The 56,296-nt window shown below is 63.2% G+C and carries 54 protein-coding genes and 1 pseudogene (1 of these 55 cut by a window edge); 39 read left to right on the top strand and 16 right to left on the bottom strand.

Features of this window, described 5'->3' with window-relative positions:
• The 13 genes and pseudogenes from NKJ88_RS29590 to NKJ88_RS29535 all read left to right on the top strand — a co-directional run.
• Positions 1-159: the 3' end of an ABC transporter substrate-binding protein gene (locus NKJ88_RS29590; RefSeq protein ID WP_023686913.1), read on the top strand. Its footprint begins 1,371 nt before the window's first position; only the last 159 of its 1,530 coding nucleotides appear in the window; its start codon lies beyond the left edge, outside the window; its stop codon occupies positions 157-159.
• 33 nt (positions 160-192) lie between these two features.
• A pseudogene (locus NKJ88_RS33045) lies at positions 193-305 on the top strand (endonuclease domain-containing protein); the annotation flags it as partial.
• Between the two features lie 42 nt (positions 306-347).
• Entirely contained in the window at positions 348-1,355 is a 1,008-nt protein-coding gene (locus tag NKJ88_RS29585; protein WP_023740549.1) for an ABC transporter permease, read from the top strand.
• Positions 1,348-2,196: an ABC transporter permease gene (locus tag NKJ88_RS29580; protein WP_023714925.1), complete on the top strand. Its 849-nt coding sequence runs from the start codon at positions 1,348-1,350 to the stop codon at positions 2,194-2,196. The genes NKJ88_RS29585 and NKJ88_RS29580 overlap by 8 nt, the downstream gene beginning before the upstream one ends.
• Complete coding sequence (locus NKJ88_RS29575; protein WP_023740551.1) at positions 2,193-3,071, top strand: ABC transporter ATP-binding protein; 879 nt, start codon at positions 2,193-2,195, stop codon at positions 3,069-3,071. The genes NKJ88_RS29580 and NKJ88_RS29575 overlap by 4 nt, the downstream gene beginning before the upstream one ends.
• A complete protein-coding gene (locus NKJ88_RS29570) occupies positions 3,064-3,894 on the top strand; it encodes an ATP-binding cassette domain-containing protein (protein ID WP_352446551.1) in 831 nt (276 codons plus the stop codon). The genes NKJ88_RS29575 and NKJ88_RS29570 overlap by 8 nt, the downstream gene beginning before the upstream one ends.
• A 77-nt stretch (positions 3,895-3,971) precedes the next feature.
• Positions 3,972-4,571, top strand: coding sequence for a VOC family protein (locus NKJ88_RS29565; protein WP_023823586.1), 600 nt, complete (start codon positions 3,972-3,974; stop codon positions 4,569-4,571).
• A gap of 141 nt (positions 4,572-4,712) precedes the next feature.
• Entirely contained in the window at positions 4,713-7,007 is a 2,295-nt protein-coding gene (locus tag NKJ88_RS29560) for a bifunctional salicylyl-CoA 5-hydroxylase/oxidoreductase (protein WP_023823585.1), read from the top strand.
• Positions 7,004-7,777 (top strand): SDR family NAD(P)-dependent oxidoreductase, encoded by a 774-nt coding sequence (locus tag NKJ88_RS29555; RefSeq protein ID WP_023820897.1) that lies wholly within the window; start codon positions 7,004-7,006, stop codon positions 7,775-7,777. The genes NKJ88_RS29560 and NKJ88_RS29555 overlap by 4 nt, the downstream gene beginning before the upstream one ends.
• Entirely contained in the window at positions 7,771-8,241 is a 471-nt protein-coding gene (locus NKJ88_RS29550; RefSeq protein WP_112395816.1) for a MarR family winged helix-turn-helix transcriptional regulator, read from the top strand. The genes NKJ88_RS29555 and NKJ88_RS29550 overlap by 7 nt, the downstream gene beginning before the upstream one ends.
• Positions 8,238-9,050, top strand: coding sequence for an enoyl-CoA hydratase family protein (locus NKJ88_RS29545; RefSeq protein ID WP_023726255.1), 813 nt, complete (start codon positions 8,238-8,240; stop codon positions 9,048-9,050). The genes NKJ88_RS29550 and NKJ88_RS29545 overlap by 4 nt, the downstream gene beginning before the upstream one ends.
• Positions 9,050-10,198: an acyl-CoA dehydrogenase family protein gene (locus NKJ88_RS29540; protein ID WP_023699858.1), complete on the top strand. Its 1,149-nt coding sequence runs from the start codon at positions 9,050-9,052 to the stop codon at positions 10,196-10,198. The genes NKJ88_RS29545 and NKJ88_RS29540 overlap by 1 nt, the downstream gene beginning before the upstream one ends.
• Before the next feature lie 54 nt (positions 10,199-10,252).
• Entirely contained in the window at positions 10,253-10,648 is a 396-nt protein-coding gene (locus NKJ88_RS29535) for a RidA family protein (protein WP_023682729.1), read from the top strand.
• A gap of 22 nt (positions 10,649-10,670) precedes the next feature.
• Here NKJ88_RS29535 and NKJ88_RS29530 read toward each other — a convergent pair whose 3' ends face one another.
• A complete protein-coding gene (locus NKJ88_RS29530) occupies positions 10,671-11,762 on the bottom strand; it encodes an LLM class flavin-dependent oxidoreductase (protein ID WP_352446560.1) in 1,092 nt (363 codons plus the stop codon).
• Positions 11,763-11,884: 122 nt separating this feature from the next.
• Between NKJ88_RS29530 and NKJ88_RS29525 the strand changes: the two genes are divergently transcribed.
• From NKJ88_RS29525 to NKJ88_RS29505, 5 genes are all read left to right on the top strand, one after another.
• A complete protein-coding gene (locus tag NKJ88_RS29525) occupies positions 11,885-12,646 on the top strand; it encodes an HpcH/HpaI aldolase family protein (protein ID WP_023686922.1) in 762 nt (253 codons plus the stop codon).
• 155 nt (positions 12,647-12,801) lie between these two features.
• Positions 12,802-14,001, top strand: a complete 1,200-nt coding sequence (locus NKJ88_RS29520; protein WP_023745664.1) for a pyridoxal phosphate-dependent aminotransferase — start codon at positions 12,802-12,804, stop codon at positions 13,999-14,001.
• Between the two features lie 76 nt (positions 14,002-14,077).
• The gene (locus NKJ88_RS29515; RefSeq protein WP_023682726.1) at positions 14,078-14,875 is read left to right on the top strand and encodes an ABC transporter substrate-binding protein; all 798 of its coding nucleotides are present in this window, start codon (positions 14,078-14,080) and stop codon (positions 14,873-14,875) included.
• 150 nt (positions 14,876-15,025) lie between these two features.
• Entirely contained in the window at positions 15,026-15,700 is a 675-nt protein-coding gene (locus NKJ88_RS29510) for an amino acid ABC transporter permease (RefSeq protein ID WP_023667812.1), read from the top strand.
• A 45-nt stretch (positions 15,701-15,745) separates the two neighbouring features.
• Complete coding sequence (locus tag NKJ88_RS29505; RefSeq protein ID WP_023740559.1) at positions 15,746-17,017, top strand: cysteine desulfurase-like protein; 1,272 nt, start codon at positions 15,746-15,748, stop codon at positions 17,015-17,017.
• 7 nt (positions 17,018-17,024) lie between these two features.
• On the opposite strand, the gene NKJ88_RS29500 is transcribed toward NKJ88_RS29505, so the two are convergent.
• The 3 genes from NKJ88_RS29500 to NKJ88_RS29490 all read right to left on the bottom strand — a co-directional run bounded on the left by NKJ88_RS29500 (position 17,025) and on the right by NKJ88_RS29490 (position 20,550).
• Positions 17,025-18,986, bottom strand: coding sequence for a 3-hydroxyacyl-CoA dehydrogenase NAD-binding domain-containing protein (locus tag NKJ88_RS29500; protein ID WP_023699851.1), 1,962 nt, complete (start codon positions 18,984-18,986; stop codon positions 17,025-17,027).
• A gap of 224 nt (positions 18,987-19,210) precedes the next feature.
• Positions 19,211-20,188, bottom strand: a complete 978-nt coding sequence (locus NKJ88_RS29495; protein ID WP_023667815.1) for a UDP-glucuronic acid decarboxylase family protein — start codon at positions 20,186-20,188, stop codon at positions 19,211-19,213.
• 179 nt (positions 20,189-20,367) lie between these two features.
• Entirely contained in the window at positions 20,368-20,550 is a 183-nt protein-coding gene (locus NKJ88_RS29490; RefSeq protein ID WP_023667816.1) for a hypothetical protein, read from the bottom strand.
• Between the two features lie 102 nt (positions 20,551-20,652).
• On the opposite strand from NKJ88_RS29490, the gene NKJ88_RS29485 reads away from it, so the two are divergent.
• Both NKJ88_RS29485 and NKJ88_RS29480 read left to right on the top strand, forming a co-directional pair.
• Positions 20,653-21,933, top strand: coding sequence for a nucleotide sugar dehydrogenase (locus tag NKJ88_RS29485; RefSeq protein ID WP_023686926.1), 1,281 nt, complete (start codon positions 20,653-20,655; stop codon positions 21,931-21,933).
• A gap of 31 nt (positions 21,934-21,964) precedes the next feature.
• A complete protein-coding gene (locus NKJ88_RS29480; protein WP_023834918.1) occupies positions 21,965-22,984 on the top strand; it encodes an NAD-dependent epimerase in 1,020 nt (339 codons plus the stop codon).
• A 70-nt stretch (positions 22,985-23,054) separates the two neighbouring features.
• Here NKJ88_RS29480 and NKJ88_RS29475 read toward each other — a convergent pair whose 3' ends face one another.
• Entirely contained in the window at positions 23,055-23,951 is an 897-nt protein-coding gene (locus NKJ88_RS29475) for an AraC family transcriptional regulator (RefSeq protein WP_023667819.1), read from the bottom strand.
• 147 nt (positions 23,952-24,098) lie between these two features.
• On the opposite strand from NKJ88_RS29475, the gene NKJ88_RS29470 reads away from it, so the two are divergent.
• Entirely contained in the window at positions 24,099-24,824 is a 726-nt protein-coding gene (locus tag NKJ88_RS29470) for an SDR family oxidoreductase (RefSeq protein WP_023682721.1), read from the top strand.
• Positions 24,825-24,910: 86 nt separating this feature from the next.
• Here NKJ88_RS29470 and NKJ88_RS29465 read toward each other — a convergent pair whose 3' ends face one another.
• From NKJ88_RS29465 to NKJ88_RS29455, 3 genes are all read right to left on the bottom strand, one after another.
• A complete protein-coding gene (locus NKJ88_RS29465; RefSeq protein ID WP_023708113.1) occupies positions 24,911-25,141 on the bottom strand; it encodes a helix-turn-helix domain-containing protein in 231 nt (76 codons plus the stop codon).
• A gap of 22 nt (positions 25,142-25,163) precedes the next feature.
• Positions 25,164-25,910 carry an IclR family transcriptional regulator gene (locus tag NKJ88_RS29460; protein ID WP_023823575.1) on the bottom strand — a complete coding sequence of 249 codons (747 nt, stop codon included), beginning with the start codon at positions 25,908-25,910 and terminating at the stop codon, positions 25,164-25,166.
• Positions 25,911-26,179: 269 nt separating this feature from the next.
• Positions 26,180-27,049 carry a helix-turn-helix domain-containing protein gene (locus NKJ88_RS29455; RefSeq protein WP_023823574.1) on the bottom strand — a complete coding sequence of 290 codons (870 nt, stop codon included), beginning with the start codon at positions 27,047-27,049 and terminating at the stop codon, positions 26,180-26,182.
• 92 nt (positions 27,050-27,141) lie between these two features.
• Here NKJ88_RS29455 and NKJ88_RS29450 point away from each other — a divergent pair, with 92 nt between their 5' ends.
• The gene (locus NKJ88_RS29450; protein WP_023823573.1) at positions 27,142-28,686 is read left to right on the top strand and encodes a 4-hydroxyphenylacetate 3-hydroxylase N-terminal domain-containing protein; all 1,545 of its coding nucleotides are present in this window, start codon (positions 27,142-27,144) and stop codon (positions 28,684-28,686) included.
• A 6-nt stretch (positions 28,687-28,692) separates the two neighbouring features.
• Entirely contained in the window at positions 28,693-29,202 is a 510-nt protein-coding gene (locus NKJ88_RS29445; protein WP_023667825.1) for a flavin reductase, read from the top strand.
• A 10-nt stretch (positions 29,203-29,212) separates the two neighbouring features.
• Here the strand turns inward: NKJ88_RS29445 and hpaR are convergent, their stop codons facing one another.
• Complete coding sequence (gene hpaR, locus NKJ88_RS29440) at positions 29,213-29,608, bottom strand: homoprotocatechuate degradation operon regulator HpaR (protein WP_023704722.1); 396 nt, start codon at positions 29,606-29,608, stop codon at positions 29,213-29,215.
• Between the two features lie 201 nt (positions 29,609-29,809).
• Between hpaR and NKJ88_RS29435 the strand changes: the two genes are divergently transcribed.
• The 5 genes from NKJ88_RS29435 to hpaH are packed head-to-tail and all read left to right on the top strand — an operon-like array spanning position 29,810 to position 34,428.
• On the top strand, positions 29,810-30,196 hold the full coding sequence (locus tag NKJ88_RS29435) for a 5-carboxymethyl-2-hydroxymuconate Delta-isomerase (RefSeq protein ID WP_023695203.1): 387 nt from the start codon (positions 29,810-29,812) through the stop codon (positions 30,194-30,196).
• Between the two features lie 11 nt (positions 30,197-30,207).
• On the top strand, positions 30,208-31,725 hold the full coding sequence (gene hpaE, locus NKJ88_RS29430) for a 5-carboxymethyl-2-hydroxymuconate semialdehyde dehydrogenase (RefSeq protein ID WP_023823571.1): 1,518 nt from the start codon (positions 30,208-30,210) through the stop codon (positions 31,723-31,725).
• A 14-nt stretch (positions 31,726-31,739) separates the two neighbouring features.
• Entirely contained in the window at positions 31,740-32,720 is a 981-nt protein-coding gene (hpaD, locus tag NKJ88_RS29425; protein WP_023667829.1) for a 3,4-dihydroxyphenylacetate 2,3-dioxygenase, read from the top strand.
• Positions 32,721-32,749: 29 nt separating this feature from the next.
• The gene (locus NKJ88_RS29420) at positions 32,750-33,625 is read left to right on the top strand and encodes a fumarylacetoacetate hydrolase family protein (RefSeq protein ID WP_023823570.1); all 876 of its coding nucleotides are present in this window, start codon (positions 32,750-32,752) and stop codon (positions 33,623-33,625) included.
• A complete protein-coding gene (gene hpaH / locus NKJ88_RS29415) occupies positions 33,622-34,428 on the top strand; it encodes a 2-oxo-hept-4-ene-1,7-dioate hydratase (RefSeq protein WP_081726824.1) in 807 nt (268 codons plus the stop codon). Before NKJ88_RS29420 ends, hpaH begins: the two co-directional genes overlap by 4 nt.
• 17 nt (positions 34,429-34,445) lie before the next feature.
• Here the strand turns inward: hpaH and NKJ88_RS29410 are convergent, their stop codons facing one another.
• The 6 genes from NKJ88_RS29410 to NKJ88_RS29385 are packed head-to-tail and all read right to left on the bottom strand — an operon-like array spanning position 34,446 to position 40,897.
• Complete coding sequence (locus NKJ88_RS29410) at positions 34,446-35,477, bottom strand: phosphotransferase enzyme family protein (protein WP_023823568.1); 1,032 nt, start codon at positions 35,475-35,477, stop codon at positions 34,446-34,448.
• On the bottom strand, positions 35,474-36,781 hold the full coding sequence (locus tag NKJ88_RS29405; protein WP_023823567.1) for an aminotransferase class III-fold pyridoxal phosphate-dependent enzyme: 1,308 nt from the start codon (positions 36,779-36,781) through the stop codon (positions 35,474-35,476). The genes NKJ88_RS29410 and NKJ88_RS29405 overlap by 4 nt, the downstream gene beginning before the upstream one ends.
• A 33-nt stretch (positions 36,782-36,814) precedes the next feature.
• Positions 36,815-38,164, bottom strand: a complete 1,350-nt coding sequence (locus NKJ88_RS29400; protein ID WP_352446548.1) for an aminotransferase class III-fold pyridoxal phosphate-dependent enzyme — start codon at positions 38,162-38,164, stop codon at positions 36,815-36,817.
• 20 nt (positions 38,165-38,184) lie between these two features.
• Positions 38,185-38,847, bottom strand: coding sequence for an HAD family hydrolase (locus NKJ88_RS29395; RefSeq protein ID WP_023820914.1), 663 nt, complete (start codon positions 38,845-38,847; stop codon positions 38,185-38,187).
• Positions 38,844-40,127: a Tm-1-like ATP-binding domain-containing protein gene (locus tag NKJ88_RS29390; RefSeq protein WP_023823565.1), complete on the bottom strand. Its 1,284-nt coding sequence runs from the start codon at positions 40,125-40,127 to the stop codon at positions 38,844-38,846. Before NKJ88_RS29390 ends, NKJ88_RS29395 begins: the two co-directional genes overlap by 4 nt.
• The gene (locus NKJ88_RS29385; protein ID WP_352446547.1) at positions 40,127-40,897 is read right to left on the bottom strand and encodes an IclR family transcriptional regulator; all 771 of its coding nucleotides are present in this window, start codon (positions 40,895-40,897) and stop codon (positions 40,127-40,129) included. The genes NKJ88_RS29390 and NKJ88_RS29385 overlap by 1 nt, the downstream gene beginning before the upstream one ends.
• 166 nt (positions 40,898-41,063) lie before the next feature.
• Here NKJ88_RS29385 and NKJ88_RS29380 point away from each other — a divergent pair, with 166 nt between their 5' ends.
• The 3 genes from NKJ88_RS29380 to NKJ88_RS29370 all read left to right on the top strand — a co-directional run bounded on the left by NKJ88_RS29380 (position 41,064) and on the right by NKJ88_RS29370 (position 45,253).
• The gene (locus tag NKJ88_RS29380; protein WP_352446546.1) at positions 41,064-42,512 is read left to right on the top strand and encodes an APC family permease; all 1,449 of its coding nucleotides are present in this window, start codon (positions 41,064-41,066) and stop codon (positions 42,510-42,512) included.
• A gap of 63 nt (positions 42,513-42,575) precedes the next feature.
• A complete protein-coding gene (locus NKJ88_RS29375; protein ID WP_023823563.1) occupies positions 42,576-43,769 on the top strand; it encodes a cytochrome P450 in 1,194 nt (397 codons plus the stop codon).
• On the top strand, positions 43,766-45,253 hold the full coding sequence (locus NKJ88_RS29370) for an aldehyde dehydrogenase (protein WP_023818585.1): 1,488 nt from the start codon (positions 43,766-43,768) through the stop codon (positions 45,251-45,253). Before NKJ88_RS29375 ends, NKJ88_RS29370 begins: the two co-directional genes overlap by 4 nt.
• Before the next feature lie 172 nt (positions 45,254-45,425).
• On the opposite strand, the gene NKJ88_RS29365 is transcribed toward NKJ88_RS29370, so the two are convergent.
• On the bottom strand, positions 45,426-47,714 hold the full coding sequence (locus tag NKJ88_RS29365) for a mechanosensitive ion channel family protein (protein WP_245260038.1): 2,289 nt from the start codon (positions 47,712-47,714) through the stop codon (positions 45,426-45,428).
• A gap of 282 nt (positions 47,715-47,996) precedes the next feature.
• Here NKJ88_RS29365 and NKJ88_RS29360 point away from each other — a divergent pair, with 282 nt between their 5' ends.
• The 8 genes from NKJ88_RS29360 to NKJ88_RS29325 form a co-directional block, all read left to right on the top strand.
• The gene (locus NKJ88_RS29360; protein WP_023667842.1) at positions 47,997-48,599 is read left to right on the top strand and encodes an ANTAR domain-containing response regulator; all 603 of its coding nucleotides are present in this window, start codon (positions 47,997-47,999) and stop codon (positions 48,597-48,599) included.
• Between the two features lie 2 nt (positions 48,600-48,601).
• The gene (locus NKJ88_RS29355) at positions 48,602-49,840 is read left to right on the top strand and encodes a CmpA/NrtA family ABC transporter substrate-binding protein (protein ID WP_031199262.1); all 1,239 of its coding nucleotides are present in this window, start codon (positions 48,602-48,604) and stop codon (positions 49,838-49,840) included.
• 338 nt (positions 49,841-50,178) lie between these two features.
• A complete protein-coding gene (locus NKJ88_RS29350; RefSeq protein ID WP_023667844.1) occupies positions 50,179-51,507 on the top strand; it encodes a CmpA/NrtA family ABC transporter substrate-binding protein in 1,329 nt (442 codons plus the stop codon).
• A 94-nt stretch (positions 51,508-51,601) separates the two neighbouring features.
• Positions 51,602-52,492: a nitrate ABC transporter permease gene (gene ntrB / locus NKJ88_RS29345; protein WP_023682697.1), complete on the top strand. Its 891-nt coding sequence runs from the start codon at positions 51,602-51,604 to the stop codon at positions 52,490-52,492.
• A gap of 10 nt (positions 52,493-52,502) precedes the next feature.
• Positions 52,503-53,300 (top strand): ABC transporter ATP-binding protein, encoded by a 798-nt coding sequence (locus NKJ88_RS29340; RefSeq protein WP_023682696.1) that lies wholly within the window; start codon positions 52,503-52,505, stop codon positions 53,298-53,300.
• Between the two features lie 4 nt (positions 53,301-53,304).
• Positions 53,305-55,755 (top strand): nitrite reductase large subunit NirB, encoded by a 2,451-nt coding sequence (gene nirB, locus NKJ88_RS29335; protein WP_023708118.1) that lies wholly within the window; start codon positions 53,305-53,307, stop codon positions 55,753-55,755.
• Positions 55,756-55,760: 5 nt separating this feature from the next.
• Positions 55,761-56,090, top strand: coding sequence for a nitrite reductase small subunit NirD (nirD, locus tag NKJ88_RS29330; protein ID WP_023686954.1), 330 nt, complete (start codon positions 55,761-55,763; stop codon positions 56,088-56,090).
• Between the two features lie 3 nt (positions 56,091-56,093).
• Positions 56,094-56,296: hypothetical protein (locus NKJ88_RS29325; RefSeq protein WP_352446543.1), on the top strand; the 203-nt coding region annotated here is incomplete at its 3' end.

The raw sequence follows: 56,296 nt of genomic DNA, 5'->3' as shown, positions 1-56,296 counted from the left end.
CGCATCGCCGGCTGGAAGGCTGTCGACAAGTATATCGCCGAGCAGGCCTATGTGCTGCCGCTGATTCAGTATGCGCAACCTATCGTGCATGCCAAGGGCGTCAACGTGGTGCAGCATGTGTCCGGCGCGCTGCTGCCGGCGCTGATGACCCCTGCCTGATATCGGCTTGTGGGCGCCACCCTTCGCTGAGCGGCCCCCTCATCCGGCCCTTCGGGCCACCTTCTCCCCGCTGGGGAGAAGAGACCAGCTCAGCTGTCCGTGACCTCTTCTCCCCTCGGGGAGAAGGTGGCCGCGAAGCGGACGAATGAGGGGGCTCTTCGTTAGAAACGCACTGGGCCAACACCAGAATGCTCCTGCAACGATTCCTGATCCGTCTGCTGACGATGCTGATCACGCTGTTCGGCGTGGCTGTCGTCGTCTTCGTCGTGATCCGCGTCGCGCCTGGTGACCCGATCGCCATGATGCTGCCCCCCGGTGCGACAGATGCCGACATCGACCGGCTGCGTGCACTCTACGGGCTCGACAAGACCATCGTGCAGCAATTCTTCATCTGGCTGTCCGGCGTCGTCAGGGGCGATTTTGGCACCTCGATTTCGCTCAGGCAAGATGTGCTCAGCCTTGTCTTCAATCGTTTGCCGGCAACGCTGGAACTTGCCATCATCGCGCTCGTCATGGCGGTTGGGCTCGGCGGCACGACGGCGATCCTCGGAGCCCGCGAGCGCGGCACGGCGGTCGAAGCCGGCATCGATATCGCCAGCGGCGCCGCCCTTTCCATTCCCGATTTCCTGTGGGGCCTCGTGCTGATCCTTTTGTTTGGCGTGCTGGTGCCGATCTTCGATATCTCCGGCCGCGTGTCGCCGCAGCTCGATCTGCCCTTCGTCACCCAGTTCTATTTCTTCGAGAGCTTGCTTCGGCTGCGCTTCGACCTGACCTGGGATCTGCTGAAACACATGCTGATGCCGGCAGTAGCCTTGGCATTGCCGCTGGCGGCAATCATCGCGCAGTTGCTGAAACAGTCGCTGAAGGAAGTGCTTGACCTCGACTATGTCGTGCTGGCCCGGGTGAAGGGGTTTTCGGAAACGCAGGTTATCCTGCGCGAGGCGCTGAAGAACGCTGCCTTGCCGACACTGACTCTCGTCGGCGTCCAGTTCACCTTCCTTGTCGGCGGCACGGTCATCGTCGAGCGGCTGTTTTCCTACGAAGGGCTCGGCAACATGGCGATCGATGCCGTCATCAACCGCGACCTGCCGCTGATCCAAGGCATCGTGCTGGTGTTCGCGCTGCTGTTCGTGCTGATCAATCTTGGCGTCGACATGATGTACGCGCTGCTCAATCCGAGGCTGCGCCATGGATGAGGCACGCATCGCCCGGCGCGGACTAGGCCCGAGGCTGTGGCTGGCCGGCGGCTGGCTGCTGCTGGCGCTGCTGGCCGCGATCTTCGCGCCGCTGGTCGCACCGCAGGACCCGCTGGCGCAAGACCTGATGCTGGAACGGCTGCCGCCATTCTGGATGAGTGGTGCGGAATCCGGCTATTGGCTGGGCACCGACAGCCTCGGCCGCGATCTCCTCTCCCGGCTGATCTTCGGCGGCCGTATCGCCTTCATCGTCGCTTTCGCGGCGGCGATCGCCGCCTGCCTTGTCGGCTCGACGCTCGGACTGGTCGCCGGCTATTTCGGCGGCTGGGCCGACCGCATCATTTCACGCATCGTCGACGTCTGGATGGCATTCCCGCCGGTGCTGTTCGCCATCCTGCTGGTCGCGGTGCTCGGCACCGGCCTCAGTTCCGTCATCCTCGCCATCGTCATAATCGACTGGACGCGCTTTTGCCGGGTGATCCGCGCCGAAGCGATGGGCCAGTCGCGCATGGACTATGTCGAGAACGCCCGCATCGCCGGCTATGGCCGCATCGGCATCATGCTGCGCGAGGTGCTGCCCAATGTGGTGCCGTCGATCGTGGCACTGCTGTCGCTGGAGATGGGCATCGCCGTCATCGTGGAGGCCATCCTGTCCTTCGTCAATCTGTCGATCTCGACCGACGATCCGACCTGGGGCGGCATCATCGCCGAGGGCCGGCTGTCGATCCATCAGGCCTGGTGGGTGCTGGTGTTTCCGCTTGTAACGCTGATCCTCACCGTGCTGTCGTTCAGCCAGTTCGGTGAGGCGCTGAAGACACGCTTCGATCCGGTGCTGCGATGAGCGCTTGCCTGGATATTGCCAATCTGAGCGCCGTGCTGCCGAACGGCCAGCGAGTGCTGCGCTCGGTGTCGCTTTCCGTGCAGCGGGGTGAGGTGCGTGCTCTTGTCGGCGAGAGCGGCGCCGGCAAGACGATGATCGGCAAGGCGGTGCTCGGTGTGCTGCCGTCAAGCGTGCGCATCGTCGAAGGCGCCATGCAGCTCGAAGGCCAAGACCTCGGCAGGCTGCAGCCCAAGGCAAGGCGTACGCTGATCGGCGCCCGCACGGCGCTGATCCCGCAGGATCCGTTGACTGCGCTCAACCCGTCGCGCCGCATCGGTCCGCAGATGACTGACCGGCTGGTGCGCATTCTCGGCTGGAGCGGTGACAAGGCGGACAAGCGTATCCGGCAATTGTTGGATGAAGTGCAGATCCGCGATCCCGACCGGGTGCTGAAATGCTATCCGCACGAGCTGTCCGGCGGCATGCGCCAGCGCGTGCTGATCGCCGCCGCCTTCGCCGCCGAGCCACGGCTGATCGTGGCCGACGAGCCGACAACCGCGCTCGACGTTACCGTGCAAAAGCAGATCCTGCGCCTGATCGCCGAGCTGCAGCGCGAGCATGGCACCGCGATCCTGTTCGTCACCCACGATCTCGGCGTCGTTGCAAAGATCAGCCAGAAGGTGTCGGTGCTTTATGCCGGCAAAGTGGTGGAGGAAGCCGAGACGGCTGCTCTCTTCGACGCCCCGCAGCACCCATACACGCGGGCACTGATGGCCGCGACGCCGCGTTACACAGATCCTTTCGCCTCGCTGATGCCGGTGGACGAGACCGTGCTGGCCGGGCTTGCCGCTGAGATCGATGCGGCAGACCAGGCGTGGAGGCGGCCGCATGGTTGAGCCGCTGTTTTCCGTGCGCGGGCTGAAGGTGGCGCTGCCCGACATGACCCGCAAGCCGCTGATCGGCCGCGCGCCGCTGGCCGAGATTTTGAAAGGCCTGGATTTCGATTTGCCGAGAGGTTCGGTGACCGGCATCGTCGGTGAATCCGGGTCCGGAAAATCGACGCTCGGCCGCACGCTTGTCAGACTTCTGGAGCCGAGCGTCGGCAGCATCCATTTCGAGGGCCGCGATATCGCCCATCTGCCGGATGCAGAGCTGCGACCTCTGCGCCGCGACCTGCAGATGATCTTCCAGGACCCGATGTCGTCGCTCAACCCGCGTCGCACCATCGCCGGCATCATTGCCGCGCCGCTCAAGCAGAATGGGCTTGGCGACAGGCTTAAGGAACGCGTCGCCGAGGCATTGCATCGCGTCGGCCTGCCGCAAGGCTTCTCCAGCCGCTATCGTCATGAACTGTCGGGCGGCCAACGCCAGCGCGTCGGCATTGCACGCGCGCTGGCGCTGTCGCCCAAATTCGTGCTCGCCGACGAGATCGTCTCCGGCCTCGACGTATCGACGCAGGCGCAGATCCTCACCCTTTTGGAGAGACTGGCCGCGGAGATGGGGCTGACCGTCGCCTTCATCAGCCACGACCTGTCGGTCATCCGGCGGCTGTGCCAACAAGTGATCGTCGTGCGCGAGGGCAGGATCGTCGAGGCGAGCGCCACCGATGCGCTGTTCGACAATCCCAGGGAGACCTACACGCGCGACCTGCTTGCCGCCATCCCACTGCCTGAGGTCGACGCGGACTGGTTGCGGCCAGCAACGAAAGCGCCGGCATAGGACTGTTCACCCACCACGCCGAACAGCGGGCTTCGGACGTGCATGAGGGCAAAATCAGCCCGCGAACGGAGGGTAATATGAATTACGCAGCCCGCGGCACGATGCTTGCCGCGATCCTGTTCTGCTCGATGGGAACGGCTTCGGCCGATGCGATCCCCGGCATGCGCGGCCACGACCACACCGGCATCACGGTGCCCGACATGAAGCAGGCAGTCGACTTCTTCACCGAAGTCGTCGGCTGCAAGAAGGCGATGTCGTTCGGTCCGTTCGCCGATGACAAGGGCACCTTCATGCAGGATCTTCTGGGCGTCGATCCGAAGGCTGTCATCGAGCAGGTCACCATGGTGCGTTGCGGTTATGGATCGAACATCGAGCTGTTCAAGTACACCGCGCCTGACCAGAAGGATTTGACTCCGAAGAACAGCGATATCGGCGGCTTCCACATTGCCATGTATGTCGATGATGTCGCTGCGGCGAAAGCCTATCTCGACGGCAAGGGCGTGAAGACGCGGATGGGGCCGCTGCCGGTCAAGGAAGGTCCGGCGGCCGGCCAGACCATTCTGTATTTCCAGGCGCCATGGGGGCTGCAGCTGGAGGCGATCAGCTATCCCGACGGGATGGCCTATGAGAAAGGTGCCGAGACTGTGCTGTGGAGCCCGAAGAACCCGGAGAAGTGATTTCCAGAGCGCGCTTGCGGGGCCAACCCGCAGGCGCGCCACCCGTGTTCAGCAATCGTTCCAACATGAAACTTTAAGCTTGAAATATTTCATCTCCGGCGCGATACTTGAGATGCAGCAAGCGAAGAGGAGATCGCACGGATGAAGGTTGCGGTTCTCGGTGGCGGACCAGCCGGCCTCTACTTTGCCATTTCAATGAAGCTGCGGGACGCCGCCCACGAGGTCACGGTGTTCGAGCGCAACCGCGCCGACGATACCTTCGGCTGGGGCGTCGTGCTGTCGGCCGAAACACTCGACAACCTTGCCAAAAACGACCCGGTCAGCGCTGTCTGGATCAAGAAGCATTTCGCCTATTGGGACGACATCGCCGTCATCCATGACGGCGTGCGCACGGTCTCGTCGGGCCACGGTTTCTGTGGCATCGGCCGCAAGCGGCTTCTGATCCTGCTGCAGCGACGCGCGCGCGAACTTGGCGTGAGGCTGATGTTCGAGAGCGATATCGCCGACCCTCAGCCCTATATGGAGACGCATGATCTGGTCGTCGCCGCCGATGGGCTGAACTCAAGGGCGCGCAACACCTTCGTCGAAGTCTTCAAGCCCGACATCGACACCCGCAAATGCAAATTCGTCTGGCTCGGCACCAACCAGAAATTCGACGACGCCTTCACCTTCATCTTCGAGAAGACCGAGCATGGCTGGGTGTGGGCGCACGCCTATCAATTCGACAGCGAGACAGCGACCTTCATTGTCGAGTGCAGCGAACAGACCTGGGCTGCCTTCGGCTTCGGCGCCATGTCGCAGCAGGAATCCATCGCCGTCTGCGAGCGCATCTTTGAGAAAAATCTCGGCGGCCACGCGCTGATGACCAATGCCAATCACATCAGAGGTTCGGCTTGGATCAATTTCCCGCGCGTGCTGTGCGAACGCTGGTCTTACAAGAACCTGGCGCTGATGGGCGACGCGGCGGCCTCGGCACATTTCTCGATCGGCTCCGGCACCAAGCTCGCATTGGAAAGCGCGGTGGCGCTGGCCGAATATGTCAAAACCGAACCGGACCTCGACGCCGCCTTCCGCAAGTATGAGGATGCGCGCCGCACCGAGGTGCTGAAGCTGCAGTCGGCGGCGCGCAATTCGCTGGAGTGGTTCGAGGAGGTCGAGCGCTATCTCGGCCTCGATCCGGTACAGTTCAATTATTCGCTGCTGACCCGCTCGCAGCGCATCAGCCACGAGAATTTGCGGCTGCGCGATGCCAAATGGCTTGAAAGCGCCGAGCAATGGTTCCAGCGCCAGGCCGGAGCCGGCGGCAACAGGCAGCGCCGGGCGCCGATGTTCGCGCCATTCAAGCTGCGCGACATGCAGCTCAACAACCGCATCGTTGTTTCGCCGATGGCGCAATACAAGGCAGTCGATGGCTGCCCGACCGACTGGCATTTCGCCCACTATGCCGAGCGTGCCAAGGGCGGCGCCGGGCTTGTCTATATCGAGATGACCTGCGTCAGCCCGGAAGGACGCATCACGCCCGGTTGTCCCGGCTTCTATGCGTCCGAACATGAGGTGGCGTGGAAGCGGCTGGTCGATTTCGTCCACACCGAGACCGAGGCTAAAATCTGCGCCCAGATCGGGCATTCCGGGGCCAAGGGCTCGACCCGTGTCGGCTGGGAGGGCACCGACGTGCCGCTCTCCTCGGGCAATTGGCCGGTCATGGCGGCCTCGGCGATTGCATGGTCGCCGCAAAACCAGGTGCCGAAAGCCATGGACCGCGCCGATATGGATTTGGTGCGCGACCAGTTCGTGGCCTCCACCGAAATGGCCGATCGTTGCGGCTTCGACATGCTGGAGATCCACGCCGCGCACGGCTATCTCCTGTCGTCCTTCATCACGCCGGTCACCAACCAGCGCACGGATGAGTATGGCGGTTCGCTGGAAAATCGCATGCGCTATCCCCTGGAAATCTTCCATGCGGTGCGCGCCGCCTGGCCGGCGCGAAAGCCGATTTCGGTGCGCATTTCGGCCAATGATTGGGTCGGCATCGAGGGTGTGACGCCGGCCGATGCGGTGGAGATCGCGCGGATGCTGCGCGAAGCCGGCGTCGACATCTGCGACGTCTCGGCAGGCCAGACCTCGATTGCCGCTAAACCTGTCTATGGCCGAATGTTCCAGACACCATTCTCGGACCGCATCCGCAACGAGGTCGGTATGGCGACGATGGCGGTCGGCAACATCTACGAGCCGGATCATGTCAATTCGATCCTGATGGCCGGCCGCGCCGACCTAGTGGCCCTGGCACGGCCGCATCTCGCCGATCCCTACTGGACGCTGCATGCCGCCGTGACGCTCGGTGATCGTGGTGTCAAATGGCCGGATCCCTATCTGCCCGGACGCGACCAGATCTACCGGCTGGCCGAGCGCGATGCGGCGGCGGGGTTGAAAGTATGACGACGGCCTCGACGATCCCCGGCAAGCATGCTTTGGTCACCGGCGGCGGCTCCGGCGTCGGCCGGGTCATCGCACTCGTGCTGGCCGAAGCCGGTATCGAGGTGACCATATGCGGGCGGCGCGACGCCGAGCTTGCCAAGTTGGCCGGCGAGAACGACCGCATCCACGCCATGTCAGCCGATGTCACCGACGAGGCGGCGATGATTTCGCTCTACGCGCAAGCGGAAGCCGTGCGCGGCCCGTTCGACATCGTCGTCGCCAATGCTGGCATGGCCGGCAGCACGCCGGCGCACAGGACCTCGCTTGCCGACTGGCAGCGGACGCTCGACGTCAATCTGACCGGCGCCTTCCTGACGGTGAAGCCGGCGCTGGCCGGCATGGCCGCGCGCAAGGCGGGCCGGATCGTCTTCGTCGCCTCGACCGCAGGGCTGAAAGGCTACGCCTATGTCGCGCCCTACGTGGCGGCCAAGCATGGGGTGGTCGGGCTGATGCGGGCACTGGCGGCCGAGACGGCGAAATCCGGCGTGACCGTCAACGCCGTTTGCCCGGGCTTCGTAGAGACCGACATGCTGGCGGACTCCATTCAGCGCGTCGTCGAAAAGACCGGCCGCTCAGTCGAGCAGGCGCGGGCGAGCCTTGCCTCGACCAACCCGCAAGGCCGTTTCATCCAGCCGCAGGAAGTTGCCGCGACGGTGCTCTGGCTGTGCGGCGATGCGGCTGCGTCGATTACCGGACAAGCGATTTCGATCTCAGGAGGCGAAACATGGTAGCCGGCCCATTGCCCGCGCCGTCGGGACCCGGCAAGGACCGGCTGCGTCTCTGGATCAGGCTGCTGCGCGCCTCGCGCACGATCGAGGCCGAGCTGCGCGAGCGCCTGAAGAAGGAATTCGATACGACACTGCCGCGTTTCGACGTCATGGCCGCCCTCTACCGCGCGCCGGAAGGCATGCTGATGAGCGATCTGTCGCGCTTCCTGCTGGTATCCAACGGCAATGTCACCGGCATTGTCGACCGGCTGGTTTCGGAAGGGGTGGTCGCGCGCGCGCGCCGCAATGGCGATCGCCGCACATCCATGGTGCGACTGACCGACGAGGGTTCCAAATCTTTTGCCGCAATGGCCGCGGCGCATGAGGGTTGGATCGGCGAATTGCTGGGCAAGGTCAGCGAGGAGGATGCGCGCCGGCTGACCGGCATGCTGACCTCGTTCCGCAGCAACTGGGAGGGACGCGAATGAGTTCGATGGCCGGCCTCAAGCCGAAGCACTTCCTGTGGGAGGTCGAAGGCAGGATCGCCAGGGTGCGGTTAGACCGGCCGGAGCGCAAGAATCCACTGACCTTCGACAGCTATGCCGAACTGCGCGACACATTCCGCGACCTCGTCTATGCCGACGACGTCGACGCCGTGGTGTTTCTGTCCAATGGCGGCAATTTCTGCTCGGGCGGCGATGTCCACGACATTATCGGCCCATTGGTCAAGATGGACATGAAGGAGTTGCTTGCCTTCACCCGCATGACCGGCGATTTCGTCAAGGCGATGCTCAATTGCGGCAAGCCGATCATCGCGGCGGTCGACGGTGTCGCGGTCGGCGCCGGCGCCATCATCGCCATGAGCGCCGACATCCGCATCGCCACGCCGGAGGCCAAGACCGCTTTCCTGTTCACCCGCGTCGGGCTTGCCGGTTGCGATATGGGCGCGTGCGCGATCCTGCCGCGCATCATCGGCCAGGGCCGTGCCGCCGAATTGCTCTACACCGGCCGCACGATGACGGCAGCGGAAGGCGAGCGCTGGGGCTTCTACAACAGGCTTGTCGATGCCGCAGTGCTCGAGGCCGACGCGCTCGAGATGGCGGCGCGCATCGTCTCGGGCCCGACCTTCGCGCATGGCATCACCAAGACACAGCTCAACCAGGAGTGGTCGATGGGGCTCGACCAGGCGATCGAAGCAGAAGCGCAGGCGCAGGCGATCTGCATGCAGACGCGTGACTTCGAGCGCGCCTACAAGGCCTTCGTCGCCAAGAAAAAACCGGTGTTCGAGGGCAATTGATGGCTGACAGGAGTTTCCTCAACTGGCCGTTCTTTGAAGATCGCCACCGCGAATTGGCCGAAAGGCTGGAAGCATGGTGCGCCAGGAACCTGCCGGTCGATCACCATGACGTCGATGCCGCCTGCCGCGAGCTGGTGGCCAAGCTTGGCCGCGACGGCTGGTTGAAGCCGACGGCGCTTGATACGGACAATCCGGGACCGCTCGATGTCCGCACTTTGTGCATCATGCGCGAGACGCTAGCGCGCCATGACGGGTTGGCCGACTTTGCCTTCGCCATGCAGGGGCTCGGCACCGGCGCGCTCAGCCTGTTCGGCACGCCTGACCAGCAGCAATGGCTGGCAAAGACCACGGCCGGCAAGGCGATCTCGGCCTTCGCGCTTTCGGAGCCACGCTCCGGGTCGGATGTCGCCAACACCGAAATGACGGCGATCCGCGATGGCGACTTCTATATCCTCAGCGGCGAGAAGACCTGGATTTCCAATGGCGGCATCGCCGATCTCTACGTCGTCTTTGCCCGCACCGGCGAGGCGCCGGGCGCCAAGGGACTTTCCGCCTTTCTCGTACCCGCCGACGCCAAGGGGCTTGGCATCGCCGAGCGCCTTGAGGTGATCGCTCCGCATCCGCTGGCGCGGCTTTCCTTCGATCAGGTGCGGGTGCCGGCTTCGGCGCTGATCGGCAAACCGGGAGACGGCTTCCGCATCGCCATGTCGGTGCTTGACGTGTTCCGCTCGACGGTCGGCGCGGCGGCACTCGGCTTTGCCCGCCGGGCGCTGGACGAAAGCATCAGCAGGGTGGCCGAGCGCAAACTTTTCGGCGCTCCGATGGCAGAGCTGCAGATGGTGCAAGGCCATATCGCCGACATGGCGCTGGACATCGATGCCGCAGCGCTGCTGGTCTACCGCGCTGCCTGGACCAAGGACATGGGCGCGGCTCGTGTCACCCGCGAGGCGGCGATGGCCAAGCTGTTCGCCACCGACAAGGCGCAAGAGGTGATCGACAAGGCTGTGCAGCTGCATGGGGGGGACGGCGTCCGCAAGGGCCATATCGTCGAGAGCCTCTATCGCGAGATCCGCGCGCTACGCATCTACGAGGGCGCATCCGATGTGCAGAAGGTGGTGATCGCACGGCAGGTGATGGGTGCGGCCTGACGGCGATGTATTTGATTTGAGATTGATCTTTAAGAATACCGGGGAGGCTTGAAAATGCACGAGATCCTGCAGCCGGAGGGCTGGGCGAAACCGGTCGGCTACGCCAACGGCATTGCCGCGCGCGGCAGGCTCGTCTTCGTGGGCGGACAGGTCGGCTGGAACGGGCAGTGCCAGTTCGAGACCGACGATTTCGCCGGCCAGGTGCGGCAGACGCTGCAAAACATCGTCGCCGTGCTGGCGGAAGCCGGCGCGGAGCCACGGCACATCACCACGATGACCTGGTATTTCACCGACAAGGCCGAATATCTCGGCAATCTCAAGGGTATAGGCGAGGCCTATCGCGAGGTGATCGGCCGGCATTTCCCAGCGATGGCCGCCATGCAGGTGGTGGCGCTGGTGGAAGATCGCGCCAAGATCGAAATTCAGGCAACCGCCGTCATTCCGGATTAACGAATTCGTTATTCCCGGATTGTCAGCAGCGCAGCCCCGCCCGCTTCAGCAGCGGCAATACGTGGTCGCAGAAATAGGGCAGTTCCTGGGTGTAGTTGACGAACGACAGCGCGATGCCCTGGTAGCCATGCCCGGCTATTGCCGCCATCTCGGCGGCAATCGTTTCCGGCGTTCCAACCAGCGGGTAGGTGCCGGCGCCGCCGGCGAAACGCTGCCGGTAGCGGTCATAGGCATGCGGGTCATGCGACTGCGAGAACTCCTTCTTGCCTGCCATATGAGCATCGACCGCATCGTGGTCGACCAGATCGACGGCATAGCGCGTGTAGTAGGCCTGCGCCTCTTCCATGGTTGGACGGCAGACGACATGCGCCACCGTGTAGACGCCGACGTTGCGGCCAACCTTGTCGGCCCGCTCGCTGATGTCGGCGACATGCTTGCCGGCATCGCTCATTTCCGAAAAGGTCGTGAACAGATAATCGCATCGGGCGGCGGCGAAATCCCGGCCCGGGCCACCGAAAGCAGCGTTCATGGTCACCGGGCGTGGAACCTGCAGGCTCGCCGGCCGGCTCACCGCCTCCTTGAGGCGATAGTATGTGCCTTCATAGTCCAGAGGCTGGTCCGAGGCGTAGAGCTTTTCCAGGATTTCGATCCATTCGGCGGCCTGGTCGTAGCCCTTCTCGACCAAAGGCGTGCCGAACATGCCGAATTCCTTCGGGTTCCAGCCGCAGACGATGTTCAAGCCGGCGCGGCCCTGGCTGATATGGTCGACAGTTGCCAGCGCCTTGGCGGCATAGAGCGGATGCACCAGCGGCACATGCACGGTCATGAACAGGCCGATCTGCTCGGTGGCCACCGCCAGAGCTGCTGCCCAGGTGAAGGTCTCGAACGACCATTCGCGCACCTTGTTGCGGCCGCCAAAGCCACGCCAGCGCGCGATCGGAAGCATAAATTCCAGCCCGGCGCGGTCGGCGATCTGCGCCGCCGTCAGATTGTCCTGCCAGCTTGCCGTCCAGCGTTCCGGCACATCGGTGATGGCCAGACCGCCATCGGCATTGGTCGAAAAGACGCCGAGCTTCAGTTTGTTCGAGCCGTGCAGGGGATGCGTTTTGATCATCATGGGAACTCGTGGCGAGAGACCGACACGCTAGGCCCGCGCAAAAATATTTCAAGCCTGAAATAGCTTCGCCTCGCCGCCGATTGAGGATATCAATTCGGAGGGGAAAAAGGGGGATGGATATGAGCGCGTTCCGTCAGAAGTGCATCGGCAAGACCAATCTCGTCGGCTCCTTCGCCGCTATTCCCCATCCCGTCGCCGTCGAAGTGATGGCGCTCACCGGCCTCGACTTCGTCTGCATCGACTGGGAACATGCCCAGATCGCGCGCGACACGATCGAAACCATGGTGCGCGCGGCCGACGTGCATCGCGTGCCGGCCATGGTGCGTGTTCCCGGTCATGCGCCGGAAGCTATCCAGGCGGCGCTCGACAGCGGCGCACAAGGCGTGCTCGTGCCGCGCGTCTCGACCGCTGCTCAGGCCGAGGCGGCGGTGAAAGCCTCGCGCTATCCGCCGCTGGGCGAGCGCGGCGTCGGGCCTGGCCGCGCGGCCGGCTATGGCTATCGCATTCCCGAATATCTGGCCGCGGCCAATGACAGGGTGGTCGTCGCGGTCCAGGTCGAGACATCGGAGGGGCTGGCCAACATCGAGGCGATCGCGGCCATAGACGGCATCGATGTGGTCTTCGTCGGCCCCGGCGATCTCTCCGTGTCGATCGATGCGATCGGGCCCAAAGGCGTGGACAAGCTCAATGAGGCGATCACAAGGATCATCCGCGCGACCGTCGCGCATGGCAGGACATCGGGTATATTTTGCGCCAGCCCACAGACGATCAGCCAGTGGGCCGCTATCGGCGCGAGCTTCTTCGTGCTGGCCAGCGATACGATGTTTCTTGGCGCCGGCGCTGCGGCCAACTGCACCGCTGCGCGCGCCGAGCTGCGGTAGACGGGCGGGATCGGGCAAAAACTTTTTAAGCTTAAAACTTTTTCCTTGAAAAGCGCAGAACATTGGATAGCATCCAAACTCGATGGCGACTGTCGTGCCGGTGGGGCTTGCCGGGCAGTCCGTCGCGGTGCTCCGGGTGGGAGGGGTTTCAGTCCTTGTCGTTCATACTGCCCCAGTCATCGTCCAGCGCGCGTTATGCTTTCGACGGCGTACGTGCCCAGATCCGTGACCTGCACACCGAAAACATTGCCAACCTTGCCGTGCGCGCCCGAGAACTGGGCGACGTGATCGCGCTCTGGTACGGCGAAGGCGACATGGTGACGCCCGCTTTCATCCGCGACGCGGCGAAGGCCGCCTTCGATGAAGGCCAGACGTTCTACGTCCCTAACATGCGTGGGCACCCCCTACTGAACGAGGCGCTGTCGGAATACCAAACGCGCATTCACGGCCGGACGATCCCGATTGCGCGCACCACGGTCACGCCCGGCGGCATGCAGGCGCTGTACCTGGCGCTGGAACTGCTGGTCGATACCGGCAGCAACGTCGTCTATGTCGCGCCGCAATGGCCCAACATCCACAACGCCATCCATCTGATCGGCGGCGAGCCAAGGCCGTTTTCGCTCGACTTCAAGGGCGACTGGCATCTCGATCTCGACCGGCTGTTCGCCACTTGCGATGCGCGCACACGCGCGATCTTCCTGTCGACGCCGTCCAACCCGACCGGCTGGACCGCGTCGCGCGAGGAGATGCAGGCGCTGCTCGACTTCAGCCGGCGCACCGGCATCTGGATCATCTCCGACGAGGTCTATGGCCGGCTCTATTTCGACGGCAATGTTGCTCCTTCCATCCTGCAGATCGCCGAGGATGGCGACCGGGTGCTGTCGGTCAACAGTTTTTCGAAGGCGTGGGCGATGACCGGCTGGCGCATCGGCTGGCTGACGCATCCGTCGGGGGTGGCCGACCAGCTTGGCGCCATGACGCAGTACATCAACAGCGGCACCGCCGCGCCTATCCAGGCAGGCGCTGTCGCCGCCATCCGCCAAGGCGAGCCGCTGGTCGAGGAGATCAGGCAGCGGATCAAAACCGGCCTCGACCTTGCCTATGACAGGCTGGCCCAGATTCCCGGCATCATCCTGCCGACGAAACCGCGCGGAGGCATGTATGCCTTCTTTGCCATGGACGGCGAAAGCGACGCCCGGCAGGCCTGCGCCAGGATACTGGAGACGGCGCGCGTCGGGCTGGCTCCCGGCCACCTCTTTGGAAATTCGGCAGCGGCCTTCCTGCGGATGTGCGTGTGCCGTGAACGCGACCAGATAGCGACCGCGCTCGAGCGCATGGTCGCCGCCATAAATTGACGCCCCGCTGGGAGGTGGGACGGCAACAAACCGTGCGGGAGCAAACCCGCCCGATCACAACCAGAGGGAACACAAAATGAGCTTCACTCGTCGCAACCTGCTTCTTCTCGCCGCCACGATCGGCATCGCTGCCGGCCCGGCCACCGCCTTTGCCGCCGATGTGCTCAATGTCGGCGCCTACCCGACCAATCCGCCCTTCGAATACAAGAACGAGAGCGGCACGTTCGAGGGCTTTGAAGTCGACATCGTCAACGAAGCGGCCAAGCGTGCCGGCATGACCACCGACATTGCCGACCTCGGCTTCCAGGCGCTGTTCGCGGCTGTCAGTTCCAACCGCATCGATGTCGCGATCTCCTCCATCACCATCACGCCGGAGCGACTGAAAACGCTGTCCTTCACCCAGCCCTATTATGACTCCGACATGGGCATTGCGACGAAGACCGATAGCGCTGTTAACACCGAGGCCGACCTCAAGGGCAAGATCGTCGGCGTGCTTTCAGGCTCGACCGGCGAGACCTGGGTCAAGGCGCATCAGGAGGCTGACGGCTACAGCGACGTGAAGGGCTATGACACGCAGCAGAATCTTCTGCTCGACCTCAGCGCGGGCCGCGTGGACGCCGCCGTCAGCGATATTCCGGGCATGGAATACTCCTTCACCAAGATGAAGGACCTGAAGGTCAAGCAGCGCATCAAGACCGGCGAACAGTACGGCCTGATGATGAGCAAGGACCATCCGCTGCTCGGCAAGCTGAACGACGCGCTGACCGCGATGAAGAAGGACGGAACGCTGGCCGCGATCCACAAGAAGTGGTTCGGCAGCGACGCGCCAGCCGATTCCTCGACGGTCAAGGAAATGCCGCTGCCCAAGGCCTGACCGGCAATGCACTTAAATCGTGCCGGCTCCCAGGCCGGCACGATTCATTTCACGCTCCGGCGCCTGCTGCCACACGGATAGCCTCATCGGAGGCAAGGTCGATTGGTTTTAACTTGAGCATCCTTTGCTCTGGGGTTCGGGAACGCTCCCATGTCGCTGATCGACACCTTCTTCAATCCTGACGTGATAATGTCCAGCCTGCCGGCGCTGTTGCGTGGCTTCCTGAACACGCTGCTGCTCGGCATTTTGAGTATCGGCATCGGCATTCCCATCGGCCTGGGGATCAGCCTGTTGCGGCTCTATGCGCCGAAGCCGCTGCGCTGGCTGGCGGTCGGCTACACCGACATCTTCCGCGCCCTGCCGGTGCTGGTGGTGCTGATCCTGATCTATTATGCGCTGCCCTTCCTCGGCATCCGTCTGTCGTCCTGGGCCTCCGCCGTGACGGCGTTCGCCATCATCATGTCGGCCTATTCAGCAGAAGTGTTCCGCTCCGGCATTGAGAGCATTCCGAAAGGCCAATTCGAGGCAGCACAGGCGCTCGGCCTGCCTTTCCTTTTGACCTTGCGCAAGGTGGTGCTGCCGCAGGCGATCCGCGTCGTCATCCCGCCGATGACCAGCAATTGCGTCTCGATGTTCAAGGACACGTCGCTCGCTTCCACCGTTGCGCTGCCTGAACTGTTGAAGGAAGCGACCAACGCGCAGTCGCTCTATGCCAATCCCTCGCCGCTGATCGGCGCCGCTTTGGTCTATCTCATCTTCCTCTGGCCGATGGTCCGCCTCGTCAGCCTGCTCGAAGACCGCTTCAAGACCGAGAAGACGCGCTGACCTCATCAACCGTCCCGCTTCCCAAGCCATTCGCAGGAGATACAGTTGAGCAATTCCCAAGCCGCCGGCGGCTTTCCGGTCGACACCATCCGCGCCATGTTTCCGGCCTTGCAGCGCGCCGGTGATTTCATCTTCATGGACAACGCCGCCGGCGCGCAGATCCCGCAGAGCGTGCTCGACGCGGTGACCAATCACCTGGTCTCGCACAATGTGCAGCGTGGTGGTCGCTATGGGCGCTCGGTCACGGTCGACCAATCGGTTGCGGATGCTCGGACGAGCGTGGCCTTGCTGATCAACGCCTACAGTCCGTCGGAAATCTGCTTCGGCATGAACGCCACCTCGTTCATTCGCCTGGTCAGCCTCGGCATCGGCCAGATGCTGGCCAAGGACACAGAGCGCGACGAGATCGTCATCACCGATATGGACCACGACGCCAACATCGCCACGTGGCTGGCGCTGGAGCCCGCCGGAGCCAAGTTCAAATGGTGGCGCATGCGCGAGGACGGCAACCTGCATGTCGACGACCTCAAGCCGCTGGTTTCCGATCGCACCCGTCTCGTCGCCTGCACGGTGACCGCGCATTCGATCGGCTCGATCGTCGAAGTCGCTTCGGTGGCCGCGATCGCGCATGCGGCCGGCGCCGAAGTGTTCCTTGACTGCGTGCATTACGGACCGCACGGGCTGATCGACGTGCAGGCCTGGGACTGTGATTATCTCGTCTGCTCCGGCTACAAGAATTTCTCGCCGCATATGGGCTTTCTGTGGGGCCGCTTCGAAACGCTGAAGCGGCTGCCGACCTTCCGCGAGGATTTCATCCCCGACGAGCCGCCTTACAAGGTCGAGGCAGGCACCTTCATCTACGAGAACGTCTCGGGCATGGATGCCGCAGTGCAGTACCTGGAACTGATCGGCCGCAATCTGGCGCCCTCCAACAACCGCTCGCGGCGCGACAACATCGTTGCCGGCATGGGCGCCATCCGCGATTACGAAGTGCTCCTGGCGCGTGAGATGCTCGCCGTGCTCAAGGGATGCAATGCCACGATCTACGGCGTCGCCGAGGAAGCCCGCATCAACGAACGCGTGCCGACATTCTGCTTCAACATCGGCAAGCTGTCGCCGCAGCGGATCGTCGAGGAAATGGCTGACATGCAGATCGGCATCCGCGACGGCCATATGTATGCGCCCCGGCTGATGAAGCGTCTCAACCTGTCGATGGACAGCGGCGCCATCCGCGCCTCGCTGGTCCATTACAACACGGTCGACGAGGTCAGGCGTTTCGGCGAGGCACTGCGCGCCGTCATCGCAAGGCTGTCGTAGCTGGTCCTTAAACCTCTCCGGCGCGGAACATCGGCCCGCCCTTGTGGGCCGGGAAGCCATAGCCGTTGATCATCACCAGATCGATGTCGGAGGCACGCGCCGCGATGCCTTCGGCGAGTAATGCCTTGCCCTCGTCGGCCATTGCCGCCAGCAAGCGCGTGACGATCTCATCGGGCGAAAAGCGGCGCGGCACGATGTCCTTGGCCGCCCGAACGGCCTCGATCAGCGCGGCCACTTGCGGGTCGCTCCTGCGCTCGCCGTCGGAATAATCGTACCAGCCGCGCCCGGTCTTGCGGCCGAAGCGGCCGGCCTCGCACAGCCGGTCGGCGATCTCGACATAACGTGCTTGCGGATCGCGCATCGCCGCCTGTCGCTTGCGCCGCGCCCAGGCTATCTCCAGCCCAGCCATGTCGTTGACCGCGAAGATCCCCATCGGGAAGCCCCAGGCCTCCAGCGCGGCATCCACCTCTTCCGGTGCTGCGCCATCCTCCACCATGAACTCCGCCTCGCGGCGGTAGGCCGAATAGAGGCGGTTGCCGATGAAACCCTCGGTAACGCCGCACACGACAGGCAGCTTGCCGAGCTTCCTGACGAACGCGATAGCCGAGGCGAGCACATCGGGCGCCGTCGCCGCGCAATCCACCACTTCGGTGAGCCGCATGACGTTGGCCGGGGAGAAAAAATGCAGGCCGGCGATCCGTTCGGGCCGGGCGGTTGCCGAGGCGATCTCGTCGGGGTTGAGGTAGCTGGTGTTGGTCGCCAGTATGGCGTCGGGGCGGACGATACGATCAAGCTTCCGGAAGAGTTCGGTTTTTACCGCGAGATCGTCGAACACTGCCTCGATGACCAGATCGGCCTGCACCAGCCTGCCGGCGTCACTGGCCGCTTCAAACCGGCTCAGCGCCTCCCTGCGGGCATGATCGGTGAGTCGGCCGGATTGGACCGACTTGTCGAGAAGGCCGGCGATCCGCTCGTATCCTTTTGCCGCGGCGTCGTCGTTCTGCTCGATGCCGATTACGCGATAGCCGGCATTCAAGGCCGAGACCGCGATGCCTGCACCCATCAGGCCGGTTCCGACGATACCGACGGTCTCGACCTTGCGAGGCGTGATACCCTCCAGCCTGTCGACTTTGCTGGCTTGCCTCTCGGCAAAGAAGACGTGGCGCAACGCTGCCGCCTCGCGAGAATCCCGGAGGCGCAGGAAGGTCGCGCGTTCGTGCACAAGACCGTCCTCAAGTCTGGCCGTGGACGCGGCCCGGACCAGTCTCACGGCCTCTGCAGGCGCGATCTGTCCACGGCTGCGGGAAAGCACCTTTCTTGCGGCTGCCGCGTCGGCCTCAGGTTGCGAGCGCGGGACGGAAAGCGCACCCGTGCGCCGCAGCGGTTGGCCAACGAGACGGCGGGCGACATCGAGCGCGCCTTCGGGAAGATCGTCCGCAATGGTATCGATCAGACCGAGAGCGAGAGCTTCGTCGGCATTTGCGGGCCGACCCGTGCCGATCAGGTCAATTGCGGCGACCGTGCCGATGAGGCGGGGCAGGCGTTGGGTTCCGCCGGCCCCGGGCACTAACCCGAGCTTGACCTCGGGCAGGCCGAAGCTGGCCGCCTTGCTGGCCACCCGGTAGTGGCAGGCCAGCGCAATCTCGCAGCCGCCGCCGAGCGCCGCGCCGCCTACTGCCGCGACGATCGGTTTGGCGAAGCTCTCCATCGCTTCGATCACGTCAGGCAGTGTGGGCCCGATAGCGGGCTTGCCGAATTCCTTGATATCGGCGCCACCGATGAAGGTGCGCCCAATGGCGGTCAGCACCACGGCAGACACTTCATCCGACGCCGCACGCCCAAGCGCAGCCATCAGTCCGGCCCTGACATGGAGGGACAGCGCGTTGACCGGCGGATTTTCGATCGTGACGATGAGAACGCCATCGACGATCTTGCCTGTGACACTCTCGGAAAATCGTGCTGTGTTCATGGAGTTTTATTCCGGAACAACGGCAAATCTTCCTCCTCCTTCTGCTCTCCGCCAAATGCCGGTGTCCCGGCTCGGACGGATGAAGCGCCATGGATCTTCAAAATAATTTCAAGCTTAAAATAATTAGAATTCGAAAAACTTCAAGCCTACCGGAGTCGACTGCAAAAGGCGTCGCTACCACGACGGTGATCGGTCAGACTTGACGGTTGCACTGCGGTGCCGGGTCAAGGCGAGTTTGTGGAAACCTTCGGCAGCAGGGCTTTGAAATAGTCGATCGTCTGTTGCAGCCCGGCTTCTAAAGTCACCGTCGGCTCCCAGCCGACAAGCCTTTTGGCAAGGGTGATATCGGGCTGGCGGTGCCGCGGATCGTCTTGCGGAAGATCGCGGTAAATTATATCCGAACCTGATCCGGTCATCTGCGTCGTCAGTTCGGCCAAGCGCCTGATCGTTACTTCCCTTGGATTGCCGATGTTTACTGGACCGGTCACCTCCGGCCCCGTATCCATGAGGCGCAGCATGCCGCTCACCAGGTCGTCGACGTAGCAAAACGACCTTGTCTGTGAGCCGTCGCCGAAAATGGTTATCGGTTCACCACGAAGCGCCTGCACGATGAAATTTGAGACAACCCTGCCGTCTGCCGGGTGCATGCGCGGCCCGAACGTATTGAAAATCCGCGCGACCTTGACCCACAAGCCATGTTGTCGGTGATAGTCGAAGAACAGCGTTTCGGCGCAGCGTTTGCCTTCATCGTAGCATGAGCGCGGCCCGATCGGGTTTACATTGCCCCAGTAACTCTCGGGCTGCGGATGCACAGACGCGTCACCATAGACCTCACTGGTGGAGGCCTGAAAGACTTTGCATTTCAGCCGCTTTGCCAATCCAAGAACATTGATGGCGCCGTGCACGGCGGTCTTGATCGTCTGAACCGGGTCGTACTGGTAGTGAACAGGCGAGGCCGGACACGCCAGGTTGTAAATCTCATCGACTTCGACGTAGAGCGGAAAGGTCACGTCATGGCGCATGAATTCGAAGCGGGGATGCTTGGCCAAATGGTCGATATTGCGCTTTGATCCGGTGAAAAGGTTGTCGACACACAAGATTTCGTCGCCTCGTTCCAACAGGCGGTCAATAAGATGCGAGCCGATAAACCCTGCGCCCCCGGTAACGAGAATGCGTCTGCGGCTGTCATAGAGTCTGGCCAATTTCTGCTCCCAGGCAAATGCTGATCGACCAGATATCGGTCGCCACACGCAGGATACGACGTGTCCGCAGCCAATGCACAAGGACCAAACTGAAATTTCGCAGATCCGCTCGGTGCCGATGCGAATTCCGATCCCGGCATTTGGTTTGATCAGAAGGCACGATTGAGGCCGATAGTGGCCTATGGATTGGCAGCAGAGAATATCAGCCCTGTCGTCAGGGCCGCCGCTGCGTAGATGGCCGGCAGAACCTGACGGTTCACCCCAATCCGCAGCAGAGAGTGGCTCGAAACCCGGTCCTGCTGGATTTTATCCACAACATCGATGGCATCGGCGGATGGCAACATGAAAATGGCAACGACCATTTTTCGTGAGACATTCCTCTTCGCGATAGAGCATCGTTGAATTGGCCAACAGCCTGCCATACAAGCACGTCGGCTCAACAGGTGGCTCGAGGAACCCCACGGATGTCCGAACGCATTGCAGTTATCGGCCTGGGTTATGTCGGCCTGCCGGTAGCCATTGCCTTTGGGAAGGTTTTCCCCGGCACCATAGCTTTTGACATCAGCGAGCGTCGGATCGGGGAATTGCGTGGCGGCGTCGATCGTACGGGGGAAGTTGACGCAACGGCGCTCAAGGAGACCTCGATAGGGCTGACCACCGACCGGGAGATGTTGAAAGGCGCTACTTTCTTCATCGTCGCCGTGCCAACCCCTATCGACGCAAATCGCGCTCCCGATCTAGCTTCTTTGAAACTGGCGTCCGAACTCGTCGGCGAGGCGGTGAGCAAAGGCGCCGTCGTCGTTTTTGAGTCGACAGTCTATCCAGGTGTGACCGAAGATTTCTGTGGGCCGATCATCGAGCAGGTTTCCGGCCTGCGACATCCCCGCGACTTTGCCCTCGGCTATTCGCCCGAACGCGCCAACCCCGGCGATCGGGAACACTCGCTGCAAAAGATCGTCAAAGTAGTCTCCGGCGAGAATAACGAGACGCTGGAGCGCGTCGCGAACGTTTATGGCCGTATCATCGATGCCGGCGTCTACCGCGCCCCGTCGATCAAGGTGGCCGAGGCAGCGAAGGTTATCGAGAACACCCAGCGCGATCTGAACATCGCGCTGATGAACGAACTGGCAATGATCTTCGAGCGGCTCGATATCCGGACGCAGGATGTTCTTGATGCTGCGTCGACGAAATGGAACTTCCTTCCCTTCAAACCGGGGTTCGTCGGCGGCCACTGCATCAGCGTCGATCCATATTATTTGACCGCCAAGGCCGAGGCCGAAGGTTACCATCCGCAGATCATCCTCGCCGGACGTCGCATCAATGACGGCATGGGGGCCTTCGTCGCCCAGCAGGTTGTCAAACGGCTGATTGGTTCTGACACGCCCGTCAAAGGGGCTTCTGTCGGCATTCTCGGGCTGACATTCAAGGAGGACGTGCCGGATTTGCGCAACAGCCGCGTTTTCGACATGGTCAAGGAACTAAGGCAGTTCGGAATTGTCCCCAAAGTCCATGATCCCCTTGCCGATGTCGAAACCGCTCGGCGTGATCACGGCGAAACAATCCTGCCGCTCGATGAGATAAACGATTTGCAGGCGCTTGTTCTGGCGGTGCCTCACAGGCAATATCTCACCAACGAAAGAGCGCGTCTTTTTCAAATGATCAGGCCGGGGGGGACACTGTTCGATGTCAAGTCGGCCATCAAGCCCAATGAAGTTCCCGACAACATAAAATACTGGAGCTTGTAAAGCTCGCCTGAAATTAACGCTAGGATATGCAGTGACATCAAGCAGGCCGATACTGATCACCGGCGCAGCCGGGTTCATAGGGTTTCATCTTTGCCTGAGGCTGCTTGCCGAAGGACGCCAGGTTATCGGCCTCGACTCCATGAACGAGTATTATGACGTCAGCCTGAAGCAGGCTCGTCTCGAGCGGCTGAAAGCGTTTTCGAATTTTTGTTTCGAGCATGCCGATCTCACGGAGCGGGACCGTATTTCGGAGCTCTTCCTCTCGGCCGCGCCGGAGGTTGTCGTCAATCTCGCGGCGCAAGCCGGCGTACGCTATTCGATCAGCAATCCGCACGCCTATGTGGAAAGCAACCTCAGCGGCTTTGTCAACATCCTGGAAGGATGCCGGCAGGCCTCCGTCGGCCATCTGGTCTATGCATCGTCGAGTTCGATTTATGGCGGCAGCACCCGCATGCCGTTTTCCGTGCACGATCCGGCGGACCATCCGCTCAGCCTTTACGCCGCAAGCAAGAAGGCGAACGAGCTGATGGCGCACACATACAGCCATCTGTTTCGACTGCCGACCACCGGGCTGCGTTTTTTCACCGTCTATGGTCCGTGGGGGCGGCCGGACATGGCGCTGTTCATCTTCGCCAAGGCTATCCTCGCCGGCGAGCCGATCGAGGTCTTCAACTATGGCAACATGCAGCGGGATTTCACCTATATCGACGACATTGTCGAAGGTATTATCCGCGTCATGCAGCAACCCGCGACACCCAATCCTGAGTGGAAAAGTGTCGCGCCAGACCCAGCGACCAGCAACGCCCCGTTCAGGATTCACAACATCGGCGGCAATTCGCCCGTTCAACTGAACCGATTGATCGAGGTGCTCGAAGACGCGCTGGGACGCAAGGCAAACCGCAACCTCAGGCCACTTCAGCCAGGCGACGTTCCGGCAACTTTCGCCAATGTCAGCTCGCTCGAGGAGGCGACCGGCTTCAAGCCCAAAATCCCGATCGAAATAGGGGTTCCGCGCTTTGTCGAATGGTACCGGGAGTTCTACCGAGCATGATCGGACGCTTCGCCACTTGGAGGCGGCTGGCTCCTGACCAGCCATGGCTGGCGCATGCCGCTCGGAAAACTCAATAAGCCGCAGCCGAACTGGGTGTTGCCTGAAGGCGGTCAATATCTTTCCGGGGCGGCGCACCGAACAGGCGACGATATTCTCGGCTGAACTGCGAAGGGCTGTCATAGCCCACCGCGAACCCGGCCGTGCCTGCGTTTGCGCCGCCGGCAAGCATAATCCTTCGCGCCTCCTGCAGGCGCAGCTGCTTCTGGTATTCGAGCGGGGTCATGCGCGTAATCGCCTTGAAATGGGCATGAAGGGACGACGCGCTCATGCCTGATGCCGCCGCAATCTCTTCGATGCGCAGTTGTGCCTGGAAATGATTGCGGATCGTGGCGATGGCGCGGCTGACCTGGTTCAGGTGGCTGTCCACCGACGCCATCTGGCGAAGCGTGTCACCGTGCGGTCCGGTGAGGAGCCGGTAAAGGATTTCGCGTTCGATCAGCGGCGCCAGCACGGTGACGCTCTCGGGGCGATCGAGCAGCCTGACAAGCCGACAGGCGGCATCAATCAGGTCGGGGTCACTTGGATAGGCAGCTAACACCGGCAGATCCCTGCTGGGGGATGCACGTCCTTCTTTCACAAGCAGTTCGGCCAGCGCGGTGGAATCAAAATCTATCTTGCAACAGAGGTAGGGCGCCGCCGGGCTCGCCTCCAACACATGCCCGACCAGCGGCAGGTCGACCGAGACGAGCAGGTAGCTCGATGCGTCATAGACCACGCTCTGGTCGGCCAGCGAGACGCGCTTCGATCCTTGGGCGATTATGCAAAGCGACGCCTCGTAGACCGCAGGCACGGGTGCACTGGGCTGGTTGGCGCGAATGAGCGACAGCCGCGGCACCGCAGTGCCGGCCATGCCAGATTTCGGCGCAAAGCGGGTGATCAGCTCGGCGAGTTCATTGATTTTCTCCATGCCGCATAAATCTTCATGGCGCGAAATGTTGCAAGGCATTTCGAGTTCATTTGGAGGATCGTGCAAACTCTTTGGACGATCACGCTACCGGCCTTTGCCAGTTCGCGCCATCTATCTCCCCGTCACCGCAGCGAAAAAGGAACGATCATGACGGGACTTAAAGACAAGGTTGTACTCATCACCGGCGCCTCCAGCGGCATCGGCGAAGCGACGGTTCGGGAACTTGCCGGTGCCGGCGCCAGACTGTTCATCGGGGCCCGCCGCACCGAGCGGCTCAAGGCGCTGGCCGCAGAAATAGGCAAAGGCGTCGCGTGGCGCGAACTCGACGTGACTGACGCGGCGAATTTCGACGCCTTTGCCGATGCCGCTCATGCCGAATTCGGGCAGATCGATGTGCTGGTCAACAATGCCGGCGTCATGCCGCTGTCGCCGCTTGCCGCGCTGAAGCGCGATGAGTGGTCTCGCATGATCAATGTCAACATCGGCGGCGTGCTGAACGGGATCGCCGCGGTGCTGCCGCGCTTCGTCGCCCAGAAGAATGGGCATATCGTCAATGTCGCCTCGGTCGGCGCGCATATCGTGCTGCCCACCGCGGCGGTCTATTGCGGCACGAAATATGCCGTCTGGGCAATCACGGAGGGGCTGCGGCAGGAGCATGACGACATCCGCGCCACGATCATCTCCCCCGGAGTGACCGCAACCGAACTGGGCGACGATATCAGCGATCCTCAGGTCGCCACGGCTCTGAAAGAATGGCGGCAGAAGTCGCTCACACCGGACGCCATTGCACGGGCGATCCGTTTTGCGCTTGATCAACCCGATGGCGTCGACGTCAACGAAGTGATCGTGCGGCCAACCGCTGCCAATATGTAGAACTTGCTGCCGGATGCCGGCTTTCGGCGAGCTACGGCGCTCTCCAAGATCCGGCAAACGGCCCACCCCTTAATGCACCACCGCCCTCAGCCTCTGGCGCAACTCCCGCGGGCCACATCGTACCGGCTCTCGAATGCGCGCGAAAAATGCGCACTCGAATTGAACCCGCAGGCAAAGGCGATTTCCGAGATCGTGGGCGACGCGCGGGCGGGCGACAACAATTCTTCCTTGCTGCGCTCCAGCCGCCTGTCCCAGACGAAGCGTTCCGGTCTCGCGGCAAGGCCGGTGCGCCGCTGGGAACTTAACCCGCTAATCATCTCCCCTGCGACGGTAGAGATGTCAGGCTTCGCCGGCCAGGCGCGCTGAAATCAGCCGCGCCGCCTGGATCACCGCTTCGCCTTGGCTGGCTGCCATGCTGTCATCGGCGCGTGACACAGGCGAGGCCACCGCGAGCGCACCGAGAGGACGCCCATCGGAGCCGAGGATTGCCGCGGCTATGCTGTGCACGCCTTCTTCATAGCCTTGGGAGCTCGAGGAATAGCCGCGCTTGGCGGCAAGCCGGATCGCCTTCATCAGCCTGTCGGGCTGCGTCACCGTGTGTGGCGTGAAGGTCGGCAACGGCTTGTCGACATAGGCCTCGGCCGCTTCCCGAGGCGAAGCGGCGAGAAAGGCGATGCCGGAGGCGGTGCCGTGCAAGGGCAGCACCTGGCCGACATCGACATTGACCCGGTTGGCCTTTGCCGACAACTCGACATTGACCGTCAGCAGTGCGCCGGCGCTGAATTCCGACAGATGCACCGTCTCGCCGGTTTCCAGCGCCAGCTCGCGAACCACAGGTGCTGCCACGCGCACGAAGGGAAAATGCGCGTCGCGAAAGCGGGCCAGCCGCGACAGGCCGGCGCCGAGCCGGTAGCGGCGGCTTGCCGGCTCCTGTTCGATCAAGCGGTGGTCGGCCAGCGCCATCAGCAGGCGCCGCGCCGTCGCCTTGTCGAGGCCGGTTTTGCGGGCGAGCTCGGACAGGCCGATCTCCGGTTCGCCGAGCGTGAACTGCTCCAACAGCGATATCGCCTTGCCGACTGTGCTCATCGTGCATCCTCAAGATACTTCGCATGGGACGGAAGCCAATCCACCTTGCAGTCCGCTCATAGCACATAAAATGGTGGTTCAAATAACGAACCGTTTGGAAGCGACGAAAAAACACCAGCAAGTTTCGCGGCGACATCATCTCGATGCGCCGCGCCGTGCGCGGGGTGATGCTGCGCGGCAACACCTATCAACAGGTGGATCAACTCGGCGGCGCCGTGCCTGGCCGGCGTGTCGGCCCAAACCGCCTGATCCTGGCCGGCGCCGAAGCTTCAACTCTGCCCCAGCTGCGCGCGGCGCCAGGCGGCGGGAGCCTGGCCAACCCGCTCCCGGAAGAAGCGTGAGAAATAGGCCGGATCTTCGAAGCCGATTTCGTAGGCGATGTCCTCGACGGTGCGCACGGTGAACAGCAGCAAGCGCTTGGCCTCCAGCGACCGTCGCTCGCCGATGAGTCGCTTGACGCCGCTGCCAAGCACCGTATGGGCGGCCTTGTCGAGAAGATGCGGTGTCGTGGCCAGCGCCTCGACGTAGCGGTCGACGGGCCAGTTGTCGCGGAAATGCGCATCGACCAGACAGCGCAAGCCGCGCGCCAATGCAGCATCGGAAGAACCGGTGGCATCCTTCACCTCGGGACCAAGGCGCGCGATGTGGGAGAGCGCGACGGCAATCAGCGCCGGCAGGGTCTTGTCACTCCCGGCCTGCGCCTCGGCATATTCCGTGGCGAGCATCTCCAGCACCGCCGCAAGCCTTTTCCACGCGACGTGCTGAGGAAGGCTATCGGCAAAGACCGGCCGGTCCAATGGCAGCAGGCTGTGAGCGGCTATTGCCGCAAGCGCATCATCGGCGACCGAAACGACGATGGCGTCGGTGCCGGGCCCGATCGAGAAGCCATGCACGATGGTGCTCGGCACGAAGCTGACGGCCGGTGCCGAAAAGTCCCAGGATTGGTCTTCGATGCGGTAGGTGCCGGAGCCGCTGGTCCAGTAGGTGATCTGGCCCATTTGCGGATGCTTGTGCGCGGCAACCTGGCCGAGATGTATGTTGCTGCGCGCAAGCACCGTCTCGACATGCAGGAAGCCGACATCAAGCGGCCGCACCGGCTCGCCATAGACAAAGAAATCAGGAATGGAATTGAGGCTCATAGCGCCGGAAAAAGTCCAATCGGTTTTGCCGTTACGTCCTAACCGATCCTTGCCAGGAGCGCTAGAGTTGATGCCATAAGTGGAGGAACATCATGCGATCGGAAGACTTTCGTGCCGACAATGGGCGCCCGTTCACCGGGGCCGAGTATCTGGAGAGCCTGCGCGACGGCCGCGAGGTCTACATCAACGGCGAGCTCATTGCCGAGGTCACCACCCATCCGGCGATGCGCAATTCGGCGCGGTCGCTGGCGCGCCTCTATGATGCGCTGCACGATCCCAAGCGGCGGGGCACGCTGACCTCGCCGACCGATACTGGTTCGGGCGGCTACACGCACAAATATTTCCGCGTCGCCAAATCCTCCGGCGAACTCGCGGCCCAGCAGACCGCGATCGCCGAGTGGTCACGCATGTCCTATGGCTGGATGGGCCGCACGCCCGATTACAAGGCGGCACTGATGAACACGCTCGGCGCCAATGCCGACTGGTACGGCCCGTTCAAGGACAATGCGCTCGCCTGGCACAAGCGTGCGCAGGAAGCCGTGCTGTTCATGAACCACGCCATCGTCAACCCGCCGATCGACCGCCACAAGCCGGCCGAACAGGTGAAGGATGTCTTCGTCCACATCACCAAGGAGACCGACGCCGGCATCTATGTCTCCGGCGCCAAGGTGGTGGCGACGTCCTCGGCGCTGACCCACTACAATTTCCTGGCGCAGAGTTCGGCGACGGTCACCGAAGATCCGTCGCTGTCGGTCATGTTCATCGTGCCGATGAATGCGCCGGGGGTAAAGATGTTCTGCCGCGTCTCCTATGAGCAGACGGCCAACACGGCGGCGGCTCCGTTCGACTATCCGTTGTCGTCGCGCTTCGACGAGAACGATGCCATCCTGGTGCTCGACAATGTCTTCATCCCCTGGGAGGACGTGCTGGTGCTGCGCGAGGCGCAGAAAATCCTGTCCTTCCATCCGGCTTCGGGCTTCATGCATGGCTATTGCTTCCAGGGCTGCACACGCTTTGCCGTCAAGCTCGACTTCCTCGCCGGCCTGCTGGCAAAGGCGCTGCGCGCCACCGGCGGCGATGCCTTCCGCGGCAACCAGGCGGCGCTGGGCGAGGTCATCGCGCTCAGGCACATGTTCTGGAGCTTTTCCAACGCCATGGCCTACAATCCGATCCCCTGGGCGAATGGCGCTGTCCTGCCCAACCTGGAAGCAGCCCTTGCCTACCGGACTTTCATGTCGGAAGCCTATCCGCGCGTCATCGACACGGTGCGCCGGGTGATCGCCTCCGGCTTGATCTACCTGCCGTCATCGGTGCGCGACTTCAACAATCCCGAGATCGACAAATACCTCGCGCAGTATGTGCGCGGTTCCAACGACATGGGCCATGTCGAGCGCATCAAGATCATGAAACTGTTGTGGGACGCGACCGGCACCGAGTTCGGCGGCCGCCACGCGCTCTACGAACTCAACTATGCCGGTGCGCCGGAAGAGGTGCGGCTGCAGGTGCTGAAGGGCGCCGAACGCGGCGGCCGGCTGAAGGCCATGGAAGAACTGGTCGATACCTGCATGGCCGACTATGACGAGAATGGCTGGACGGGAGATACCTGGCTCAATCCGCTCGCTTCATCGGCGGGGTGATGTCAGATGGCCACGCAGATTTCGAAGGCCGATTTCCGCGACGCCATGGCAAGGGTCTGCGCGCCGGTCAACATCGTCACGACAGATGGCCCGGCCGGGCGCGGCGGCTTCACCGCCACCGCCATGTGCAGTGTGTCGGACGAACCTCCGACACTGCTGGTGTGCATGAACGGCCGCTCGACGCAGGCGGCCATGTTTCTCGCCAACCGGCGCTTCTGCGTCAACGTGCTGACGCATGACCATATGCACCTGGCCGGCAAGTTCGCCGGCGCGACCAGGGACATGGAGGCACGCTATTCGGCGGCGCGCTGGCAAACGCTGACCTCGGGGACGCCAGCGCTGTCCGATGCGATCGTCAATTTCGATTGCGAGATCGAGGATGTGCACATCGTCGGCACGCATAATGTCATGATCGGCCGCGTTATCGACGTCAGGCACGGCAGCGGCGGCTCGGCCTTGCTCTATGTCGACCGCAATTACACGCAGCCGACGCGGCTTGGCAGCTTTGGCGGCTGAGCCGCAGCAATCAGCTCTCGCCGGCGATCAGGCTCTCCAGCAGATCGAGCAATTGCTCGAGCCTCTCATGTCCGAAGCGCTGTTCGATGTCGCGGTAGATGACGAGGCGTTCCGGCGACAAGGCATCGATCAGGGCGGAACCCGCCGGGGCGATCGTCAGCACGACACGGCGGCCATCGCCTTCCGCCTTGTTGCGGGTGATGAATTTTCGGCCCTCGAGCGTCTTGATGATGCGTGTCAGGCTGGGCGGCAGCACCGAAGCGCGATCGGCAAGTTCCGTCGCCTCGACAGGGCCGGCCTCGCTCAGAACGCGCAGCACGCGCCATTGCTGTTCGGTCACATCATGCGCCGCCAGCATTGGACGAAACCGCGCCATCACCACTTCGCGGGCATGGAGCAGCGCCATCGGCAGAGAACGACGGGTGTTTTCAGGCAGCAAGAAGCAGCGTCCCCAATGATGCGGGCGGTCGGCGGGACCGCACGCCAAAACCTGACCTTTCCATCCCGTATCGTCGCCTCAACTTGGATGCAAGGCTTGACTTCAGTGATGCTGCATGTAATTAACGCGTTAACTACAGCAGTGGAACAATACGGGGAGCGAGACGCGGTGCCTCACTTTTCCATCGAGTATTCGGCCAACCTCGATGCCAAGGTCGACATGAGCGAATTGTGCGCGCTGGTGTTGCGCACCGTGCTCGGCACCGGGCTGTTTGAAACCGGCGCGGTGCGGGTGCGGGCCTTCCGCGCGGAGGCCTATGCGATCGCCGACAGCTTACCGGAAAACGCCTTTCTCGACATGTCGTTTCGCATTGGAACCGGCCGCAGTGCCGAGGACAAGAGACGAACCGGGGAGGCGGTCTTCTCCGCCGTGAGCGAATACCTCGCCCCCCTGTTCGAGACCCCGCATTTCGCTCTTTCCCTGGAGATCAGGGAAATCGATCCGGTCCTGAGCTGGAAGAAAAATGCAATCCACCCGCGACTGCGCGGCAAGTGACGGAAGCTGATATGTCCGACCTCGAAGGCAATCTGAAAAAGGCCGAGGCCTATCTGGCCTGTTTCAAGCGCGACGGCGTGCTGAACCAGATCGGCGGCGAAGCGGTGCCGGCGGTGGATGGCTCGACCTTCGAGGCCATGTCGCCGGTCGATCTCAAGCCGCTGGCCAAGGTCGCGCGTGGCAGCGCCGCCGATATCGACCGCGCCGCCAAGGCGGCAAAGGCGGCGTTCCCGGCCTGGGCCGCCATGCCGGGCGACGGGCGCAAGAAGCTGCTGCACAAGATAGCCGATGCGATCGAAGCGCGCGCCGAGGAGATCGCCTTCGTCGAGTGCATGGACACCGGCCAGGCGCTGAAATTCATGGCCAAGGCCGCGCTGCGCGGCGCCGAGAATTTCCGCTTCTTCGCCGACCGCGCGCCGGAAGCGCGCGACGGCGAGACGCTGCGCACGACAGGCCAGGTCAACATCACCACGCGCGTGCCGATCGGCCCGGTCGGCATCATCACGCCGTGGAACACGCCGTTCATGCTGTCGACATGGAAGATCGCGCCGGCGCTGGCGGCAGGCTGCACCGTCGTCCACAAGCCGGCCGAATTTTCGCCGCTGACCGCTCGCCTGCTGGTCGAGATCGCCGAGGAGGCCGGCCTGCCGAAAGGCGTGTGGAACCTGGTCAACGGCCTCGGCGAGCACGCCGGCAAGGCGCTGACCGAGCACCCTGACATCAAGGCGATCGGTTTTGTCGGTGAGAGCCGCACCGGCTCGATGATCATGAAACAGGGCGCCGATACGCTGAAGCGCGTGCATTTCGAACTGGGCGGGAAGAACCCGGTGATCGTCTTCGCCGACGCCGATCTCGAACGTGCGGCGGATGCGGCCGTGTTCATGATCTACTCGCTCAACGGCGAACGCTGCACCTCATCGTCGCGGCTTCTGGTCGAAGCCTCGGTCTACGACACATTCACGGATCTGGTTGCGGAGAAGGCAAAGCGCATCAAGGTTGGCCATCCGCTCGATCCCAAAACGGTGGTTGGTCCGCTGATCCATCCGGTGCACGAGGAAAAGGTGCTTTCCTATATCGAGATCGGCAAATCGGAAGGCGCGGTGGTAGCCGCCGGCGGCGGCAAGTTCGCCGGTCCGGGCGGTGGCTGCTATGTCAGCCCGACGCTGTTTACCGGCGCCACCAACAGGATGCGCATTGCCCAGGAAGAGATTTTCGGGCCGGTGCTGACCGCCATTTCCTTCAAGGACGAGGCCGAAGCGCTGGCGCTGGCCAACGACACCCAATACGGCCTGACCGGCTATCTCTGGACGTCGGATGTTACCCGCGCCTTCCGCTTCACCGATGCGCTGGACGCCGGCATGATCTGGGTCAATTCGGAGAATGTGCGGCATTTGCCGACGCCGTTTGGCGGCGTCAAGAATTCCGGCATCGGCCGCGACGGCGGCGACCATTCCTTCGATTTCTACATGGAGACGAAGAACATCGCCTTCGCCACTTCAGCGCACGCGATCCAGAAACTCGGCGGCTGACCGGAGGACATCGGATGCCACTGCCCAAACCAAACCTCTATCCCGCCTTCAACATCGTGCGCCTCAGCCATGTCGAACTGGCGGTCACCGACCTTGCGAAATCCCGCGCCTTCTATGTCGACACGCTCGGCCTGCAGGTTACCGACGAGACATCGGAAGCCATCTATCTAAGGGCGTTGGAAGAGCGCGGACACCACTGCATCGTGCTGAAGAAGGCCGGCAGCGCCGAAGCCCGCGATCTCGGCTTCAAGGTTTTTTCGGATGAGGATCTCGACAAGGCCGAGCATTTCTTCAAGGCAAAAGGCCTGCCGGTCGAGTGGGTCGAGCGACCGTACCAGTCGCGCACCTTCCGCACCCGCGACCCGCACGGCATTCCGCTCGAGTTCTTTGCCCAAATGGAAAGGCTGCCGCCGATTCATCAGAAATATGCGCTCTACAAGGGCGTGAAGCCGCTGCGCATCGACCACTTCAACTGCTTCTCGCCCAATGTCGACGAGTCCGTCGCCTTCTACAACGAGCTTGGCTTCCGCGTCACCGAATACACCGAGGATGCCAGTAGCGGAAAGCTGTGGGCGGCCTGGACGCACCGCAAGGGCGGTGTCCACGACATCGCCTTCACCAACGGTGTGGGTCCGCGCCTGCATCACGTCGCCTTCTGGGTGCCGACACCGCTCAACATCATCGACCTGCTCGATCTGATGGCGACGACCGGTTACCTCGCAAACATCGAGCGCGGCCCAGGCCGGCATGGCATTTCCAACGCCTTCTTCCTTTATGTCCGCGACCCGGACAATCACCGCATCGAGATCTATTGCTCGGACTACCAGACGGTCGATCCGGATCTGGAGCCGATCAAATGGGACCTCAAGGACCCGCAGCGCCAGACGCTATGGGGCGCGCCGGCGCCGAAAAGCTGGTTCGAGGAGGGCAGCACCTTTGCCGGCGCGGCCGCACGCCAACCGGATTTGACGGCGTCGCCGATCATCGCACCGTGACCACAGACGCGAACCTGACGGAGACCGGGATGACTGCACATGGGCGGCTCGCCACCTTCACCGTCGGCGGCAAGACGCGCTATGGCGTGGTCACAGATAAGGGCGTCGTCGACCTGTCGGCGCGGCACAGCCAGTGGCCGACGCTGCGCGAAGTGATCGAGGCCGGCGTGCTACGGCGGCTGGCGGAAGAGGCCGAAGCCTACGCCGTCGATTTTCCAGTCGGCGCCATCGCTTATGAAATCCCTGTGCCGTCGCCGGAAAAGATCATCTGCGTCGGCGTCAACTACCCGGACCGCAACGAAGAGTACAAGGACGGCCAGGCCGCGCCTTCCAACCCGTCGCTGTTCATCCGCTTCCCCCGCTCCTTCGTCGGCCACGACGCGCCGCTGGTGCGGCCGCCGGAATCGCCCCAGCTGGACTATGAGGGCGAGATCGTCATCGTCATCGGCAAGGGTGGACGACGCATCGCCGAGAGGGATGCGCTTGACCATATCGCGGCACTATCCCTGTGCAACGAAGGCACCATTCGCGATTGGGTACGGCACGCCAAGTTCAACGTCACGCAGGGCAAGAATTTCGACCGCACCGGCTCGCTCGGTCCGTGGCTGGTGCCCTTCACCGACGAGGCGCAGATTGCCGACATCGCGCTGACCACCCGCGTCAATGGCGAATTGCGCCAGCAGGACCGCACCAGCCGGATGATCTTCTCGTTCCGCAAGATCATCGCCTATGTCTCCACCTTCACCACGCTGGTGCCAGGCGATATCATCGTCACCGGTACGCCGACCGGCGCCGGCGCCCGCTTCGACCCGCCGATCTGGCTGAAGCCGGGCGACGTGATCGAAGTCGAAGCCGACGGCATCGGCGTGCTCCGCAACGGCGTCGTCGACGAGGTAGCATCGTGACCCCCGAGCAAGTTGAAGATGCCGCGGCAAGGCTGTTCGAAGCCGAGCGTTCGCGCCGCCAGATCCGTCTGCTCAGCCTCGACTTTCCCGAGGCAACGATGGAGGACGCCTATCGCGTCCAGGCAGCGCTGGTGAAACGCAAGACCGATGCCGGGCTGACCCCGAAGGGCTGGAAGATCGGCCTGACATCGAGGGCGATGCAATATGCGCTCGCAATCGACACGCCGGATTCGGGCGTGCTGTTCGACGACATGTTCTTCAACGACGGCGCGACGATACCCGTCGGCCGCTTCATTCAGCCGCGCGTCGAGGCCGAGATAGCCTTCGTCATGAAGGCCCCGCTGAGGGGCCCAGGCGTGACCATCTTCGACGTGCTCAACGCCACCGATTATATCACGCCGGCGCTCGAAATCCTCGACACGCGCATCGAACGCGTCAATGCCGAGACAAAGAAGGCGCGCACTTTCTTCGATACGATTTCCGACAACGCCGCCAATGCCGGCATTGTCATCGGCGGCCGGCCGCAACGACCCGATGAAGTCGATATGCGCTGGATCGGCGCCATCGTCTCGCGCAATGCGGAGGTCGAGGAGACCGGGCTTGGCGCCGGCGTGCTCAACCATCCCGCGATGGGCATTGCCTGGCTGGCGGACAGGCTCGCCCGCTACGGCATGTCCATCGCGGCCGGCGAGGTGGTGCTGTCCGGATCGTTCGTGCGCCCGGTCGAGGCGCGGCCCGGCGATACGATCGTCGCCGACTTCGGCAGCTCGGGAACGGTCAGCATCCATTTCGCCAAGAGCTGATGGCTCTCATCGGCTCGTCAGTTGGGCTGTTCGCCGCGCAAGTAGTCAATCACCACATCGGCTGCGATGGTCGACATGCGCAAGCCGACATCCCTGGTGATGTCGCCTTCGACGCGGCTTTGCACCCAGCCAAGAAACGCGAAGGCACGCAAGGCGGCGAATAGAGGCAATGCGGCGATGTCCTGCGGGGTCAGCGCACGCTCTTGCTGGTAGCCGTCAAGCAAAGCGGTTTCGATCAGCGGGTAGATCGCCTCCTCGCGGTTCTGGTAGAGGGCGACGGCAAGGTCGTACATGTGCCAGCCATGGCCGCAATCGTCGAAATCGATGATGCGCACCGCGCTGTCATGGATGAGCACATTTTCGCGCACCAGATCGGCGTGGATGATGCCGAAATTGCGCGCGCTGCGCTCATGTTCCGACAGCGCCTTCACTGCCTTGTCGCGCGCCTGCAAGACCAGCGCGCGGCGAGGACCATCGAGAAAGGGCGAGGTCTCGAACCGGCCCCAGACCGGGTTCGCACCGAAGAAGCCGTCGAAGTCCCAGGCATGGCGGGCGAAGCCCGCGGGCGGCGTCCACGAGGCAGTGACATTGTGCATATGGGCGATGGTCCGCCCGATCGCCGTGAAGATCTGGATCGACTGGTCGGCCGTGTAGACCAGTGGCACGCCGCGTGCGCCCACGGCGCGGCCCTCCAGCCAGCTCAGGCAATCGGCCTGCCGGGGCTGCGCCGAGGTGGCCGTGCTGACAAGCACGAACGGATCGCCGGCCTGTGTTGCGACGCAAGACGGCGTGGCGACGCCGGCGGATTGCAGGAAGCCCATCCATTGCAGTTCCGAACGCAGCGCGGCGTCCGTGTGGTAGCCGAGCCGGTGGATGCGCATGGCTGCCGGCTGGCCATCCGGCAGCCGCACGCGGAAGACGGCGTTCTCGCGGTGCTTCAGAAGTTCCGGCTCAGAGTTGCGGACGCCCCAATGTTCGAGCGCACGCCTGGCGAGCTCCGTGACATCGGCTGCCGTTTCGGGCTCGCATTGGGTGGAAACAGAATTCACGCCGGCACTCCCCCGACTTCACCCAGCACCTCGTCCAGCAGGCCGATCAGGAACTCGGCATTGTCGCGCGAGAACGGCATGGGCGGGCGGATCTTGAGCACATTGCCGTGGATGCCGGTCTTGCCCATCAGCACGCCGCGATGGCGCATGCGATTGGCGACCTGCTCGGCAATGTCGGGCGCCGGTTCGCGCGTGTCGCGGTCGTGGACCAGCTCGGCGCCGAAGAACAGTCCGGCCCCCCTGACCTCGCCGATGCACTCATGCCGATCGGCCAGCGGGCGCAGCAGGCCAAGCGCACAGGCACCGACGTCTTGCGCGTTGGCGACAAGGTTTTCCTGTTCGATGACGTCGAGGACGGCATTGGCGACCGCGCAGGAGACCGGGTTGCCGCCAAAGGTGTTGAAGTAGCGGAAAGCGTCGCGGAAGGTCGCCAGTATCTCCTTGGTGGTGACCACGGCCGCGATCGGATGGCCATTGCCCATCGGCTTGCCCATGGTGACGATGTCGGGGACGAAGCCGGCGCGCTGATGGCCCCAGAAATGGCTGCCGGTGCGGCCGAAGCCGGGCTGCACTTCGTCGGCGATGACCAGACCACCGGCTTCGCGCACGGCCCCCAAGGCGTCGTCGAAAAATCCGGTGGGCAGAGCCGAGAAACCTTCATTGGCGAGCAGCGGACACAAGATGATGCCAGACAGGCCAATGCCGTCCTGTGCCAGCGAAGCGATCGCTTGACGCACGGCGTCGCCGAAGGCCTTGCCATTGGCCATCGCATCGGGATGGCGATAGCTGTCGGGGGCCGGCACCAGCCTGACATGGGGGGCGCGGCCGCGGATCGGAGGCATGCGCGTGCTGAGCTGCGAAACCGCCGCCGTGTTGCCATGATAGGTGGCGTCGGTGGCGATGATGCCCATATTGCCGGAGGCGGCCTGCGCCATGCGCAGCGCTATGTCGTTGGCCTCGCTGCCGGTACAGGTCAGGATTGCGGTGGCGAGGCTTGCATCGAAGGTCGCCGTCAGCCGCTCGACATAGTCGAGAATTGCGGTGTGCAGATAGCGTGTGTGGGTGTTGAGCAGGCTTGCCTGACGGCACAAGGCCTCGACCACATGCGGGTGGCAATGGCCGACATGGGCGACGTTGTTGTAGGCATCGAGATACTTGCGGCCGTCGGCATCGTAGAGCCAGACGCCTTCGCCGCGCACCAGGTGCACGGGCTCGTCGTAGAACAATTGCGATTTCGCGCCGAGCAGGCGGGCACGCCGCTTGACGAGCGCTTCCTCGCTCGGGTTCTTCTCAGATTGGGTCATTGCGTACCAAACTCCATTGCGTCAGCGGGTCTATCAGGCCCTCGACAGACCTGCATCGATGGCCTCGCCGATCTTTGCCACGTCGGCGGCGCCGATGATCAGCGGCGGCGACAGGATGATGTTGTTGCCGGACACGCGCAGCATGACGCCGGCGTCATAAGTGGCTTCCGAAACCACGGCCATGGTCTTCTTGTCCACCGGCTTTTTCGTCGTGCGATCGGAGACCAGCTCTAGCGCAGCCATCAGGCCCTTGTACCTGATGTCGCCGACGATCGCGTGCTTGGCTTTTAGCCACTCCAGCGTCGCCGCGAGCTCGATGCCGCGCGCGGCTGCGTTCTCGTCCAGGCGAAGCCGTTTGGTCTCGGCAAGTGCAGCCAGCCCTGCCGCGCAGCCGACAGGATGGCCGGAATAGGTATAGCCATGACCGATCGCCCCGAAGCTGGTCTTGTCGGCCTCGAAGACGTCGGCGACCTTGGCGCCGATCAAGGTGGCGCCGAGCGGGAAATAGCCCGAGGTGATCGCCTTGGCGATGGTCATGAAATCCGGCTTCACGCCGGATAGCCGCGAACCCGACCAGGCGCCGGTGCGACCGAAGCCCGTGACCACCTCGTCGGCGATCAGCAGGATTTCGTGGCGGTCGCATATCTCGCGCACCAGCGGCATGAAGCTGTCATGCGGAACGATGACGCCGCCGGCGCCGAGAACCGGCTCCATGATGAAGGCGGCAATGGTGTCGCCGCCCTGGAAGGCGATCTCATCCTCCAGCGCTTTGGCGCACAGTTTGGCCAGCCGCGCCGGATCGGTCTCATCGAACGGATTGCGGAAGGTCCAGGGTGCGGGAATGTGGAAGACGCCGGGCATAAGCGGCTCATAGTTGCGGCGGAAATTGGCGTTGCCGTTGACTGACGCGCCGCCGAAATGGGTGCCGTGATAGCCCTTCTTCAGCGCGAGGAATTTTGTCCGGTCGCCCTGGCCGCGGATCTTCCAGTATTGGCGGGCGAGCCGCAGTGCGGTTTCGACCGAATCCGAGCCGCCCGAGGTGAAGAAGGTCCGCACCATGCCTTCCGGTTCGAACCATTCGCTGAGTTCGTAAGCGAGCTCGATCGATGGGCCGGTCGACGTGCCGCGAAACCCGGAATAGTAGGGCAGGGCGCTGAGCTGGTCGGCGATGGCCTTCTTGATGGGGTCGCAGGAGTAGCCGAGATTGACGTTCCACAGTCCGCCAACCGCATCGAGCACGGTGTTGCCGTCGATGTCGGTGACCATCACGCCTTCGCCTTTCATGATCACCTTTGGCGGGTTGGCCCGCATCTCGGCCGGGTGTGCCATCGGATGCCAGATCGGCTTGGCGTTTTTCTCGGTGAGGAAATTGATGTCGCGCATCGCAAGGCTCCGCAAATGTCTCAGGAGATGAGATCGAAATGGCCGAGGGCCTCGGCATAGGAAAGTGCCGGCCGCGCGACGTCGAAATGAACGGTGCGCATGCCGGCGGCACGGCCGCCATCGACATTGCGCTGCTGGTCGTCAACGAACACACAGGCGCGGGCAGGCAGGCCAAGCGCCTCGGTCACCAAGGCATAGGCGCGCGGATCGGGCTTGAGGATGCGGGTATAGGTGGCGTCGACGATGGTGTCGAACAGCTCGAGCAGCGGCAGCCGCTGACGGAAGCCGGCGCCATAGAACAGATCTAGCTCGTTGGACAGGATCGCCAGGCGAAATCCCGCCGCATGCACGGTCCGGATGGCGCGGACGGCTTCGGGCCGCACGATCTTTTCCGGCTCGGCTCCGCGTGCGCGCTGGACGAATGTCTCCATTGCCTCCCAGTCCTCGCCGACGAGCCGGCCGACTTCGCTGGTGCGGGTGCGCCAATAATCGCGCTCGCTGATGTCGTTGGCCTGCATGGAGCGCCACAGCGGATCTGAATCCGGGTCGAACGGCCCGTGCCATTGCAGCGTTCCCGGCGCGAGGCCGAGCGCCTGTTCGGTCAAGGCATGGGTCTCGAAAAGGGTCCGGGTGACGACGCCGCCGAAATCGAGGACGAGCGCCTGGGCAGGAACAGCGCTCACGCAGCCACTCCCTTGGCCGGCATGCCGCGCGGGATGATGCCTTCCTCGACCCAGCGGTCGAAGATTTCGAGCGCCTTGCCGACGAACTCGTCGCTGTTGATGTGGGCGTCGATCTCGTGGAACTCGACGCCGGCGGGAATGGCCTTGCGCATCTCATCGGTGAACGCCGCGAGGGCTTCGGGTTCGTACAGCGGCTCGCCCTGCGCATCCCATTCCTGGATGCCGCCGGAGGGCAGGATGAAAGCGGAGCGCCCCTTCGACGCACCGAGCTTGGCGGCGATGGTCCTGGCGACTTCACGGCGGTCGGCGGCATCGACGGTGATCGAGCCGATCAACCTGTTATGAGCATGGAATGGCCGCTGCGCGAACTTTGTCGGCAGCGCCTGCCAGGTCGGCAAATCGACCATGTCTACGGCGCCAGGGGCTGCGATCTGCGGAATGCCGCGGGCGCCGGCATTCTCGAGCCGGTCGGCGCCGGAGCTGACGACCGAACCGGCAATATGATTGGTGATCTCCTGCAGGCTGAAGTCGAACACCGCGCAGAAATGGTCCTGGCTGGCGATCGATTCGAAGGCCCGGCCCCCCATCCCGGTCGTGTGAAAGACTGCGACGTCATAGCCGCGCTGCTCCAACGCCGGCTTCAGCGTCTTCATATAGCGCAGGCAACTGCTGCCCAGCGAAGTCATGCCGATGGTCGGTCCGACCGCCGGGGCCGAAGCACGGGATGCAAGCACGATCCTCGCCGCACCGACCACCGCGCCGCAGGCCTGGGAAAGGACCAGCTTGCAGATGGTGTTGAGGCCGTAGAGCCCGCCTGCCCACAGGATCATCATCAGGTCGGGCGCGACGCGCTCGGGCGGAATGAGATGCGAGTAGGCGATGGTCGAGACGACGAATTTCGGCACGCCGAGCGGCAGGCACAGCGCGACATCGAGCGCCAAATCGGTTCCCATCGAACCACCGATGGCGATGAAGGCGTCGATCTCGCCGCGCTGGTGAAGCTGGCGCACCAGCTGAACGGCGCCGACGGCCATCAATGTCATGGCGGTGTTTTCGTCGCCGCTCGAGACGATTTCGGCCATCGTCACGCCAGCGGCCCGCGCAACGGCATGCTTGTCGTGATCGGGACTATAGGCGGGGGCGCCCAGCACGCTGACATCCATCATCACGGCGCGGCCACCGGATGCCTCGATACACGCTTTCATGAACAGCAGTTCGTCGGTCTTGGTGTCGCCCGTGCCGATGACCAGGATGCGGGGCGTCGCCATATCTGCAGACATCAGGCCTGCCTCCTCAGGGTTTGCAGGTTTTCGCCATTGAGGCGCATCGAAATCTCCCGTGCCGCGGTCACAACCGCAAGCCCTCGTTCCACGATCGTAGCCGGTGTCGTCCTGGCCTTCGGGGCTGCCACCGCAATTGTCCCCAGCGCAAGACCATCGGCGGCGCGGATTGCAGCCGCGACGCCGATCACGCCGTCCTCATGGCCCTGGTCGCAGATCGAATAGCCGCGGTCGCGCGCCTCGCCGATCGACTTTGAAATGGCGGCCGGCTCGACGAGGGTATGATCGGTGAAGGCCTCAAGCGAACCTGTCAGGCATGCTTTCACGGTCGCGTTGTCGGCGAAGGCGAGATAGGCGATGCCGGAGGCGGTGGAATGCAGCGGCAGAAGCTGGCCGACATCGATGTTCACCCGGTTTGCCCAGCTTGAATGCTCGACATAAACGGTGATCAGCCTGTCGACGCCGAATTCCGACAGATGCACCGTCTCGGTTGTCGAACCCGCCAAATCCTGCGCCACGGGAATTGCCGTTTGCAGGAACGGGAAGCAGGCTTCGCGGATACGCGCCAGCCGCGACAGGCCGGCGCCGAGGCGATAGTGCCGCGTGCCGGCATCCTGCTCGACGAAGCCATGGCCGCCAAGCGCCATCAGCAGCCGCCGCGTCGTCGCCTTGTCCAAGGCGCACCGCCGCGCGAGATCGGAAAGTCCGAGCTCGGGCTCGTCCGCCGTGAAAAGCTCCAGAAGTGAAATCGCCTTGCCGACCGTACCCATCCAGCCTCCCGCTCGGATAGAAACTTAATGTGTGAATTAACTTGACAGGCATCCGCATTCTTTGCAAGTCTATATTCAAAATAAGGGTTCAAATAATGAACCAATGGCATTCAGGGAACAGGCCGAGCGGCCGCGAACCCAGGGGTTCGTAAGACTGGAGGGACAAATGTCAGCAGTTTCGGAACAGGTGCCCGCCAACAGGCTGCGCAAGAACAGTCTTGGCGTCGGCGCTATCACCTTCATGGTGATTTCGGCGGCGGCGCCGCTCACCGCGGTCGCCGGCGGCACGCCGCTCGGCATGTTTATGGGCAATGGGGCGGGCTTTGCCGGCACCTATCTTATCGTGACCGTGTTGCTGCTGCTGTTTGCGGTCGGCTACGTCGCCATGTCGCGCCATGTCGGCAATGCCGGCGCCTTCTATGCCTATGCCGCGCGCGGGCTGGGCGGTTTTGCCGGCGGCGCAACCGCAATCATCGCGATCCTGTCCTACAACGCCATGCAGATCGGGGTCATGGGCCTGCTGGGGGCCGCGACCGCCGGCCTGTTCGCCGGCTGGGGCATCGACCTGCCCTGGTGGGTGTGGAGCTTCATCGCCGTTGCCATCGTCGCGGTGTTGGGCTACCGCCAGGTCGACCTGTCGGCCAAGATCCTGACGGTGCTGGTGCTGTGCGAATACATCGTTGTGCTGGTGCTAGACCTCGCCATCCTCAAGACCGGTGGCGACAGTGGTCTCTCTGCGGCGCCGTTCAGCTGGAGCCAGATCGTCAGCGGCTCGCCCGCCATCGCCATCCTGTTCTGTTTCGCCGCCTTCATCGGTTTCGAGGCGACGACGATCTACGCCGAGGAAGCCCGCGACCCCAAGGTGACCATTCCGCGCGCCACCTATTTCTCCGTGCTGCTGATCGGCGTCTTCTACATGGTCACGGCCTGGCTGATGGCGGTCGGCGCCGGCGTCGACAAATTGTTGCCGGCACTGCAGGCGCTTCAGGATCCGACGACTTTCCTGTTCGGCCTGTCCGACCGCTACGCCGGAACCATGCTGTCGCACGCCATGGGCATCCTGTTCGTGTCGAGCCTGTTTGCCGGCGTGCTGGCGTTCCACAACGCGGTTGCCCGCTACATCTACGTCTCGGGCCGCGAGAAGCTGTTGCCTGAAGCGATCGGCGTGACGCATTCAGTGCACCAGAGCCCGCATGTCGCTTCCGTCATCCAGAGCGTGTTGGCAGCGATCGTCATCGGACTGTTCGCGATACTCGGCCTCGATCCGGTTCTGGCGCTGTTTTCCTGGCTGACCAATGTCGCGACGCTGGGAGTCATCGTCATGATGGCGGTGGCCTCGCTCGCCGTGGTGATGTACTTCCGCGCCAACCCGTCGACGCAGGAGAATGCGCTGAAGACCACCTTCCTGCCTGGGCTGGCCTTCATCGCTTTCGTCGTCATCATCTACCTGATCGTCATTAATTTCGGTGGCCTGTCCGGGGCCGGTGGCTTCCTTGGCGTGTTGCTGCCGGGGCTGGTGCTGATTGCCGCGGTGGTCGGCCTGCTGCTTGCCGGTGCGTTGAAGAGCCGGGATCCGGTTGCCTTCGAAAATCTCGGCGTGCCGCTGAAGGACTAGGACAAAGGACAAGGGGGTAGCGCGTTCGGCGCCGCCCCTTTCCATCGCAAGGGAGTAACGGCGTTGAGCTTTGCCGAGAGCATCACCGTTGAGGCGCTGGAAGCCGATCCGTATCCGATCTATGCGGAACTGCGGCGCAGTGCGCCTGTCGCTTTCGTGCCGGCGGTCAATCTCTGGTTCGTCACCCGCTGGAAGGACGTCGAGACCGTCGCAAAGTCACCCGACATCTTCTCCGCCGTCGTCGGTACGTCTCCGGTCGAACGCTCGTTCGGCAAGCCGACCATCCTGACCACCGACGGCGAAACGCACAGACAGCTGCGCCAAGGCGTCGATCCGAAATACCGGCCGCGCACCGTCGCCGCCTATGCCGGCGATCTCGTACGGTCGATTGCCGAACCTTTTCTCGACCGGATCGCCGAACAAGGCTCCGCCGAGCTGATGGCGGATTATTTCGAGCCGGTGTCGACGCTCAGCCTGGCGCGCTCGCTTGGCCTTGCCGACATCGACATGCCGACGCTGCGCCGCTGGTTCTATGGCCTTGCGCAGGGCGCCATCAATTTCGAGAACGACCCGAAGCGGCAAGAGATCGCCGACGCGATCAGCGCCGAGGTCGGCGCAGCCATCCGGCCGACTCTGGATAGACTGGCGCGCGCACCCGACGAATCGGCGCTGTCGCATATGCTGCATGACGGCATGCCGGAAGGCACGACGCGGCCGATCGATTTCTTGATGCCAAGCATCAAGGTCATCCTGCTTGGCGGCATGCAGGAGCCCGGACATGGTGCCGGTTCGATCCTCGCCGGCCTGCTTGCGCATCCCGAACAATTGCGGCAGGTGCTCGCCGATCCCGAGACCTTTGTGCCCAGGGCTGTCGATGAAGGCTTGCGCTGGGTGGCGCCGATCGGCACCCAGACGCGGCAGACGACGCGGGCGGTCGAGCTTGGCGGCGTAACGATCCCTGCCGGCGCCGCGGTCGCTGCACTTGTCTCCTCGGCAAGCCGCGACGAGAGCCGCTTTGCCGATCCAGACCGCTTCGACATCAACCGCAGGGAAGGCAATCATGCCGCCTTCGGCTTTGGTCATCATTTCTGTTCGGGCCGGTTTTTCGCGCGCGAGCAGATGTGCCTTGCATTAAGGCTGCTGCTCCTGCGCTTCCCCGATCTCAGCCTGGTGCCGGGCAAGGTGCCGGTGTTTCGCGGCTGGGAATTCCGAGCGCCAACCACGTTGTATGTTTCCCTGGGAGTCCGCCACCAATGATCAGCCAGAATGCCATCGACGCGTTGCGCAAGACGGAGATCGGCGAGCGGGGCTTGTTTATCGATGGCGTACAGGCCGCAGCGACGAGCGGCGCGACGCTGGCGGTGATTTCGCCGATCGACGGCCGCCCTTTTGCCAGCATCGCCGACGGCAATGCCGCCGACATCGATCGCGCGGTCCGATCGGCGCGAAAAGCATTCGAGAAGGGTTCATGGTCGCGCGCCGCCCCTGCCTTTCGCAAGAAGGTGCTGACGAAATTTGCCGAGCTGATCGAAGAACATGTCGACGAGCTGGTCGTGCTTGGCGTGCGCGACAACGGCACCGAGATCGGCATGGCCTACAAGGCCGAGCCACTGTCGGCGGCCGGCACCATCCGCTACTACGCCGAGGCGATCGACAAGGTCTATGGCGAGATCGCGCCGACGGCCGACAATGTGCTCGGGCTGATCCACAGGGAGCCACTCGGTGTCGTCGGCGTCATCGTGCCGTGGAACTTCCCGCTGATGATCGGCGCCTGGAAGATTGCGCCCGCACTGGCCACCGGCAACAGCGTCGTCGTCAAGCCGCCGGAGATCGCCTCGCTGACCTTGCTGCGGCTGGCCGAACTCGCAAGCGAGGCTGGACTTCCCGAAGGCGTGTTCAACGTCGTTACCGGGCATGGTGCTGTCGCCGGCGAAGCGCTTGGCCTCCACATGGATGTCGACGCCATCGCCTTTACCGGATCGGGGCCGGTCGGCCGGCGGCTGCTCGAATACTCCGCCCGTTCCAATTTGAAGCGGGTCTTCCTCGAGCTTGGCGGCAAGTCGCCCAACATCGTCTTTGCCGACGCTCCGGACCTGAAGCAGGCGGCGGTCGTCTCGGCCAACGGCATCTTTCGCAATTCAGGCCAGGTCTGCGTGGCGGGCTCGCGTCTGCTCGTCCAGTCGTCGGTCTATGATCTTTTCATGGACGAACTTGTCTCGGCAACCACGCGGCTCAAGGTCGGCGACCCGCTCGATCTCGCCAGCGATATCGGTGCGGTATCGAGCGCCGAACAGCTGGACAAGAATCTCGGCTTCGTCGCCATGGCGCAAGCCGAAGGCGCCCGTCTCGTCGCCGGTGGCGAACGGATACTGACCGAGACCGGCGGCAGCTACATGGCGCCGACGATCTTCGAGAACGTGACGCAAGAGATGCAGTTGGCGCGCGAGGAGGTGTTCGGACCGGTGCTCGGCGTGATGCGCTTCGAGACCGAGGAGGAGGCGGTGCATCTCGCCAACTCCACTGTCTACGGACTTGCCTCGGCGGTGTGGACCGCCAATCTTTCCACGGCCCATCGCATGGTGCGCGCCATCAACGCCGGTGTCGTCCACGTCAACACCTATGGCGGAGCCGATATCACCGTGCCGCTTGGCGGCGTCAAACAGTCCGGTTTCGGCCGTGACAAGTCGCTGCATGCGCTGGAGAAATTTGTCGACCTCAAGACCGCCTGGATTGCGCTCTGAGCCTCGCGGAAAGGCCAGCGTATCTGCTCTTTTCGTCAAGCTTGGCCTCAGAAACGCCACGCTGGTGCTGGTTGGCGGCGATCGCGTCACCGCTATCGGCAGTTCCGACTAGCGTCGTGGGTCCAGGCATTGCGCGGAAAGCCGTGTTGCGACCGGCGGGTATCACGGCGTCCTACTCCGTTGTGCCGGCTTTTTTTCTGCGCCGATTGGTGTGCGACTGGGCGACGGCCATTCGTAATTCAGGTGTGATCTCTAAAGGCGCATTCTCTGTCGCATGCGGGTCTTGCAGCCCCTGGACGTGGACGGTCGGGAATGGGAGTTCGATGCCCTGCTCCTTGAAGGCCTGTCGGAGGCGCAAAAAGAACCTGCCTTTCATGCTGAAGGCGCCTCCAGGTCTGGTCGTGACCTTGACCCTCAAGACGATGCCGTACTCGCCGAACTCCTGCACGCCCTGCATCTTGATCGGTTCGATCACCCAGTGTTTGAACTCCGGATCTTCCGCCAGTTCCAGGCCAATTCGCTTGATCAGTTTGCGGGCGAAGTCGATATCGGTGTCATAGCCAACGGTGATGTTGAATTTGTCGGTGACCCAGTCGCGGCTCTGGTTCTGCACGGCGCCGAGTTCACCGAAAGGTATCGTGAACAGCGGACCACGATGGTGGCGCAGCTTCACCGAGCGCAGCGAAAAGCTCTCCACCGTACCCCTGTAGCTGCCCGATGAAATGTATTCGCCGACACGGAAAGCATCGTCGAGCAAATAAAACACGCCAGAGATCACGTCCTTGACGATGGTTTGCGCGCCAAAACCCACGGCGACGCCGACGACGCCGGCGCCGGCGATCAGCGGGCCGATCTGGATGCCGATCGAAGCGAGCATCATCAGCACCGCCATCACGATGATCACTGCTAGCAGAATGTTCTGGATGATCGGCAACAGCGTGTGCAGCCGCGCCTGATGCGGATCGAGGGTGAGGATGTCTTCTTCGCTCACCACCGCTTGCGGTATCGCGACGCCCAGCTTTCGTTCGATCAAGGCTTTGATGATCGACCAGCCGAAATCGGCAGCAAGGGCAATGACCACGACGTTGATCAAGCCGCGCAATATGAGCATGGTGGTCGTATCGCTGCCGCGCATGGATTGCATGTCCAGGCCCAGTACGCGTGCGAGAAGGTAAGCCGCCGCGAGGATGAAAATCATCCGGATACCGCGATCGATGACAGCGATCGTCACCGCCGGGATCGTCGGCCGGCCGGCATCTTCCGAACCGGGCCGCAGGACGAAATTAACCCCGCGCTCTGTCAGCACAATTGCCAAAGGCAGGAAGAATGCGGTGAAGGTAAACCAGAAGAATGTGTAGAGGCCGGCAATGCGTTCGAGGAACAGAACGACGAAATAAGCCGTCAACAACCATGTCACTGCCGTGTGACCGCTGTGGCGCGCGCCGTCTCGCTGCGTTCTTGGCCGACGCCAAATGGCCAGCAGGAAGAGCAACAGCAATATGAAATCGGCGCCGACGGACAGGACCATCATTCCGTCCTGGTCTATGCCGAGACCCGGCAAGAGGACAAACGCGGCGGCGAAGAAGGCGAAAACGCCGACGATCCGGGGCAGCCAATAAGCCCAATGGTCAGCAGCTCCGTCGGTGATCGGCAGGGCACGAACCTCGATGGCGTGCTCGACCTCCATGAAAGAAGGGACGAGTGTGGCCATCACGTATAGGCGCACAGCCCACGTAAAGACCGCAGCCATCAGAAATGTCAGCACAATCTCGCGGATGAGCGCTGGCCAGTCGAACAGCATGAACGCACCGGCGCTGCCCAGCGCGAACGAGCCGATCATCATGCTGGAATAAAGCGTGCGGCCGCCGATCTTCTTGGCCCGCCCGATGGGCGTATCTCTGGGTTGCGCGATGATCCAAAGACGAAATGGACGGGTGAGCTTGTATATTGCCCAGGTGAGCGCCAGGCCGGCAGCGATAAAGATCGCAATCAGCACCAATATGCTGACGGGGCCCTTGCTGGACATATCGTCCATGGTATTGGCCCGGACGCGCGCGAACTGGTCCGGCAGCGAAGGCAAGGTTCGCACGATCTTTTCGATGTGATGCTTGATCCGATCGAGCGTCGAGGATGCCATAGTATTCATCTGGCCCGGTGCGGCCACGGCGTCGGCCGGCGGAGCGCTAGTCTCGGCAGGCGCTTCCGTTGATCCAGCGGCCGGATTTCGTTGCTCGGCCACCCAGGCCTTCACCGACGGATCGTCGAGAAGCTCGAACAGCTGTTTGACCTTGTCGGGCGCGACGGCGGCCGGTGACTGCGCCTGTGCCGGGCCAGCCAGCAGGAGGGCGATGCCAAGGACGAGCGGCCCGGCTATCAGGACGAACATCGCCGTCAGGTTCCCGGGACGCCGTGCTGGGCGCGCCGGCTCCCTGGCCCCCAATCGTCGTTTCATGAGCAGCATCGTGCGGTAACCTTCCGGTCAGATCGGCGAGCAAGGACAGCTATGTCCGTCGTTGCCCCCACCTTTAACAAGCCGATGTTGCGGTGCAAGTCTCATCGCACCTAGACCGTTGGGTAGGGCACCAGGCGACCGGCAAGGCTGTCATCACCAGTGCCAGCGTTGCGCTGCATTCCTTGTCCCGACCACCTAGACCGGGTCATTGTCGGTCGTCGGTTGCTCCGCGGCGGGAGCCTGGTACCATGCCGCATTGCACAATTTTGCGACCTTGCCCACAATGCGCGCATGGTCCGCAGCTCACTCGCCGTCCTGGTCATCGACGAAAACCGTATCCGCGCCGCGATCATCGAGGCAGGTTTGCGCGAGGCCGGCCATGAGCGGGTCACCGTCATCCACGACGTGACCGGCATTGCGCGGCGGATCGCCGAGATCGAGCCGGACGTCATCGTCATCGACCTGGAAAACCCGAACCGCGACATGCTGGAAAACATGTTCCAGCTGTCGCGTGCGGTGAAGCGGCCGATCGCCATGTTCGTCGACCGATCGGACCAGGCATCGATCGAAGCGGCGGTCGATGCCGGCGTTTCGGCCTATGTCGTCGACGGCCTCAGGCAAGAGCGCGTCAAGCCGATTCTGGACATGGCGGTCAGCCGCTTCAACGCTTTCTCGCGCATGGCGCGCGAGCTGGAAGAGGTTCGAGGCGAGCTTGAGAGCCGCAAGGTGATCGACCGTGCCAAGGGCATCCTGATGAAGTCGCGCGGCCTGACCGAAGAGGCCGCCTACACGCTGCTGCGCAAGACGGCGATGAACCAGAACCGCAAGATCGGCGACATTGCCCAGAGCCTGGTGACTGCCGCCGGGCTGCTCGGGCCGTCGGAGGACGAATGAGCATGAGCGCCGAGCACCAGATCACCGCCGGCTTCATGCCGCTCTTCGACAGTGCCGTGCTGGTTGCGGCGGGTGAGCTTGGATTTGCCGCGCGCGAGGGCATCGATCTCACACTGCACCGCGAGACCTCCTGGGCCAACATCCGCGACCGCATCGCCATCGGCCATTTCCACCTGGCGCACATGCTGGGGCCGATGCCGCTCGCCTGCAATCTCGGGCTGACGCCGCTTGCTTCCGAGACCATCGTGCCGTTTTCGCTCGGGCTTGGCGGCAATTGCATCACCATCTCCAACGCCGTCTGGGAAGGCATGGCGGCACACGGCGCCATACCCGATCTCGAGCCCGCGCGCGCGGGCGCAGCCCTCGGTGCCTTCATTCGCGACCGCGCCGGGGCTGGCGGCGATCCGCTGCGCTTTGCCGTGGTGCACCCGCATTCGGGGCATAATTACGAACTGCGCTACTGGCTTGCCGGGTGCGGCATCGATCCGGAGCGCGAGATCGAGATCGTCATCGTGCCACCGCCCTTCATGGCCGATGCGCTGGTCGCCGGGCGGATCGACGGCTACTGCGTGGGCGAGCCCTGGAACAGCGCCTCGGTCGCCGCCGGCACCGGCCATATCGTCACCGTCAAGGCGCTGCTGTGGCGCAACAGTCCGGAGAAGGTGATCGGCGTGCGCAAGGCCTGGTCGCAGGAGAACCCGGTCGCGCTGGCAGCATTGCTGCGCGCGCTGCATCATTCGGCGCGCTGGTGCCAGGATCCGGGCAACCACGCCGAACTGGCTGGTGTGATGGCTCAAGCTGGCTTCCTGGGCCTGCCACCAGCTGTCCAGATGCCGATCCTGACCGGCCATCTTGAACTGGGCGGCGGCGCCGAACTGGATGTCGACGACTTCTTCCTGCCCTTCGACAAGGCGGCGAACTTTCCGTGGAAGAGCCATGCGCTGTGGTTCTATACGCAGATGGTGCGCTGGGGGCATGTCGAGCACACGCCGGAAAACCTTGCTATCGCCCGTGACTGCTACCGTCCGGACCTCTACCGCTCGGCGCTAAAGCCGCTTGGCGTTGCACTTCCCGGCGCCAATGCGAAGGTCGAGGGCGCGCTTAAGGTCGCCACGGCTGTCGGTGCGACTGGGGCAGGCTTGGTGCTTGGGCCGGACGGCTTCTTCGACGGTCAGACCTTCGACCCCGACGAGATCGACGGCTATATAGCGCGCCAGAAAGTCGCTCGCGCGGAAGCCTGATCATTCTCGCGCCATTCTTGTGCATTGCACAAAAAATGTGCGTGCGATTGCTGTAATGAACAATCTTTGACCTGCTTGCGATGTCGCCTCACGTGCCGGCGTCTGGCGCGTAATGTTGATTTCATTTAGGTTTTTCGTTTCACTCAGAACTGGCACGGTTCCTGCTTTGAATTAGCCAGACCCTTCGCGGGTCACGGAACAGGCGTCCAATGGCGGGCGCCACAGGCAAAGCTGCCGCTCAGGTCAACGACGCGATCCCGGATGTACGGACGCGCGAGGCCTGGACGGCGGCTTTTTTGTTTTGGGCCACTCGACGAAGCGTTCAACCGGAGATCACGATGAAAGAAAAAATAGGAAAATGGATCGGGACGGGAACATCGCTCAAGGATGTGACGCGCCGCGATTTTCTTGTCAGCAGCGCCATGACGGCCGGCCTGTTCGTGGCGGCCCGCAAGCTCTTCCCCTCGGGCGCCTATGCCGCCACGACCGCTCCGGAGGTCACCGGCGCCAAGCTCGGCTTCATCGCGCTGACCGACGCGGCGCCGCTGATGATCGCCAAGGAGAAGGGGCTGTTCGCCAAGTTCGGCATGCCCGACGTCGAGGTGATCAAGCAGGCCTCCTGGGGCGCGACGCGCGACAATCTGATGCTCGGCGGCGAAGCCAACGGCATCGACGGCGCTCACATCCTGACGCCGCTGCCCTATCTCATGCACACCGGCAAGGTGACGCAGAACAACCAGCCGATGCCGATGGCTATCGTGGCGCGGCTCAACTACGACTGCCAGGGCATTTCGGTTGCGCAGGAATACGCCGGCACCGGTGTCGGGCTCGACGCCTCCAAGCTGAAGGACGCCTTCGCCGCCAAGAAGGCGGCCGGCAAGGAAATCAAGGCCGCCATGACGTTCCCGGGCGGGACCCATGATTTGTGGCTCCGTTACTGGCTTGCCGCCGGCGGCATCGATCCCGACAAGGACGTCTCGACCATTGTCGTGCCGCCGCCGCAGATGGTCGCCAACATGAAAGTCGGCAACATGGACGTGTTCTGCGTTGGCGAACCGTGGAACGAACAGCTCGTCCACCAGGGCGTTGGTTTCACCGCCGCCACCACCGGCGAACTGTGGAAGGGTCATCCCGAAAAGGCGCTCGGCCTCCGCGCCGAATTCATCGACAAATACCCGAACGCCACCAAGGCGATCGTGATGGCCGTCATGGAGGCCCAGCAATGGTGTGAGGCCACGGAGAACAAGGACGAGATGGCCGCCATCATCGGCAAGCGGCAATGGATGAACGTGCCTGTCGCCGACATTATCGGCCGCCTCAAGGGCGACATCAACTACGGCAATGGCCGCGTGGCCACCGGCACTGACCTCTACATGAAATTCTGGAAGGGTGGCGTCTCCTATCCCTACAAGAGCCACGACAGCTGGTTCCTCGCCGAAAACATCCGTTGGGGAAAATTCGCGCCGACCACCGACATCAAGACGCTGGTCGATCAGGTCAATCGCGAGGATATCTGGCGCGAGGCGGCGAAGGATCTCGGCGTTGCCGCAGCCGATATTCCGGCCTCGTCGTCGCGTGGCGTCGAGACATTCTTCGACGGCAAGATTTTCGACCCGGCCAACCCGTCGGCCTATCTCGACAGCCTGAAGATCAAGGCATCGGCTTGACCGGCGCAAACGGCGCGTTGCGCCGTTTGTCGCCCCCAGCGCAACGGCGCTTCGCCGCTTGTCGCCCGCATCGACCCCGGAGTTATACTCAGACATGTCCATCCAAGCCATTGAGGAAACCACGGTGAAGGCGTTCCCCGCGAAGCCTGCCGCGGTCATCGCTTTCACCGCCAAAGCGCGGCGCCGCTTCGACCCGATCGCGATCGCCGGCAGGCTGGCCACCGCCCTGGTGCCGCCGGTCATCGTTATCGCCTTCATGCTGGTCGTGTGGCAGATCGCCTGCTCGTCGCCGACCGCCAGCCTGCCGCCGCCCAGCCAGGTGTGGAACGAGGCCTATGACCTGATCGCGCATCCGTTCTTCAACAACGGCCCGCAGGATATCGGCCTTGCGTGGCGGGTGCTGATCTCTCTGCAGCGCGTCGCCATCGGCTTCGGCCTGGCGGCGATCGTCGGCGTCGCGCTCGGCGCCCTGGTCGGCCAGTCGATCTGGGCCATGCGTGGCCTCGATCCGGTGTTCCAGATACTGCGCACCGTGCCGCCGCTGGCCTGGTTGCCGCTGTCGCTGGCTGCTTTCCGCGATTCCAGCCCGTCGGCGCTGTTCGTTATCTTCATCACCTCGATCTGGCCGATCATCATCAACACCGCCGTCGGCGTGCGAAACATTCCGGAAGACTACCGCAACGTCTCACGCATCTTGCGGCTCAACCAGTTCGAATTCTTCGTCAAGATCATGGTTCCGGCCGCCGCACCCTACATCTTCACCGGCCTCAGAATCGGCATCGGCCTGTCCTGGCTCGCCATCGTCGCCGCCGAAATGCTGACCGGCGGCGTCGGCATCGGCTTCTTCATCTGGGACGCCTGGAACTCGTCGCGGCTGCCCGACATCATCGTCGCGCTCGCCTATATCGGCGTCACCGGTTTCTGCCTCGACCGCCTGGTCGCTGCGGTCGGCGCTTTCGTCACCCGCGGCACAACGGCAAAGTGAGGAGAGGGCGATGACGGCCTATCTGAAGCTCGACCATATCGACAAATCCTTTGCCCGCGGCGGTCAGGTCAGCGAGGTGCTCAAGGACATCAGGCTGACCATCGACAAGGGCGAATTCGTCTCCATCATCGGCCATTCCGGCTGTGGCAAGTCGACCTTGCTCAATCTGATCGCCGGGCTGACCAAGGTTTCCGCCGGCGCCGTGCTGCTTGAAAACAAGGAGGTCGACAGCCCCGGACCCGAGCGCGCCGTGGTGTTCCAGAACCACAGCCTGCTGCCATGGCTCACCGTCTACGAAAACATCAGCCTGGCGGTGTCGAAAGTCTTTGGTCGTTCCAAGAGCAGGACCGAACGGCATGACTGGATCATGCGCAATCTTGATCTCGTGCAGATGGCCCATGCCAAGGACAAGCGGCCGGCCGAAATATCGGGCGGCATGAAGCAGCGCGTCGGCATTGCCCGGGCGCTTGCCATGGAGCCGAAGATCCTGTTGCTCGACGAGCCGTTCGGTGCACTCGACGCGCTGACGCGCGCCCATCTTCAGGACGCGGTCATGGACATCCATTCCAGGCTCGGCTCGACGACGATCATGATCACCCACGATGTCGACGAGGCGGTATTGTTGTCCGATCGCATCGTCATGATGACCAACGGTCCGGCGGCGACCATCGGCGAGGTGCTTGCGGTGCCGCTGGCACGGCCGCGTCGCCGCGTCGAACTCTCTTCCGACCGCACCTTTTTGCGCTGCCGCGAAGCGGTGCTGAAGTTCCTCTATGAACGTCATCGCTTCGTCGAAGCCGCGGAGTAACGCCATGACCGAAAAGCTCGTCATCATCGGCAACGGCATGGCCCCTGGGCGCATGCTGGAGCATCTGCTCGAACAGGCGCCGGGCCGCTACACCGTGACCATCTTCAACGCCGAGCCGCGGGTGAACTACGACCGCATCATGCTGTCGCCGGTTCTCTCCGGCGAAAAGGCCTATGAGGAAATCATCATCCACGGCGACGGCTGGTACATCGCCAACAACATCACCCTCTACAAGGGTCACAAGATCGTCGCCATCGACCGGGCGGCCAAGACCGTCACCTCCGACCACGGCGTCACCGAGCCTTACGACAAGCTCGTCATCGCCACCGGATCAGTGCCTTTCATCATTCCGGTGCCCGGTCACGATCTGCCGGGCGTGCTGACCTATCGCGACCTCGACGATGTTCAGGCCATGATGCTTGCCGCCCAGTCGCGCGCCAAGGCCGTGGTCATCGGCGGCGGCCTGCTCGGGCTGGAGGCGGCAGCAGGTTTGAACGCCCAAGGCATGGACGTCACCGTGCTGCATGTCATGCCGACATTGATGGAGCGTCAGCTCGATCCAGCCGCCGGCTATCTCCTGCAGCGCGCGGTGGAACAGCGCGGCATCAAGGTCATCACCAAGGCCAACACCCAGGCGATCACCGGCAACGGCAAGGTCGGGCAGGTGGAGCTTGCCGACGGCACCATCATCCCGGCAACGCTGGTGGTGATGGCGGTCGGCATCCGGCCGAATGCGGCGCTGGCCAAGGAGGCCGGCATAGCCGTCAATCGTGGTATTGTCGTCGATGCCGGCATGCGCAGCAACGACCCCGACGTCTACGCGCTCGGCGAATGCGCCGAGGTCAACGGCCAGGTCTACGGGCTGGTCGCGCCGCTCTACGAGATGGCGCGCGTTGCCGCGAACCAGTTGGCCGGCAACGAGGCAGCGGCCTTCGTCCACATGGACACGCCGACCAAGCTCAAGGTCACCGGCATCGACCTGTTCTCGCTTGGCGACTTCGCCGAAGGCGAGGACCGCCAGGAGATCGTGCTGCGCGATGCCGCCGCCGGCGTCTACAAGCGCCTTGTGCTCAAGGACGACCGCATCATCGGCACCGTGCTTTATGGCGAGACGGCGGATGGGGCCTGGTTCAACGATCTCAAGAAGAAGCAGACCGACATATCGGAGATGCGCGACACGCTCATCTTCGGCCAGTCCTACCAGGGGGGTGCCCCGCTGGACCCTATGGCGGCCGTTGCAGCCTTGCCGGATGATGCGGAAATCTGCGGCTGCAACGGCGTTTGCAAGGGAAAGATCACCGGCGCGATCACGGCCAAGGGCCTGGCTTCGCTCGACGACGTGCGCGCCCACACCAAGGCATCGGCTTCCTGCGGTTCGTGCACCGGGCTGGTCGAGAAGCTGATGGTGCTGACCATCGGCGACAAATACAACCCGGCCGCCGTGCAACCGATGTGCGGCTGCACCACGCTCGGCCATGACGAGGTGCGCCGGCTGATCATCGCCAAGAGCCTGAAGACCATTCCCGCCGTCATGCAGGAGCTGGAATGGACGACCTCCTGCGGCTGCGCAAAATGTCGGCCGGCGCTCAACTACTACCTCGTCTGCGACTGGCCGAACGATTACGCCGACGACTATCAGTCGCGCTTCATCAACGAACGCGTCCACGCCAACATCCAGAAGGACGGCACCTATTCGGTGGTGCCGCGCATGTGGGGCGGCGTCACCAACGCCGCCGAACTGCGCGCCATCGCCGACGTCGTCGACAAGTTCGAGATACCGATGGTCAAGGTCACCGGCGGCCAGCGCATCGACATGCTGGGCATCCGCAAGGAGGATCTGCCGGCGGTGTGGGCCGATCTCGGCCAGGCCGGCTTCGTCTCAGGCCATGCTTACGCCAAGGGCCTGCGCACGGTGAAGACCTGTGTCGGCTCCGACTGGTGCCGCTTCGGCACGCAGGATTCGACCGGCCTCGGCATTCGCATCGAGAAATTCATGTGGGGCTCGTGGACCCCGGCCAAGGTCAAAATGGCGGTGTCGGGCTGTCCGCGCAACTGCGCCGAGGCGACCTGCAAGGATGTCGGCGTGATCTGTGTCGACAGTGGCTACGAGATCCATTTCGCCGGCGCCGCCGGCCTCGACATCAAGGGCACCGAAGTGCTTGGCCTGGTCAAGACCGAGGACGAGGCGCTGGAGCATATCGTGGCGCTGACGCAGATGTATCGCGAGCAGGGCCGCTATCTCGAGCGCATCTACAAATGGGCCAAGCGCATCGGCATCCCCGAGATCAAGCGCCAGATCATGGACGACGGTGCAAAGCGCAAGGCCTATTACGAGCGCTTCGTCTTCAGCCAGAAATTCGCCCAGGTCGACCCGTGGTCGGAACGCGTCTCCGGCAAGGACAAGCACGAGTTCCGGCCAATGGCTTCTGTCGGGTTTGCGCAGGCGGCGGAGTGATCAAAATGGACTGGATATCGATCGGCTCACTCTCCGACATCCCGCGGCGTGGCGCGCGCTGCGTCGACACACCCGAGGGCAAGATCGCCGTCTTCCGCACGCAGGACGATCAGGTCTATGCCATCGACGATCATTGCCCGCACAGAGGTGGGCCGCTGAGCCAAGGCATCGTCCACGGCACCGCCGTCACCTGTCCCTTGCACAATTGGGTCATCTCGCTGGAGACGGGCAAGGCGCTCGGCGCCGACGAGGGCGCCGTGCGCACCATTCCTGTGCGGATCGAGGGCGAGCTCCTGTTCATTGCGCTGAAAGCGCTGGCCAGCCGCGCGGCCTGAAGCATGGAACTGGGCGAAGCGCGCGAGGTGAGGACCACCTGCCCCTATTGCGGGGTGGGTTGCGGCGTGCTGGCGAAAGTCGCCCCCGGCGGTGGAGTACCCGGGCCCCGCGGCCCCCCCCCAACACCGCAAAAAGGGCCGCGCAGCTGCAAGGGCTCCGCCCCGGCCCGCACCAAACCCCGAGCCCGGCCGGGGCGCGAACCCCC

Source organism: Mesorhizobium sp. M0016 (assembly GCF_040324035.1).
Lineage (GTDB): Bacteria > Pseudomonadota > Alphaproteobacteria > Rhizobiales > Rhizobiaceae > Mesorhizobium.
Note: the sequence above shows the minus strand (reverse complement) of the source record. Positions and strands in the feature narration are given on the sequence as shown.

What these genes read in the sequence shown, in the direction of transcription:
- NKJ88_RS29585 (WP_023740549.1), top strand. Translation starts at nt 348, where the DNA reads ATGCTCCTGCAACGATTCCTGATCCGTCTGCTGACGATGCTGATCACG.
- NKJ88_RS29580 (WP_023714925.1), top strand. Translation starts at nt 1,348, where the DNA reads ATGGATGAGGCACGCATCGCCCGGCGCGGACTAGGCCCGAGGCTGTGG.
- NKJ88_RS29575 (WP_023740551.1), top strand. Translation starts at nt 2,193, where the DNA reads ATGAGCGCTTGCCTGGATATTGCCAATCTGAGCGCCGTGCTGCCGAAC.
- NKJ88_RS29570 (WP_352446551.1), top strand. Translation starts at nt 3,064, where the DNA reads ATGGTTGAGCCGCTGTTTTCCGTGCGCGGGCTGAAGGTGGCGCTGCCC.
- NKJ88_RS29565 (WP_023823586.1), top strand. Translation starts at nt 3,972, where the DNA reads ATGAATTACGCAGCCCGCGGCACGATGCTTGCCGCGATCCTGTTCTGC.
- NKJ88_RS29560 (WP_023823585.1), top strand. Translation starts at nt 4,713, where the DNA reads ATGAAGGTTGCGGTTCTCGGTGGCGGACCAGCCGGCCTCTACTTTGCC.
- NKJ88_RS29555 (WP_023820897.1), top strand. Translation starts at nt 7,004, where the DNA reads ATGACGACGGCCTCGACGATCCCCGGCAAGCATGCTTTGGTCACCGGC.
- NKJ88_RS29550 (WP_112395816.1), top strand. Translation starts at nt 7,771, where the DNA reads ATGGTAGCCGGCCCATTGCCCGCGCCGTCGGGACCCGGCAAGGACCGG.
- NKJ88_RS29545 (WP_023726255.1), top strand. Translation starts at nt 8,238, where the DNA reads ATGAGTTCGATGGCCGGCCTCAAGCCGAAGCACTTCCTGTGGGAGGTC.
- NKJ88_RS29540 (WP_023699858.1), top strand. Translation starts at nt 9,050, where the DNA reads ATGGCTGACAGGAGTTTCCTCAACTGGCCGTTCTTTGAAGATCGCCAC.
- NKJ88_RS29535 (WP_023682729.1), top strand. Translation starts at nt 10,253, where the DNA reads ATGCACGAGATCCTGCAGCCGGAGGGCTGGGCGAAACCGGTCGGCTAC.
- NKJ88_RS29530 (WP_352446560.1), bottom strand. Translation starts at nt 11,762, where the DNA reads ATGATCAAAACGCATCCCCTGCACGGCTCGAACAAACTGAAGCTCGGC.
- NKJ88_RS29525 (WP_023686922.1), top strand. Translation starts at nt 11,885, where the DNA reads ATGAGCGCGTTCCGTCAGAAGTGCATCGGCAAGACCAATCTCGTCGGC.
- NKJ88_RS29515 (WP_023682726.1), top strand. Translation starts at nt 14,078, where the DNA reads ATGAGCTTCACTCGTCGCAACCTGCTTCTTCTCGCCGCCACGATCGGC.
- NKJ88_RS29510 (WP_023667812.1), top strand. Translation starts at nt 15,026, where the DNA reads ATGTCGCTGATCGACACCTTCTTCAATCCTGACGTGATAATGTCCAGC.
- NKJ88_RS29500 (WP_023699851.1), bottom strand. Translation starts at nt 18,986, where the DNA reads ATGAACACAGCACGATTTTCCGAGAGTGTCACAGGCAAGATCGTCGAT.
- NKJ88_RS29490 (WP_023667816.1), bottom strand. Translation starts at nt 20,550, where the DNA reads ATGGTCGTTGCCATTTTCATGTTGCCATCCGCCGATGCCATCGATGTT.
- NKJ88_RS29485 (WP_023686926.1), top strand. Translation starts at nt 20,653, where the DNA reads ATGTCCGAACGCATTGCAGTTATCGGCCTGGGTTATGTCGGCCTGCCG.
- NKJ88_RS29475 (WP_023667819.1), bottom strand. Translation starts at nt 23,951, where the DNA reads ATGGAGAAAATCAATGAACTCGCCGAGCTGATCACCCGCTTTGCGCCG.
- NKJ88_RS29470 (WP_023682721.1), top strand. Translation starts at nt 24,099, where the DNA reads ATGACGGGACTTAAAGACAAGGTTGTACTCATCACCGGCGCCTCCAGC.
- NKJ88_RS29465 (WP_023708113.1), bottom strand. Translation starts at nt 25,141, where the DNA reads ATGATTAGCGGGTTAAGTTCCCAGCGGCGCACCGGCCTTGCCGCGAGA.
- NKJ88_RS29460 (WP_023823575.1), bottom strand. Translation starts at nt 25,910, where the DNA reads ATGAGCACAGTCGGCAAGGCGATATCGCTGTTGGAGCAGTTCACGCTC.
- NKJ88_RS29455 (WP_023823574.1), bottom strand. Translation starts at nt 27,049, where the DNA reads ATGAGCCTCAATTCCATTCCTGATTTCTTTGTCTATGGCGAGCCGGTG.
- NKJ88_RS29450 (WP_023823573.1), top strand. Translation starts at nt 27,142, where the DNA reads ATGCGATCGGAAGACTTTCGTGCCGACAATGGGCGCCCGTTCACCGGG.
- NKJ88_RS29445 (WP_023667825.1), top strand. Translation starts at nt 28,693, where the DNA reads ATGGCCACGCAGATTTCGAAGGCCGATTTCCGCGACGCCATGGCAAGG.
- hpaR (WP_023704722.1), bottom strand. Translation starts at nt 29,608, where the DNA reads ATGGCGCTGCTCCATGCCCGCGAAGTGGTGATGGCGCGGTTTCGTCCA.
- hpaE (WP_023823571.1), top strand. Translation starts at nt 30,208, where the DNA reads ATGTCCGACCTCGAAGGCAATCTGAAAAAGGCCGAGGCCTATCTGGCC.
- hpaD (WP_023667829.1), top strand. Translation starts at nt 31,740, where the DNA reads ATGCCACTGCCCAAACCAAACCTCTATCCCGCCTTCAACATCGTGCGC.
- NKJ88_RS29420 (WP_023823570.1), top strand. Translation starts at nt 32,750, where the DNA reads ATGACTGCACATGGGCGGCTCGCCACCTTCACCGTCGGCGGCAAGACG.
- NKJ88_RS29405 (WP_023823567.1), bottom strand. Translation starts at nt 36,781, where the DNA reads ATGACCCAATCTGAGAAGAACCCGAGCGAGGAAGCGCTCGTCAAGCGG.
- NKJ88_RS29400 (WP_352446548.1), bottom strand. Translation starts at nt 38,164, where the DNA reads ATGCGCGACATCAATTTCCTCACCGAGAAAAACGCCAAGCCGATCTGG.
- NKJ88_RS29390 (WP_023823565.1), bottom strand. Translation starts at nt 40,127, where the DNA reads ATGTCTGCAGATATGGCGACGCCCCGCATCCTGGTCATCGGCACGGGC.
- NKJ88_RS29385 (WP_352446547.1), bottom strand. Translation starts at nt 40,897, where the DNA reads ATGGGTACGGTCGGCAAGGCGATTTCACTTCTGGAGCTTTTCACGGCG.
- NKJ88_RS29380 (WP_352446546.1), top strand. Translation starts at nt 41,064, where the DNA reads ATGTCAGCAGTTTCGGAACAGGTGCCCGCCAACAGGCTGCGCAAGAAC.
- NKJ88_RS29370 (WP_023818585.1), top strand. Translation starts at nt 43,766, where the DNA reads ATGATCAGCCAGAATGCCATCGACGCGTTGCGCAAGACGGAGATCGGC.
- NKJ88_RS29365 (WP_245260038.1), bottom strand. Translation starts at nt 47,714, where the DNA reads ATGCTGCTCATGAAACGACGATTGGGGGCCAGGGAGCCGGCGCGCCCA.
- NKJ88_RS29360 (WP_023667842.1), top strand. Translation starts at nt 47,997, where the DNA reads ATGGTCCGCAGCTCACTCGCCGTCCTGGTCATCGACGAAAACCGTATC.
- NKJ88_RS29355 (WP_031199262.1), top strand. Translation starts at nt 48,602, where the DNA reads ATGAGCGCCGAGCACCAGATCACCGCCGGCTTCATGCCGCTCTTCGAC.
- NKJ88_RS29350 (WP_023667844.1), top strand. Translation starts at nt 50,179, where the DNA reads ATGAAAGAAAAAATAGGAAAATGGATCGGGACGGGAACATCGCTCAAG.
- ntrB (WP_023682697.1), top strand. Translation starts at nt 51,602, where the DNA reads ATGTCCATCCAAGCCATTGAGGAAACCACGGTGAAGGCGTTCCCCGCG.
- NKJ88_RS29340 (WP_023682696.1), top strand. Translation starts at nt 52,503, where the DNA reads ATGACGGCCTATCTGAAGCTCGACCATATCGACAAATCCTTTGCCCGC.
- nirB (WP_023708118.1), top strand. Translation starts at nt 53,305, where the DNA reads ATGACCGAAAAGCTCGTCATCATCGGCAACGGCATGGCCCCTGGGCGC.
- nirD (WP_023686954.1), top strand. Translation starts at nt 55,761, where the DNA reads ATGGACTGGATATCGATCGGCTCACTCTCCGACATCCCGCGGCGTGGC.